Origin of the sequence: Alteromonas portus (assembly GCF_005117025.1) — a bacterium.
Lineage (GTDB): Bacteria > Pseudomonadota > Gammaproteobacteria > Enterobacterales > Alteromonadaceae > Alteromonas > Alteromonas portus.
Genome location: NZ_SWCO01000002.1, coordinates 230686 through 288356 on the forward strand (window position 1 = coordinate 230686; position 57671 = coordinate 288356).

Genomic DNA, 57671 nt, shown 5'->3' on the forward strand with positions numbered 1-57671 from the left:
TAGACACGGTAACCAGAGCCATCCAAGTTGTAGGTACGCGCTCTACGTACGACCTTGCGCTTGCGTATGGAGTCAGTCAGGCATTTAGTGATGTCGATGGTCAAGCTATAGACCTTGACAAATTCTGGGAACAAAGTGTTTCATGCGGATTACTGGCAAAGTACTTTGCCGACATGCGCAATATTCGTGAGCCAGAACGTCTTTTTGTGTCTGGATTACTGCACAATATCGGAGAACTTGTAACGGTTTCGGTTATGCCAGAATCGGCTACACGTTGCCAGGCGTTTAATACCCGTGTAAGTCCTGCTGAACTTCAGTTTGGCGTGCTAGGGTTCACCTACGCCGACTTGTCTGCAAGGTTGATTGAAAAGTGGGATATTCCAAGCTCAATTTACACGCCTATTGCCAGTATTCACAAAGACGAAAATGTAGAAACAGGCGTGGAAGAGAAGATCCTCCAGCTTTCCTATGTGTTAGCGCTAGACAACGTAAACCCTGAAATCTATCCAAGCTATCACAACCTAAAGCCTGCACTTCATGAAGCCTTATCGCTTAATCGAGAGGATCTGGAAGACGCGCTAGATATAACCAATTTACAGTGTATATCGGTTATTTCCCTATTTAACCCTAACGCGTTTATGCTTTATTAGACTGTAGGGCGCAGGCAGAAGCTATGGCCGTAGCGATTAGTCGAAAATCGCTACGGTTTGTCTGCTAATCGCAATCACTTCGTTATCTTTATCCCAAATTGTGGCCTCTGTATGGCCATAGCCATCGGCTGCTTGCCTAGTATGTGCCTTGTAGGCAAACCAATCTGTGGGGCTTACAGGTTTATGCGGGTGGATAAATTCTAAATTCCAACTTACCGTACTCGCGGGTGCTGGCAACTTCATCATTTGCAGCAGCGTAGGTGGCCATGCATCGATCATAGTGATGATGTGCGCATCAGTGATGGCCTCTGGCGCTTGCTTAAATCGCATGAACCCATGGTAATGACTGGTTTTTCGTCGCGTAAATGGTATACCGCCATCTTCAATCGCCAAATCAAAGTAACGTAAGAATTTCGGTGTCACTTTCGGTATTTGCGGGATGAACTTTGCTTTACTAGGCAACGGCATCTCGTGTTTCTCTGTGTTTTCAACACTAATACCCGATGCTCTCGCTACGCCAAAGCAGGCCTGCGAGAATACACAGCTTTTGCCGTCTTGAATGGCATGTGCGGTATATTGCGATACATTTTTCCCCGTTCTAAGAAGGGTGACTTCGATAGAAAAAGGCGTTTCAAGTGATAGGGGACCAACAAAATTTGTAGTAAATGAGCGAAGAACGCGATCATCAGTGACTTGTTGCTTTACTGCCGTGTATAACATCCCGGCAGAAATACCGCCAAATGCGGTTCGCCCTTGCCCCCAGGTTTTAGGAATAACGAGCCCATCAACTTTCCAAGTGTTTTCTGATGTTTGTGATAATTGAGGAATATTGAGCAATTCATCTACTGTCATTATTGTGTATCTGGTCTGATGAGTTATGTAATAGTCATCCTACCTTAAGCGCTATAGAACGAAAAGCCTCAGTTAGAAATTTCCGTTATGTTAACAAATAAGTAACAATTAGTTGTTTATTTTTTTAACAAGTGCGTAGACTGGGACTATCCTCACTCAAAAGGACTGTTATGGCCCATACGCACGTTGAAGGTATTCCTGCTAGCGAAGCAGGAGCATCTAGAAGTTACCGCAATTATGTTTTATTCATATTAACCTTGGTATACGCCTTTAACTTCATAGACAGGCAGATTATCGGTATTTTGTCGCCCTTTATAAAAGCCGACTTGGGTTTAGATGACGCCCAGCTTGGATGGCTTAAAGGCATTTATTTCGCATTACTTTATACGGTGATGGGCATTCCAATAGCTTGGCTCGCCGACCGCTATAGCCGGGTAAATATTATCGCTATATCACTAACACTCTGGAGTGGCTTCACTGCAGCATCCGGCTTGGCGGCAAACTACATGCAACTTGCTATTGCACGTATTGGCGTAGGCATTGGAGAGGCAGGGGGAAGTCCGCCGTCGCACAGTATTATTTCTGACCTATTTCCTAAAGAAAAACGCGCTGGCGCACTGGCAATATATTCTTTAGGGATCCCTTTTGGTGTCATGCTTGCTTTTTTTGCCTCAGCATTTTTTCTACAAGGCGGATCAGCCGACTGGCGGACCGTGATGTACAGCGTGGGTATACCAGGGGTACTACTTGCAGTTCTGCTAAAGCTTACTGTTAAAGAGCCTGCAAGAACGGTGTCTGCGCCTAGTACAGGTGAAGCGAATAAGCCAAGTGTAAAAGCCTCACTAAAAATGCTGCTGAAAATTCCTACGTGGTGGGGGATGGCGCTTGGCATTTCATTTGGCTCTTTTGGCAACTATGCCATATCGACGTGGGTTATAGACTACTACGTGCGCGCGTTTGCTGGGCTAGATATTACTCAGCTGCTTATTGTATTTGGCATTATTAATGGGACGGCGTACGCGCTAGGTGTGTGGCTTGGTGGCTATATTGCTGACAGGTGGGGCAAGCACAACAAGAAGGCTTATGCTTTATTACCCGCCATTGCGCTGATAATTGGTGTTCCCGCTTTTTATGTATCGTTGCAGGTACAAGATTTGTGGTTGTCGGTAGGGCTTATGGCGCTGTTGTTATTTACAAGTGGCTCTTATCTAGGGCCAAGTTTTGCGATGGCACAGACGCTTGCGCCAGTTAATGTAAGGGCCATGTCGACTGCATTGTTTTTCTTTGTATTGAATATTATTGCGCTAGGCGGTGGGCCTACATTAACCGGTATTATCAGCCAAGCACTCGTTCCATCATTAGGCGAAACGGAGGCGTTGAGGCAAGCACTTCTTTACTTGGTTGTGCCTTATGCGCTATCAATTGCGGTTTTCTTATGGACCAGTACTAAAATAGTAAAAGACTGGGAAATGGCAGAAGCCAGGGGCTTGTAGTAATATCGAACTTTCATGCTAAGGGGCTGATTTAAAGCCCCTTTGTTGTTTGAATATGAAGGAGTGTGTTGTTGTCTGCGTCAGAGTTGAGTTTTCATTTTGCCCATGCAAACGGGTTTCCTGCAGGAAGCTATAACGCCATGTTTTCGGCGTTACCCAGTCACTTTAACCGTCTGCACGTTGAGCGCTTTGGTCACGACCCCCAGCTACCGGTAAATGGAAACTGGCGCAACCAAGTTCAAGAACTCATTAAACACATAAAAAGAGAAAATACCGACCCCCGTGGCGTATATGGTATTGGACACTCATTTGGTGCTGTAATCACCTACATGGCTGCGTGCGAAGCGCCTGAACTATTCAGAGGCGTTATATTGTTCGACCCTCCATTAGTAGTTGGACCGTTAAGTTACTTCTTCAAATTTGCGAAACATACGCCGTTAATCAACAAGTTGACACCGGCGAAATTAGCGCAAACCCGTAATACTAGTTGGCCAAGCAATACGGATATGGTGGCCTACTTTCACAGCAAAGCGCTGTTCAGAGATATGGATAAACGGTGTGTACGGGACTACGTTAAGTCTGTAACGGCTGAAAAGGGCGACAGTATTTCGCTTACGTTTCGGGCGGATGTAGAAGCTGCGTTGTTCCGCAATGTTCCGCACAACCTAGGCAAATACAAAGGGAAGCTGAAGTGCCCGGCGGTGTTGGCTACGGGTAGCAAAAGTAATGTGTGTAAGCCAGAAATGTATTCGCGTCTTTTGAAGCACAATGCTATCGAACACGCTGTTTTAGAGGGGGGACATATGTTTCCGCTGGAGCATCCCGAGGCAGTGGCGAGCTTTATAGAGCATACGCTCGTGCAATGGAATAGTGAGGAGTTATAGTTCTGCGTATTGGGTCAGTGTATTGATTTAATCCAGTGCCGTGATTAAAAATAGTTGCTTAATGGGATAATGGGAAAGGTTCTGGGCGACTAGATTCGTCGTCATCTTTATATTCGTAATGCGTGTGGCACAGTCAGATTGAAATTGGTGTTTAAAACCAACTTCAATCTGGGTGCTTTTAAAACAATGTTTAATCGTGCTTTCTTGGTTTGCTAAGCCCACCTACAGGCTGCCCTAGCATCTCACGTGTAACCAGCACCACGCCTTTTTCAGATACGCGGAAACCTCGAGCTCTGTCTTGTTCATGATCGTAGCCAATCGTAGTTCCCTCAGGTATCACACAACCGCGGTCAATGATGACCTTTTTCAATTTACAATGGCGTTTAATTTCAACGTCAGGAAGAATAACGGCATCTTCAATAAGGCCATAAGAGTGCACGCGCACGTTGGAAAAGCAAATAGACGAGCGCAGTGTAGAGCCAGATATGATGCAGCCGCCAGATACCACAGAGTTTATTGCTTCACCTCGTCTGTCATGATCTTCCCAAACAAACTTTGCAGGTGGAAGTTGTTCCTGGTAGGTCCAAATGGGCCATTTTCTGTCGTACAAATTAAGCTGCGGTACAGGCGCAACCATTTCCATATTCGCTTCCCAGAAAGAGTCGATGGTACCTACATCACGCCAGTAGGCGTTATCGCCACCACTTTGTTCAAATGGATAGGCGTACACTGGGTGGTCGGCAATAATTGAAGGAATGATATCTTTACCAAAGTCACGCTGAGAACCCATGTTTTCAGAGTCGACTCGAAGTTGTTCGAACAAAAATTCGGTGTCGAATACGTAGTTGCCCATGGAGGCTAGGCAGCGAGTTGGATCATTAGGTAGCGGAGTAGGGCTGGCTGGCTTTTCTTCAAAACCATTTATACGGTAATTCTCGTCAACTGACATCACGCCAAACGCGCCTGCGGCTTCTTCTAAGGGCACAGACATGCATGAGACAGTCATTTTCGCACCGGATTCCTTGTGCTTAGCAAGCATATCGCCGTAATCCATACGATAAATATGGTCACCGGAAAGGATCATGACGTACTTGGGAAGCTCATCGCGAATAATATCGATATTTTGGAAAACAGCATCGGCCGTTCCCTCGTACCAACTATCAGAAAAGCGCTGTGATGCGGGTAGAATTTCTACCGATTCACCCAGTTCTTTTTTAAAGTGCCCCCAGCCTCTCACAAGGTGACGAATGAGTGAGTGAGACTTGTACTGAGTCACTACACCAATTCTTCGGATGCCTGAGTTAACACAATTTGAAAGGGGAAAGTCGATGATTCTAAATTTACCGCCGAAATATAGCGCCGGTTTGGCTCTCCAATTAGTTAGCTCGTGCAGTCGTGAACCTTTGCCCCCGGCGAGAATAAGCGCATATGTATCGCGAGTAAGGTTACTGATGTAACGAGAGCTTTGATCTGCCATTTCCTAAAAACTCCTGTAAAAAAGCGACAACTGTGTATCGATAGAATTATAAAAAGAAAACGAAGTGTTGCGATTGAGTGCGCTATGCATGATAGGCCCGTTTGAACAGACTTTCCTGATAACCTAAACCCATATTACACAAGATATTTTATAATAACAGCCGGATTTTCCTGCTTTGTGATGAAATGGTTAAATTTATGTGGCTGGTACGATCTCTTAGCAAGACACCCATCATAAACTCAACTTTTTTCATAAAAAGCCCTACGAAATAAACCTAAGAAAGACACCTAAGAAAGACACCCACCCTTTGAGTATAGAAGATAAACAAGACACCCATCGAAAAATCCAAGAGAATTAAAACAAGATCCACTCAAAAGAGTGTTTTGGTGCTTCGTTATTATGAGATGGTAATGTGTAGTTAGCCCCTAGCAAGAAGCCCTTAGCAAGACACCCATCACAACGAAGTCCTTAGAGCCCTTAGCGAGACACCCACCACAGATGAAGTCCTAAGCAAAGCAGCTACAAATAATGAAGATTTTAGCTATTCAGAAAGCTCACTATTGATATAGGGGTATTGAGGTGGGGCTAAGCTTTCAAAGACATCCACGATAAAATTGTAAATAACACTACTATGTAGAAAAGCTGCTAACTGCGATGAAAATGTTCAGATGGGTGTCTATATAACGTGAAAATCAAAATAGAGGTAAATGCAACTTTAAGTGACATTTGTTAATTAGATGTTATATTTAAACGACTGGTTTTTCTTGGAGTGTCAGATGGGAGCATTAAAAAAACTACTAGTTGTAGTAGGTGTCGTAATTCTATTGTTTGTTGTAACAAGCTTTTTTATTCCGAATGACTACAGCGTAGAAAGGAAGGTTAATATTGATGCTCAGCCAGCGGAGATATATCCGTATGTTGTGGATTTAAGAGAATGGCAAAAATGGGGAGTGTGGTTCAAACGTGATCCGAGTATGAAACTGAACTACTCTGGCCCAGATAGAGCAATTGGCATGCGTTCGGAGTGGAAAAGCGAAACTGAAGGGAACGGCGAAATGGAAATTACCCAGTTAGAGCACAATAAGCGTGTGCTATACAGGCTATATTTTCCTGATTTCGACATGGGGTCATCGGGCGTGGTTGAAATTGAGTCTACAGCTGATGGCTCTGTAGTTACTTGGCGAGATGAAGGTTCAGTTGATAATAACCCAATAAACAAATTTTTTGTTCTAATGATGGATAGCATGGTTGGACCCGACTTTGAAATGGGGCTTGAAAACCTTAAAGTGCTTGTGGAGAACAATGGTTAACTAGCATTGGGCTCTGATCTAGTAATATTAACGTACCGTAATATAAATAATTAAATTACGGTACGCGCCATCGTTCATGAAAGAAAAAAATCTCCTTGTTGCTGGTCTGTCGCTGAATAAACTCGCTGATCTACTTATTTCAGCTAAAACAACGTTAACGGCAATTCTTGTGAGCGTCGGGGCTCCGACTTGGATGATAGGGTGGTTGGTACCCATCAGAGAATCGGGAGCACTTCTTCCACAGGTGCTCCTTAGTATTTATCTTCGCAAACACACCCAAAGACATATCGTTTGGCGCATAGGTATGGCTGTGCAAGCGTTTTCTGTACTAGGGATGTTGTTGTCGGTCGTATTTTTCTCTGGTTTCACGGCGGGAGCGCTGCTTCTTCTGTCGCTGGTTTTTCTTAGTCTAGGTCGGTCTGCTTGCTCATTAACAGTGAAAGACATGGAGGCTGATGTCGCGAAAAAGGGAGAGAGGGGAAATTTAATCGGAATAGCGTCTACCGTCTCGGGTGTGATAACTCTCTTAATTGCAATACCTCTTGTTATTTTTGATGAATCACTATCTTCAAATGTCCTACTGCTTATTCTAAGCGGAAGCCTTCTCTCATTTGTTCTTACGTTGATATGTATTTGGCCAGTCAAGACAGAGGTGAACACCGATTCCGACGAAGGGAAAACATTCAGTATCAACTTTGACTCTACTGTTTATAAGTTTATTTTCGTAAGGGGGCTTTTTGTACACTCGGCACTTGTGGCTCCCTATTTCATGATTGAAAGAGGTGGAGACGCGAAAGAACTACTTCCTATTTATATCGGCGCTGAAGCTCTGGCCGCGCTTTTATCTTCGATTATTTGGGGAAGAATTGCAGATAAAAGTGCTAAGTTAACTCTTCAGTTATCTGGTTTTCTAGCGTTAAGCGCATGTGGAGCGCTTCTTTATTTAGAATCAACGTCTATTACTGTTTCTGCAATTCTATTTTTTCTACTTTCAATTGCTCACACAGGTGTACGAACAGGTAGAAAAACATATAGTTTAGATGTCAAAGATGGCCATGAGCGAACCGAACTTGTCGGCTTTTCTAACACTGCAATTGGAATAATACTGTTATCTTTTGGTGCGCTCTATGCTGCGCTAACCCCGGTTCTACCGTTTTCTATTGTATATATAATGACAGGTATGCTAGTGATCGCAATCGTTTCGACACTCATCCTTCCCTCTGAAAAGTAGCCTAAAAAGGGTCGAAACAATTTGCGGCAGATTTTTGTTTTGCCATTCGCTTCCTATTGGTATGTTGTTTAAACTGTTGCATTGACGCCGTGTCACCAGCGGCGAAAGAAAATGCATCCTCAAAGTTTTTGATAATTTGCGCCCATTGCGGTTTGCGCATTTCAATTAGCTCAATTTTATTATTATTTTCCATGGGTTTAGTGTTTTCGTTGTTGTTATCAAGTAGTTCAATTGAGTTATTTAAAAGCGCACAATAGCTATGTAGGGTGAAATTTAAACCGCGTTGGTTTTTGCTCATTCTTTGGCTTCTGAATGGCATTAACCCTCTTTCGGATTTATTTTTTGAAGTGCTTGAAGTTAGCCTTTTGTGAATGCTGGTGTGAAGCGAATTCTTCAAATCTGTTGCAGCTCCAGCTCGTATTGGGTTTAAATCAACGTATGCCATACACGACAATAAAGCCTTTTCCGTTAACAATGCCTGCGAGCGAAAGCGGCCTTCCCAAAAGCGACCTGTACAGTTATCTTCTTCGTTGGCTTTCCTTGCGATAAACTCGTTCAAGTTTCTTATGAACCAACTGATGTCAAAGAGCCTTTTTCTATACACTTCAGCGGTACTTTTAACCGTCTCTAATTCACTATCATTAAGTAACTCGCCCTTCATATATTTTCGAGTCAGAATAGTGCCTCTGTGCATTTGATGCCATTGCTTTAATACAGTGTTTATAGACCAGGAAAGAGCCGCGTTCTTATTGACACATAAAATAACATGTACATGGTTGCTCATTACTGCATAAGCACAAATATCGATGGCGAAAACCTTGCTTAAGAACAAAAGCCTTTTTTCAACCCATGCTTTTCTGTGTTCGTAACTGACATTGCTAATGCGATCGTATCCGCAAAGGTAGCTACGTCTTACGCAGCGAGAAATACAATGGTAATAAGGCGTGTCTTGAAGACTAATAAGAGACTTTCTACTTTGGGCCATATCCAATACATTCAGCGTAGTGATTTATATAGACCTTACCATCACATACGTAGCCCTGTGACCTGAACGAAAGGGCGGTTTTACCTTTGAATATTGGCTTTAGCGAAGACACCCACCCTAAGTTGTCCAGCCTCTTAACAAACTAGGGGTTACTTAGACATCCATTATATTGAAAAAGGAATTACACAGACACCCAATATATTATCGTCATGTATGTTGAGGGATGGGTGTCTACGTAACTAAGAAAGATGAATTAAAAGTAGTTATTAAAAATAGCTATTTTGCCAAAAGCGCACTTGCCACTTTCGATACGGGAGAGCGGCCTAGAAGCTCTGCAATGTAAGCAGACGCTTTTAGCAACGTTGGCATGTCTACACCTGTCGATATACCCATACCGTTTAACATATACAGTACGTCTTCAGTTGCAACATTTCCACTTGCACCCTTAGCATAAGGGCAGCCGCCAAGGCCTGCGATAGCGGAATCAATGGATGAGATGCCATATCCAAGGGCAGTGTATAAGTTCACTAGTGCTTGTCCATAAGTATCGTGAAAATGGGCAGCAACTTTGCTGACATTGACCTCTTTTAAAACGTCATCTAATAGCAGTTTTGTAGCCATTGGCGTACCTACACCGATAGTATCGCCAAGAGATACTTCGTAACACCCCATGTCGACGAGTTCTTTACTAACCTGTGTAACGGCATCAGGTGGAATTTCACCTTCATAAGGGCAGCCCATTACGCACGAAACATAGCCCCTAACTTTTATGTTGTTTTTGTTGGCTAGGGCAAACACGGCCTCAAAACGTTTTAAGCTTTCGCTTATAGAGCAGTTAATGTTCTTTTGAGAAAAAGACTCAGAGGCAGCTCCAAATACAGCAACCTCTTTTACGCCTGCATCAATTGCTGCTTCCAAGCCCCTTAGGTTGGGTGTCAATGCAGAATAATGAATCTTGTTTTCGGGGTTAAGCGCCTTAAAAACCGCATCAGAGTTCGCCATTTGCGGCACCCACTTTGGTGACACAAAGCTACCCGCTTCAATACGGTTAAGACCGGTTTTAGAAAGAAGCTGGATAAGCTCAATTTTTTGATCGACACTCAAAGTTCGCTTTTCATTCTGAAGGCCATCTCGAGGGCCTACCTCAACAATACTCACTTCTTTGGGGAACATTACATTAAACCTCAGCAGCTTCTTTAGCCGAGAACGCCAATAGCGTGGCGCCACCGTCAACTAATTCACCAGGATTGAAAAAGAACTCCTCCACTGAACCGTCGTGTGGGGCGATGATGCTGTGCTCCATTTTCATCGCTTCCATAACTAGTATAGGCTCGCCTTTTTTGACCAACACACCCTTTTCGACCAAATGCGCCACTATGGTTCCGTTCATTGGGGCACTGAAATTGGCATCATTACCATCACTGCTATCATCACCTAGCGATGCCGAGATTATGCTGAAGTTAGCATGGGTGTCTTTGTTGAAGAGTGTAAACACGCCATCATTATCTGAATACGTAAAGGTTGATTTGTATCCATTAATGGTTGCTTGCAAAGCTCTATCTATAAGCTTGCCCTTTACGTGATAGGAATTGTCCCCTACAGATAGCTCCCAAGCATCTTCAGTTCCGTGGCGCTGGTGTTTGACCTCAACATGCACTTCTTCTTGGTTGCAAAGCAAAGTAAGAGTTTCTGTATGATTTGCGTTGGCGCGCCACGCCCCGGCGGTTGACCACACTGGCGGGGTTTTATTACTTCCAGAAACTTTTCTATTTAAAAGCGAAAGCAATGCCATTGCAGGAATGTTAGCGTGGGTGTCATCGTTAGGTGCATCCAGGCTTATCGTGCTAAACAACGAATCATGGTGTTTCTCCACAAATGTAGTTGTAAGCTCAGCAGCAACGAATGCAGGGTGGGAGGAAACTCGCTTTAGGAAGTCGATATTTGTACTTACACCGTCAATGTAGTAATCACCCAGTGCACTAATTAGGCGCTTTAGCGCTATCTCACGGCTCTCTCCCCAAACAACGAGCTTGGCAATCATAGGGTCGTAAAAAACGCTTACCTCATCACCTTCAACAACACCTGTATCAACGCGAACTACGTCATTTTCTTTTGGTGTGCGTAGCAGGCACAGCGTGCCGGTAGAAGGGAGAAACTCGTTGTTCGGATCTTCGGCATAGATACGCGCTTCGAATGCGTGTCCTGTTAACGTAAGTTCATTTTGTTGTTTAGGAAGGGACTTTCCTTCGGCAATAGTTAATTGCCAGTGAACCAAATCCTCACGGGTGATCATTTCTGTCACAGGGTGCTCTACTTGCAAGCGTGTGTTCATTTCCATGAAGTAAAATGAATCGTCTTCATCAAGTAAAAACTCAACGGTTCCCGCACCTACGTAATTGATGGCTTTCGCCGCGAGTATCGCCGCTTCACCCATTTTTTCTCTCACAGACTGAGACATGTTGGGGGCAGGGGCTTCTTCAATAATCTTTTGGTGGCGGCGTTGAACCGAACAATCACGCTCGAAAAGGTATACGCCGTTGCCATGGGTGTCACAGAAAACTTGAATTTCAACATGACGAGGGCGCGTCAGGTACTTTTCAACCAGCATGTGGTCGTCACCAAAGCTCGCCATAGATTCACGTTTGGCTGCGTTTAATGCTTGAGAAAACTCTTTTTCACTCCAAACTTGGCGCATGCCCTTACCGCCACCGCCAGCAGCAGCTTTTAACAGCACGGGGTATCCCATTTCATCTGCAGCGCCTTTTAATACTGCTTCACTTTGATCGTCGCCATGATAACCCGGTACCAAAGGAACACCTGCTTTTTCCATAATGTGTTTGGCAGCAGACTTAGACCCCATCGCTTCAATTGCAGATGCTGGTGGGCCTACAAAGATAATATTGTTTTTGGCGCATAGATTTGCAAATTCAGCATTTTCTGAGAGAAATCCGTAGCCTGGGTGGATAGCGTCTACACCAAGGTTCTTCGCTTTCTCAATGATCAACTCGCCTAGTAAATAACTTTCCTTTGATGGAGATGGCCCAAGATAAACAGCTTCATCGGCCATTTGAACATGAAGGGCATTTTTGTCGGCGTCAGAGTAAACGGCTACCGTCTTTATACCTTGAGCGTTGGCTGTCTTTATAACGCGGCATGCAATTTCACCACGGTTTGCAATTAGTAGTTTATTTATCATTGTTAACCTCCACCCATGAAGCACTGCGCTTTTCTAAAAAGGCTGACAGACCTTCTTGACCTTCTTCAGAGGTCCTGACTTGTGCGATAAGTTTGCTCGTCTTGGTGAGAAGGGCATCGTTAATCTCTTGCGTAGACACCCATTGCACTAAGTCTTTTGCTTTCGCCACTGCTTGGGGGCCGTTTTTCAGCATGTTTGATAGAATATTGTCGATAGTGCTATCGAGTTCGTCTTCTGTTACTGATTCGCTCAAAAGTCCAAGTCGTCTTGCTCTGCGCGCAGAAAATACTTCAGCGGTCTGGAAGTAGCGTCGGCACACTCGTGCACCCATTGCTTCGACAACGTAAGGGCTGATAGTTGCTGGAATAAGGCCAATTTTAACTTCACTTAAGCAAAATTTACTGAGCTTGCTTCCAATAGCAATATCGCAACATGCAATTAAACCAACAGCACCGCCAAAAGCTGCGCCTTGTACTCTTGCTATTGTGGGCTTCGGCATTTTATAAAGCGTCTGCAGCATGGTTGCTAATGCAAGTGCATCACTTTCATTTTGCGCTTCGGTATAACTGGCCATTTTTTTCATCCAGTTAAGATCGGCCCCTGCACTGAAACTTTTGCCTTCTGCTTTTAAAATAAGCGCTCTAACGTTTGCGTCTTCACCTGCTTTCTTAAAGGCGCGAGTAAGCTCGTTTATCATTTCGTCGTCAAAGGCATTATGTTTTTCAGCTCTGTTTAAAGTAACAGTGGCAATGTTTCTTTCATCTACGCTGTAAATCACTGATTGTTCCATTACCTGCACTCCTACATTCTAAATATGCCAAATTGGGTGTCTTCGATAGGCTTGTTAAGCGCCGCTGAAAGCGATAGACCAAGCACTAATCGAGTATCCGCAGGGTCAATAACGCCATCATCCCAAAGCCTTGCAGACGCATAGTATGGATGCCCTTGTTTTTCGTAAGTATCGATGACAGGCTGTTTAAATGCCTTTTCTTCTTCTGCAGACCATGACTCGCCTGAGCGCTCTTTTTGGTCGCGCTTAACCTGAGCGAGAACGCCAGCAGCTTGTTCACCACCCATTACAGAAATTCGAGCGTTTGGCCACATGAAAAGGAAGCGTGGATCATAGGCTCTACCGCACATGCCGTAGTTACCTGCACCGAAACTTCCGCCGATAAGCACTGTGAGCTTTGGGACATTCGCACATGCAACGGCGGTCACCATTTTTGCACCGTGTTTTGCGATCCCACCGTGCTCGTATTGCTTACCGACCATAAAGCCTGTGATGTTTTGCAAAAATATGAGAGGGATTTTTCGCATGGCGCATAGTTCGACAAAATGAGCACCTTTAAGCGCACTTTCACCGAAAAGTATGCCGTTATTAGCCACAATGCCTACAGGGAATCCGAAAATGCGGGAAAAACCACAAACCAAGGTTGTGCCGTAAAGGGGCTTGAATTCATCAAAATCTGAATCATCCACAATACGTGCAATAATCTCTCTAACATCGTATGTCTGACGACTATCAGCAGGCACAATGCCGTAAATTTCTTTGGTGTCGTAGCGTGGAGGTTTTACCTCGGCCACGTCCAGGCATTCTGGCTTCTTTCTGTTTAGTCTAGAGACAGCATTACGCGCCAATGAAAGCGCGTGGTGATCGTTGTTAGCAAGATGGTCGGCAACGCCCGAAATTCGAGTATGAACGTCACCGCCCCCAAGCTCTTCTGCGGTAACCACTTCACCTGTTGCAGCTTTAACAAGCGGTGGACCGCCTAGAAAAATAGTCGCTTGCTCTTTAACGATAATACTTTCATCAGCCATGGCGGGAACATAAGCACCACCTGCCGTACAGGAACCCATTACTACCGCAATTTGAGGAATATTCTTAGCAGACATATTCGCCTGGTTGAAAAATATGCGGCCGAAGTGGTCTCTGTCTGGGAATACATCATCTTGGCGAGGTAAGTTAGCACCACCTGAATCCACTAAGTAAATACAAGGTAGGTTATTTTGCTCTGCGATGGTCTGAGCGCGAAGGTGCTTTTTCACGGTAAGAGGGTAGTAAGTCCCGCCTTTTACAGTAGCATCGTTAGCTACAATCATACACTCGATACCAGCAACAATACCTATACCGGCAACAACTCCAGCACAAGGTACATAGTCCTCATAGACTTCCCATGCAGCCATTTGGCCTATTTCCAGAAAGGGCGTGTCTGGGTCAATCAGTGCGTTGATTCGGTCGCGAGGTAAAAGTTTTCCTCGAGAAACATGGCGTTCAGCAGCTTTTTCACCGCCACCTTGGCAAATTTTTTCGATTTTTTCGAGGAGATCATTTACCTGAGCCTGCATGTGTTCGGCGTTAGCAATAAATGTTTCAGATTTCGTATTTATACTTGAGCGAAGAACGGGCATAACCCCTCCTTGTATTGGGCATAGGCGACGGCTGCCGCGTTAGCCACTAGTTAGCAAGATGATTAGCAAGACACCCATGCTAAGCGCTTTCGCTGCGTTGGGTGTCTTTGCAATTCATTAGCCTATTAATAAAATTCAGCTTTTTTAAATCTGCTTTATATAGAGTATGGTGGGTGTCTTGCTAATTTCTAAGAAACAAGGAGCGTCTACTTTTTCCATGTTTCAAACAAATTATTTTCCACCCTAAACTCTGTATTATTTCGATTCGTTAAATAGCTCGCGGCCTATAAGCATTCGACGAATTTCAGACGTTCCCGCGCCAATTTCATAAAGCTTGGCATCACGTAATAAGCGTCCTGTCGGGTATTCGTTGATGTAACCATTACCGCCAAGTAGCTGAATAGCATCTAGCGCCATTTTGGTAGCTAGTTCCGCTGAATAAAGGATAGCGCCAGCAGCATCTTTTCGCGTTGTTTCACCGCGATCGCATGACTGTGCAACGGTGTAAACATAAGCGCGTGCGGCATTCATTTGCGTGTACATGTCAGCTACTTTGCCTTGTACTAACTGGAATTGACCAATTGATTGGCCGAACTGCTGACGGTCGTGAATGTAAGGAACTACGATATCCATGCACGACTGCATAATGCCTAGCGGGCCACCTGATAAAACCAGGCGCTCGTAATCCAGGCCGCTCATAAGTACACGAACCCCTTCACCTTCTTTGCCAAGAATGTTCTCAGCTGGTACTTCACAATCTTCGAAAACTAATTCACAGGTATTAGATGAGCGCATACCCAGTTTGTCGAGTTTCTGTGCGCGGCTAAAGCCAGGGAAATCGCGTTCTACGATAAACGCTGTGATCCCTTTTGGACCCGCATTAGGGTCGGTTTTCGCGTAGATAACAAAGGTATGTGCATCAGGGCCGTTAGTGATCCACATCTTGTTTCCGTTGAGGATGTATTTATCGCCCCGTTTTTCAGCCTTCAACTTCATGCTCACAACGTCCGAACCTGCATTAGGCTCACTCATTGCCAGTGCACCAATATGCTCACCGCTTACTAACTTAGGCAGGTACTTTTCACGCTGGGCATCATTACCATTTTTAAAGATCTGGTTAACGCAAAGGTTGGAGTGTGCGCCATAACTCAGACCGATACCACCTGATGCGCGGCTAACTTCTTCCATCGCGATAGTATGCGCCAGGTAGCCCATGTCAGAGCCTCCGTATTGCTCTGAAACAGTAACGCCCAACAAGCCCATATCGCCAAGCTTTGTCCACAATTGGTTTGGGAATTGATTATCTGCGTCTGCCTGCTCTGCAAGAGGAGCTATCTCTTTTTGAGCAAATTGATAGACCTGATCACGCAACATCTCAATGTCTTCGCCAAGTCCAAAATTTAGAGTAGGGTAGGAGGTATTCATGCGATATTTCCTCGTTTTAATTCTGCGAGTTCTTCACGGCAACGTGCTTCAACATCATCCAGTTCAGTCATCAACATCTGGATATCTTCTAATTGCTGTTTAAGCACCGCTCTTTTTTGTTCAGTCATTTCAAGCATGGCTTCTAACTGAATTGCCGAATTTGGATTAGTGTCGTACATGTCGAACAGTGTTTTGACTTCAGCAAGGGAAAATCCTAGTCGTTTTCCTCGCAAGATTAGCTTTAAGCGCACTCTATCCTTGTTGAGATAAACGCGATTTTGCCCCGTTCTTGAAGGCGACATTAGCCCTTGCTCTTCGTAAAAACGAATTGAACGGGGAGTAATGTCAAACTCTCGAGCGAGTTCGCCTATTGAATATGTTGTTTCGTCATCGTACTTGCTCATTACACGTACCTTGTATTTCAGCGCTGTTTAACACCTTTGTTTAAACGTGGGTGTCTTTGTAATTAATTTCTCTGTAGTAGGTTGGGTGTCTTTGCAATGGCACTATCGTTTTAAGGTCGACGGTTTTATATACCGCTACATTAAAACGTAGTGTTTGGTTGACACATACTTAGTACAGGTTTACGTTAACGTTAATTACATTTTACGTTAAGGTAAAGTAACATTTTGCTAACGTCAATTTTTCATGGTGAAGGCAGGGCGTTGTAGCTGTTAAGGGTGTTTACTTTTGTATACATCTATGTGGCCTTCTTCACTTAACTCTATAATTTATATGAATATTAAGGGCATGGTTATGAGTAACGAATCAGTAGTTATTGTTGCGGCTAAGCGCACGCCAATGGGTGGTTTCAACGGTAATTTATCTTCACTTGCTGCGACCAAACTTGGAGAAGCTGCTATCAAAGCAGCCTGTGAAGGGGTGGATGTCTCTGTAATTGACGAAGTCATCATGGGGTGTGTATTACCTGCTGGTCTTGGTCAATCTCCAGCACGACAAGCGTCACTGGGAGCGGGACTTCCGCTAAGTGCAGGCGTGACAACAATCAACAAGGTATGCGGCTCAGGTTTGAAAGCGGTAATGATGGCGCACGACCTAATCAAGGCTGGCAGCGCGACGGCAGTAGTGGCGGGCGGAATGGAAAGCATGAGTAATGCGCCATATATGTTGCCTAAAGCTAGAACAGGATATCGTATGGGTCATGGTCAAGTACTCGACCATATGATGCTTGACGGTCTAGAAAATGCCTATGACGGCAAAGCAATGGGCTGTTTCGCGCAAGATACTGCTGATGAAGAGAATATTTCTCGCGGCGAAATGGATGAGTTTGCGCTGAGTTCATTATCAAAAGCACACGAAGCGATTAATAGCGGTACATTCAATGATGAAATTGTTCCAGTTACAATTTCTTCTCGTAAGGGCGATACTGTTGTTGATACCGATGAAGGCCCAGGTTCCGCTCGCCCTGAAAAAATCCCTACACTAAGACCTGCTTTCAAAAAAGACGGTACGGTCACGGCTGCGAATTCAAGTTCAATCTCTGACGGTGCGGCGGCATTGGTTGTAATGAGCGAAAGCAAAGCAAATGAACTTGGTCTAGCACCGCTTGCGCGTGTGGTTGCTCACGCTACAAATTCTATTGAACCTGAAAATTTCACTGTTGCTCCTGTAGGTGCAATGGAGAAAGTGTTAAATAAAGCCGGTTGGGCTAAAGAAGAAGTCGATTTATTCGAAATTAATGAAGCATTTGCCATGGTGACCATGCTGGCAGTCAAAAAACTTGGACTTGATGAAAGCAAGGTGAACGTAAAGGGGGGTGCTTGTGCATTGGGTCACCCAATTGGTGCTTCGGGTGCGCGCATATTAGTAACGCTGTTGCACGCGCTCAAGCAACGCGGTGGTCGAAAAGGTATCGCATCTTTATGCATCGGTGGTGGTGAGGGTGTAGCGCTCGCCGTTGAAATGCTCTAGGTTGAAGACACCGTAAATATGTCAAAAAATTAATCATAGAGTGCCACCATATAGTTGGTACTCTATGGTTAAATAAAAATAAAACTGAGCATTATGAAATTTCCTTTCAAGCCAACTTGCACTGCGGCGCTAACAGCGCTCATTACTTGTTCTTCCATAACATATACACACGCAACTGGGCAGCAGAACGTAAATAGCCATCTTAATTACAATGACACCCATGCGAGTAATTACAATGACACCCATGCGAGTAATCGTAATTACAAAGACATCCACGTTCGCGAACTAGATTCAGGTTCTAATGACACCCACTCAAATTTAACATCGAGTATTCATACCCAAGTTTCGTCTTCTGCGTTGGGTGTCTTGCTAACAACTTCAAATTACAAAGACACCCACGTTAGTGATGGTGAGTTATCTCTAAATGAAGCTTCGAATGACACCCATGCAAAAAATCATAAAAACGCAAAATCACGCATGCTGACTCAAGTGGCGTATTCTGCGTTGGGTGTCTTGCCAACAAGAGAGCATGATACGCAGTTCAGCTATGGTGAAGACCCGCTACAGACTGTGTATGTCTGGCATGGCCATGACGGTGCGCAAAGTGAGGTGTCAGGAAACGCAGTTATTTTTGTGCATGGCGGATGCTGGCTAAATGCGTATGGATACGACCATGCCAAAGGGTTTTATTCTGCCTTGGCGGAGTTAGGGATGGGTGTCTATGTAATGGAATATCGGCGTGTTGGTGACCAGGGCGGTGGGTGGCCTGGCAGTCTTAATGATGTAACAAGTGCGATGAAAGCATCGATAGATAAAATTGTAGCAACAGGCAAAAACCGCAATATTTATGTGGTAGGGCATTCTGCAGGTGGTCAACTTGGCCTGCTTGCCGCACAGCAACTATCGGGCAGTGACTGGGGCAAAAACATCAAGCAAGTGATAGGGCTTGCCGCTATAACAAATATGCAAAGTTACGCCCGCGGAAAAAATAGCTGCCAGACGGCCACACCTCAGTTTATGGGAGGAATGCCGTCAGACAAAGAATTTGAATACCAAGCGGCCACCCCTGTGGCTACTGATATCCAGCCTGCGGTAATATTACTGCAAGGCAATGAAGATAGCATTGTACCAGAACACCACGCTACAATGCCCGGCGCAAAAAATAGAATAATAACAAATGGCGGTCATTTCGACTGGCTACACCCCGACTCATCATCCTTTGATGCTTTACTTGAGGTTTTAGGTGAACATGATTAATAAGGTTTTTTCTGCCAAGCAGCTTGATGAAAAAGATCCACTTTTTAATAAAGCGGAAGCTTTTTCACTGCCAAACGATACTATCTATCTTGATGGTAATTCACTTGGCCCCTTGCCGATAAACGCTGAAAAGCGTGCAAGCGAAGTGGTTAAGGAACAATGGGGCGAGGGACTTATAACAAGTTGGAATAAGCACCAGTGGATTTCATTGCCTCAGCAGGTGGGAGACAAAATAGGCACGCTTGTTGGTGCAAAACAGGGGCAAGTAATATGTTGCGACTCGATCTCTATTAACCTGTTCAAAGTCCTAAGCGCTGCATTAAAAATGCACCCTGAAAGAAAAGTTATTGCCACAACAAGGAATAACTTCCCTACCGATATTTATATGGTGCAAGGCTTGCTGGATCTGTTGGGTGATGAATACAGTATTCGTTACATTGATGAAAACCATGTTGGTGCCCAGCTAACCGATGACATTGCAGTACTAATGCTGACTCAGGTCAATTTTAGAAGCGGCTTGAAACTTGATATGAAAGATATCACTGAACAAGCGCACAACAAGGGAATTCTTACGCTGTGGGATTTGGCGCATAGCGCTGGTGCGTTTCCGGTGCAGTTGGATGAATGTAATGTAGATTTCGCAGTAGGCTGTACGTATAAGTATTTGAATGGCGGCCCAGGCGCTCCGGCGTTTATTTACGTGGCTCGCCGCCATCAAGCGGCATATAAACAGCCATTATCGGGATGGATGGGCCATAGTTCGCCGTTTTCTTTTTCTCCAGACTACGTACCAGATACCTCTGTAAAACAAAACTTGTGCGGAACCCCCGGAATTATTGGCATGAGTATATTAGATGCAGCCCTAGATGTGTTCGACGGTGTTTCACTTAAGGCTATTGATGAAAAATCAAAGAAACTCCAAGCTTTCTTCATTGCTGAAGCTAAACGGGCGAATCTTCTAGAGGAACTTAAAGTTGTAAGCCCGCCACTGGATAATAGAGGAAGCCAAATTGCGTTTGCACATGAAGACGCTTATGCAATTTGCCAAGCATGGATTGCACAAGGCGTTATTGCAGATTTTCGCGCGCCCAACATTCTTCGCGTTGGCTTCGCACCTTTGTATTTAAGTTTCGCTGACGTTGAAAAAGCCGTATCGTCATTGGCGACGATTATAAAAGAAAAACACTACGATCAGGATATATTTAAGCAGCGACAGAGTGTTACGTAGCCAAAAAATGACGTTTTAAGCGAATTTATTGCATTTTTTGTATTTACCCTTAATACTTCGCGATTGACTTGTTGTTGATCTATTTACATTTTTTGGGTGTGCAGTTGAAAAAAATAAGAAAATATCTGCTCAGCACAGTGCTGTTACTGGTGTACTCTTTTTTTAGTACGCTTTTGCTAGCGGCATCCGAGCAGCCCTTCGTCTCTCAAAAAACTAACGAAGTAACGTATTGCATCGATCCAAATTGGGCACCTTATGAAGCGATAAGAAACGGCATTCACGTGGGAATTTCAGCCCAATACATGCAGCTTATCGCGGAACTTGCAGACCTTAAGTTCAAGCTGGTTCCAACACAAAGTTGGCAGGAAAGCTTAGAATTTGTTCAGCAAGGTAAATGCCAAGTCATTCCAATGTTGAACACCTCAGATTACCGCAAGCAGTTTTTAGATTTTAGTGTGCCGTATTTTGAAGCGCCAAATGTATTAGTTGCCCGAGCAGGAATGCCCATGTTGCAAGGCTATTCTGGCATTGGTAATCGAACGGTTGGAATTGTTCAGGGCTACCGTCAAGTGGAGTACATTTCCCGCCATTACCCTGGTTTAAGACTTAAACTCATCCCGTCTGAAGAAGAAGGGTTAAAGCAGCTTGCAAACGGGGAGTTCGATGTGATGGTAGGCTCGCTTATGAGCGTGAATATGCACATTAACAACCTTGAACTCGAAGATTTAAACATTGTAGGTTACGCTGAACCATTTGATTCACTCGCGTTTGGCATTAACAAGTCATATAGCTACTTGGTAGACAAATTAAACTTCGCTATAGAGCGCATTCCCGAGACGCGAAAAGTAGAAATTTATAAACAGTGGAATAATGTGCAAATTCGATATAGCCGTAACTACACTGTCATGATATTAACTTTATTTATTGTGTTGATGGGTCTGTTATGGCTTATATCAAGAAATCGTCATGTTGGCGGTTACAAGCGCATTATTCAGCAAAAGAATGAGGAAATAAGCGCGCTTCAAGCTACTTTGCTGGAAAAGAACAAAACATTAGGCTTTCTTTCGGCGCACGACAACATTACGGGGTTGTATAACCGGAATCACATGATCCAACGTGCGGAAGAAGAAATAACACGTTTTCACCGTTTTCATACCACGGCTACCTTGATTGCGATTGATTTGACGCCAGTTGATGAAGGCTTGTTTACTCACGATCACGCTATTCGGGAAGAAGTATTAAAAACGGTAGCCCAAAATTGTCTTAATACGGTAAGAGAGGTAGATGTTGTATCTCGGTTCAATGGTGAGCAGTTTGTTATCCTCTGCCCACAAACCCAATTAGATTCAGCAAAAATTCTCGCCGACAGGCTACTTGAATGCTTAGTAACGCATTACCTTTTAGGCGATAAGTTTAACGTCGCCATTGGTATGTCTGAACTGCGAGACGCAGAAGAGTTCCCCGATTGGCTAGAACGCACCATTAAAGCCTTGTATCAATCTAAGCGACAAGGCTATGGTAACGTGAGCATTGCCCAGTAGAGAATAAGCATTAAACGTCTTGCTTGGAAGCGAAAGGAGCTTAGCTTTAAAAGATTAAATTAAAGCTAAGCGATACTTAAATAATTGGCTCGTAATGCCACTGATGAGAGTCGTAATGAATTTGAGCACGATCGTACTCTCTCTCAGAGCGCCAGTTTCTGTTATTTAACTTAGCTGAAACACCTGGGTAGAGCCTTTTATTGGCAATAAGCTTAATGTCAGATTGATAGTGCTCTTTGGCCGCTTTTACATCGTCAGCTTTGTTTTCTAACCACTCGAGTAATGCACTTTCGTTATTGAAAAGCTCTAGGGCTTCAGCGGCTTTGCGCTGGAGTTCTTTGGGTATTTTCTTGGTTTGAATAAGTGCAATTTTTTCTTTGTGTTTTAGGTTGTTTTCGCGAATTTGTCTTAATAGTTCATCCAGCGAGTCTTTACGTTCTAACAACTGATTAAAGCCAGGGCTGAAGTCAACTTTTAAGGTACTGCCGGAAACGGCGCCAAGCGTACCTGCTTCTACGCGATCTTGACTAATGATGTCACACGCGAACAAATTTCCCATAGGCTTATCAATTTGCCCAACGATAACAGCACCACCGCAGCGAAGGCGGCTGTAGGCAAGTTGTCTTCCAACCGTAATATTTCCCTTACATTGGATGTCGATACCTTGGCCATGTTGAACGTGAATGCTTCCCGCTGCCACTAATCGACACTGAAAATCACCTTGCTTGTCATTAACCTTGCCCATGGCGCCTTCTGTGATAATAATATCGCCACCGGATTCAATATAAGCAGATTCCACAAAGCCGTTTATTGTGACATCACCCGCCGCTTTGATTTCCATTTTCTCGGTAACATCGCCATTAACGAGTACAGCACCTTCATAGTTAACGTGGCCTGTACCCACATTAACGCCATTGCAAATAAAGGTGTCATCGATATTCATGACGTGGTCACGGTATTTTGGCATGCCCGAAATCGACGACATCAATAGGTTTGCGTCGCTGTCAGACACTACGGTTCCCGTTCCCATTTTAAAATCTACCCACTCACCCTGAACGGCAGGAAGCGTATTTCCTTTCACATCAAAGCCCGAACGGCCTTGGGTAGGTGGTGTACGACGCAGAACAGGCGTGTTTACCTTAACGCAGATGACTTCGCCTAAGTTACGCATATCAACCCGTTCGCCTTCGTTAGTTTGAGGCCTAAGGACTCGTTCTAGCGCGTTGGGAACAAGTGGAACAAATTTGGAATTTTTACCGTTTCGAGCGGGAAGACCTTTAGCAATGGTTTCCTCTAAAACTGTGCCAGGTGCCGCATTTCTGGCCGCTTTTAGCATAGCGTCTATCTTTTTAGTGCTCACACCACGAATGACTCTGTTTTTAACGGCTAGCGATTTTACGGTAGCAAGGGAAGGCAGTTTACCGCCGTAGGGGGTGGTAAGAACCAAGTTGGCCATCATGCCGTCTTCTGGAATTCGAAATTCTATTTCGGCGTTTTTGCGTTCGCCAATGCGTTCTTGAACTACGGTGCCGTCACCGGTTTTAAAGTAATGGTTTGCCGTGTCGCAGGCTGATTTAAGTGATTTCTCAGACACATAAAGGCGCTTGGTTTCACCGGTTTCTAGCTGCTTTCTAACCTCACGCATATCAACCTCTGATGTAAACTCAGAAGGGTTTAGCATAATGTTGATATAGGTTCTTGATTTATCGAAACTTATTGTTACGCCGTTCATGACATCTTATTCCCTTGCGCACGTGTATTGTTATTATCGGCGGAGGTTATCAATTCCTTGATTACGTTTTTTCCTTTACCGCCTTTGTCCAAGCACCTTTAATTTATGACGTTCTAAAACCTCCGTCAAAGGTTTTTAGCATATTGATAGAGCGCGCGTAATATAGCCTGCTTGTCAGGGTTGTCGCTGTGCTCATGGGCCAATGATTCAAGCCTTATCATGTAGTTCTCTAAGGTAATCGAGCCGCCAAACGCTTGGTCTGTAAGGCGTGCTTGACGGTGATATTGCCATTTCGTCATTTCATCTGCTGTTAGCGTATTAGGGTAGTTCCGTGCCCGATACCGAAATAACTGTTTGCGCAAGCCCTCGTGCTGTGTTTTTTCGCTAAGCGTGGCAAGGTCGTCTGGTTTGGCATTAATAACACTTTCACACCAGCGTCTATCCTCGTCATTTAAAAAACCACCACTATATAACGCATGATCGATATCGGGTTCTGAACTGTTAATTTCTTCGTTATATACCTCAACAAGCTTTCCAACTAGTTCAGGGGTGCCTGCCAAAGTCTTGTAATTATTTAGGCAGCGTTCACGATCCAACCCCAACCTGACAGCGTTTTCTTCCGTCATGGCTTTAGCGGTTGTTATAAACGGCGAGCGATTGATATGAATAAGTTTAAGTCCAGGCCGCTCTTTTGCATCAGAGTAAGTATCTGCTGGCGCGTACAGCGCCTGTCTTATATCTTCGGCTGTGTCATTAACCAAACTGTCAATATCGTGCGACAAGTCAATCGCGATAAAGGCATTTGAGTTAGTAGGGTGCTTAGCGATAGGCATCACCCAGGTGCAGCAACCCTGAGACGCAGGTAATTTAGATGATATATGCAGAAGTACTGAGGGTTTGCTCACATCAATCTGCTGCATTACCGTGTGTTTATTGCGAAGTGAAAGCGCGTAATCAAATAAACGAGGTTGCTTCTCTTTTATCAATTTGGCCAGTGAGATAGTTGCGTATACATCGCTTAAGGCATCGTGCGCGTTTTCGTGGCCAATATTATTTGCTTCGGTAAGCGACTCAAGTTTGAAGCTGGGCGTGCCATCTTCTCGCTGCGGCCAATTAATCCCATCAGGCCTTAATGCATAACATGCTCTTGCTACATCAATAATATCCCAACGGCTATTCCCATTGCGCCATTCTCGTGAGTAGGGGTCGTAAAAGTTACGGTAAAATAAGTAGCGCGACACTTCATCGTCGAAGCGAATGCTGTTAAACCCTACACTGCAGGTATTCGGCGTTGACATTTCTTGGTAAATTCGCGCGGCAAAATCTGCCTCGTTTGAGCCATCTCTAATTGTTTGCTGCGGCGTGATGCCCGTGACTAGACAGGCTTCTGGATGAGGTAAGTAATCATTGGCAATGGCGCTCATAATATTGATGGGCTTGCCCACAACATTTAAATCCATATCCGTTCTTACCGCGGCAAACTGGCAAGGAAGATCTTTTTGTGGGCTTGTGCCAAATGTCTCGAAGTCGTACCACAAAAATGTAGGTGTGTGCATAACCACCAGTGCTTATTAGTAAAATATTGCACGCAGTGTACACCGCAAGAAATTGAGTGTACACCGCAAGAAATTGAATACCAAATGCTGTTGATTTTATATCCAACGATACAAACGTAGAACCGATAGTTTTATTGTTGTTAACGTGAGAACGGTAATTCGCGCCACCTTCAGCGGATTTTTATCTCGTTAACTTGCGTAACAAGAAAACCCTTACTAGCTTTAAGTTATTACAAGTTATACGGAAATTACCTGCTTGTCGTTCCTACCATCAAAACCTGCGCTTAATGAAGCGAAAAGCACGTTTGCGCTAGCCATCGCTCTTGCTGCGGCGCTAATTGTGCTGGTCGTTAGTCTGTTTGAAAGCAACATTAAAGCAACGGCTGAAAGCCAAGCTTTTCAGACGCTAGAGAAAAGTACGTTGAATGCAGAAAACGTAGCAGAAACGCAGGTTGTAAAATATCTTAATGCCCTAAATTTTTTGCATCAAACACCTCCGATAAGCGGTATTGTTCGTGCAACCCAGAATAGCAATGTAGACCCTAAAGACGGCACTACTCTTGAACAATGGAAGCATCGCCTAGAAACTATCTTTGTTGCTTTTATCGAAAATAACGAGGAAATAGACCAGTTAAGGGTGATACAGGCCGATAAAGAGGGGACCGAATTTCTTAGGGTTGAGCGCAAGGGCGGGAGCGTTTTAATTGCCCGTGAGTCTGATTTGCAAGCAAAAGCGTCTCGCGATTATTTCACTGAAAGCGTAAAAAGTAACAAGGGCGAGTTTTATATATCTGATATCAATTTAAATCGGGAACATGGCAAGCTTGAGTACCCTTATAAAAGTGTAATTCGTTTATCCCTACCAATTCTCAGTGATGAGGGAGAGCGCTACGGGTTCATTATTATGAACGTCAATGCGCAGTATTTGCTTTCCCAAATGACTAAAGCACTAATGGAAAATCAGGCGCTTTATGTCACTGACCAAGATGGATATTTCGTATTACACCCCGACAGTCAAAAATCGTTTTCTAAAGACCTAAACCCCGCAGTAACCTGGCAAAGCGAATTCTCGGTAACGCAAAGTTTAGGGCGCTCGAAAATAATGCCTAAAAACGAACAGCAGGGTGTGCAATTCGCGGTTTCTCAGGCGTTTGCTATAGGTGCAAGAGATCGTGACACACCTTTTTACCTTCATATACTGCTACCTCAAAGCCAAGTCAGCGCCTTAATCAACGAAAAACGTTTAAGTGTTTATAGTGTAATCGGTATCGTTTCAATTATTTTCATAAGCATTTTGCTGTTTGTGTATCGCAGTAATAATAAAAATATTGAATTAGCCAAAGTGCGCGGTGAGTCAGTCGCTATTGTTGATATTTCGAAGGACGCTATATTTAGCGTAGACTCAATGGGTATAGTGAAAAGCTGGAATAAAGCTTCCGAGTCACTTTTTGGCATCCCTTCTCAGGTTATCATTAACCACCACTATTCGACTTTTAAGCCATTGTCTTTGTTAGGGCTTGAAGATGTACTTGCTAAAGGAGGCAAGCAAGTCACCTTTACTAAGCCTTACGTTGATGATGAAAAACATGAACATTCACTATTGATAACCGCGTCAACGATTTGGGGCGATCAGTCACAGTTCTCTGGTGTTGCCGTCGTTATCCGGGATGTAACAGACGAACATAAAGCAAAGGATGCCATTGAACGAGTAAACCTTAAGCTTGAAGAAAAAGTGGTGAGCAGAACAAAAGAGTTGGTAGAAGCAACGCAAGAGGCGCGCAAGGCCAGTAAGGTAAAGAGTTCATTTATATCGAATATTAGCCATGAAATGCGTACACCTTTAAACGGTGTTGTAGGTTCTCTTGCGTTATTGAAGCGGCAACCGCTTAATGAAAAAGCGGAGCAATTGGTTTCCATGATGGAAATTAGCTGCAATAACCTAAGCGTGCTGATAAATGATGTACTTGACCTATCGAAGATAGAAGCTGGAAAACTGGATATCAACCATCAGTTTTTTGATCTGATAGATCTCATTGAATCTATGGCCAAAGTCTTCGCAGTGAAGGCCGCAAGTAAGGGGTTACAGTTACTTGTCGATACCACTGAAGTTCCGACGATAGAAATCAATTCCGACCCTCATAGAATTAACCAGGTATTGAGTAACTTGCTAAACAATGCCATCAAGTTTACTGAAAATGGCCATATAGAATTAAAACTGGCATTAAGTGCATCGGAATCTGGTAAGCAGCAGCTTCATTTTATTATACGAGATACGGGCGTCGGCATCGCGAAAGACAATCAGCCTAAACTTTTTTCTGCATTCACGCAGGCTGATGCGTCTGTAGCAACCCAATACGGCGGAACTGGGCTAGGTTTATCCATATGTAAACAGCTATGTCAGTTGCTGGGTGGTGATATCTCATTTGAATCTGAGCTAGGAAAGGGAAGCACGTTTTCATTTTTTATTTCAATTCCTGATACAAGCTCAGACAGAGCAACAGAGTTTGCTGAGATTCAGCAAGCTGAGAGAACACTACTTAGCAATATAAGCCTTGGTGTTGCTTCAGAATATTCACCTCTACAATCACATATCTGCAAGTTAGCTGAGCATGTTGGCGCCTCGCCAAAAGTGCTAGAAGGTCAGGCGGATGATATTCAATGGCCTGATTATGACGCGCTATTAATTGATGAATCTAGCGCATTAATTGGTGAAATTGACAAGATTTGGCAGCGCCACGCTAGGGGTAACGATATTAGCACCATGCCTACGGTATTTATTCTTCAAAAGCTAGAGGGAGCACCTTATGAGTTTACGCATTTCACCCCATTGTATTTACCCAAGCCCTTGTTTCGCTCTACGTTTGTTACGTTGAAACAAGGTTTAGATGCCGTTCAAACCGATGGCAGGATAAAAGTAGATGCCAAGGCAAAAAGCGAATGCGATAAACAGGAAGCTGAAACTCCTAGTGAACAAGATGCAGGTGCGTCACCTTTCTCTATAGAGGACACACGTCTTCTGATAGTTGACGACAACATGATTAATAGAGAGGTGGCTAAAGGTGTATTGGAGTGTTTACCGTCTAAGTTATTTACCTGCGCAGACGGGGAAGAAGTCATTGATTTTCTTCAAAAATGTGAAAGTAAAGGACGCCAAATCCACGGTATATTAATGGATTGCCAAATGCCAAACATGAACGGCTACGAGGCTACTCGTGCTATTCGTGAGGGTAAAGCAGGAATGATGCATGTAAATGTGCCTATTATTGCAATGACTGCAAACGCCATGCTTGGTGAAAAAGAGAAGTGTTTAGAGGCGGGAATGAACGACTTTGCCACTAAACCCATAATTGCTGATGTACTCATACCCAAAGTGAGGCAGTGGCTAGTTCACCAGGTTACATCACTGGCAAGCACCGAGATTATTGGTATCCAAAGCCCTGCTTTGGAAAATGCCAAACAAGGTATCCATGATGAGAACAATCCACCCCTGGTGGATAGCCTACTCAGTGCGATAGATAATGAAGTGAAACAGCGTGTTGATTCGGCTGACGATTTCAATGAAACAGGGAAACATAATATGAGCGACGATGTGCTAGCAAACGCTGAACCCAGTGAACTTTCAGCTAAACCTGAGAGCGTGCCCAATCAGAAATTAAGCACGTTAAGTGATGAATGCTGGGAAAAGGACGATGCTATCGCACGTATTATGGGGGACAAGGCGCTTTTTACTCGGGTGTGTGACCTATATTCACAAAGCGCCCCAGAGAAGTTTAAGCTTTTGGAAAAGGCGGTTGAACAGCAAGATTTTACGCAAGTGCAAGTGCTGTCACTTAAACTTAAAGGCATGTCAGCTGATATCGGCGCTGTGCAGCTGCAAAAAGAATTCGAAGCCTTGTGGGAGTTATCAAAAGTCGCCGATTGGGTGAAAGTAAAAGCGCTGCTTCCTTCCATTGGCGACGATCTTAATACCTTTTTGGAGCTTCTTGACGTGGCCTAGCTTGTCTGTCGTTTATGTGTCATCGTAAGCTATTGTGAATAGCATAATAACGTCCCACGCACTGACTTCATACACCATTACATGAAGCGGTATTTTTCATTAAAGGAGTAACCCGTTTGTTCTTATCTCGCTTATCTTGCCAACCACATAGAATTCGCCGCACTCTGTATACCATAAGCACCCTGGCGGTTTCTTTAGCTTTCACAAGTGTTCCCGCATTAGCGGCTGATCTCGAACCGCAAGGAAAACCACCCGTAGCTATCGCTATTCATGGCGGTGCGGGCACCATTTTAAAATCATCGATGACGCCAGAGAAAGAAGCGGACTACAAGAAAGTATTAACTCATGCGGTAAAGCATGGTTACACATTGTTACAGAAAGGCGAGAAAGGTGAGGTTGCGGTAGTAGAAACCATCAAAATTCTTGAAAGTTCGCCGTTGTTCAACGCTGGTATTGGTGCGGTGTATACCTTCGACGGTGAGCACGAACTTGACGCGTCTATTATGCATGGAGGCAGCAAAAATGCAGGTGCTGTAGCGGGCGTTAAAACAATAAGAAGCCCAATTGAGGCAGCGTTAATGGTAATGAATGAATCTCCACACGTTATGCTTTCCGGTAAAGGGGCTGAAGACTACGCAAAAGAAAACGGCCTTGAGCAGGTAGACAACAGCGTTTTTGATACTGAGTTTCGCAAGCAGGCTTTAGATAAAGCGAAAGCGCGTATGCAGCAGGTCTCTAATGGTTACGGTTCGCAGCAAGGCAATGAACGCTTTGGCACCGTCGGGGCGGTGGTGTTGGATAGTGAGGGTAATATTGTTGCCGGAACATCCACAGGCGGAATGACGGCTAAACGATACGGACGCATTGGAGACTCGCCTGTTATTGGAGCGGGGACCTATGCCGACAATGAAAGCTGTGCGGTATCGGCCACTGGGCATGGTGAGTATTTTATTCGATACAACGTGGCGGCTGATATTTGTGCCCGAATGAAGTACCAAGGTTTGTCGTTAAGCGATGCTGCGAATACCGTGGTGAACGACGTGTTAGTTAAAGCTGGTGGTGATGGCGGTGTAATTGCTATTGACGCAAAAGGCAACGTAGCAATGCCATTTAATTCTGCGGGTATGTACCGCGCTAGTATTGATGTAAACGGTAATGTGAAAGTGGCAATCTACAAAGACTAACCACTGCAAAATCTATTTGTTATTTTAATGTTAAATGTGCTGGCTTGTACGCAACGAAAGGTCTAATCTTAAAGTGTGGGGGAAAGTTGCTTTCACATGTGGTTAAAAATAATTGAAGTGCCGTAACGCCAAATAAGTCGCAGCATCGGTCACATTAGGCGCCACGGCTGGAGAATTGAAAATGGAATCGTTGCAAGTCAGTGATTATATGAATACTCACCCAGTGAAGCTTAATGTCGATATGCCCGTTGCGCAGGCTGTCGAAGCGTTGTTAGCCAGTGGGCAAAGTGGTGGTCCGGTACTCGATAGTAAAGGCAAGGTAGTGGGCTTTTTGTCTGAGCAAGACTGTATCGCTCAAATGATTGCGTCAAGCTACTATCGCGAGCAAATTTGTAGGGTAGGGGAAATCATGAAAACGCCCGTGGTTTCAGTTAAACCCTATATGTCGGTAATAGAGTTGGCGCAATTGCTGTTGAAAGAAAAGCCTCGGGTTTACCCTGTCGTAGACGATGATGGCGTGCTTTTAGGCTCAATTAACCGAACTGCTGTGTTGCGTGCTATTGATGTTCAATTAAATGATGGCTACCAGCGCGCAGGTTAAACGTCGTTCAGGCTAAATCCCGATCAGTTAGTACTTTAAGACTTGGCATATTAGGGGTAAGCGTTGTTTACGCTTTATCAGGCGAAAATGCGGCGGTGGGGTAACAATGCATAATACCAAAGCGCTGGTATGCTTATTCCTATATAAAAAAGGAGGCTTTGCTTAGGGCCTCCTTTTTATTTGCTGCACGTATTATTCGTTATATTTTTTAGTGGCGTTATGGCTTGGCGTTCGCTAATTTTGTGATCGCATCTTTAAGTGACGTACCAGCAATTAGCTTGAAGTTTTGGGTTTCGCTTGGCATGACGTTTCTACCGTCTTGCACTACCCAAAGCCCTTCAGTGAATCTTCCTCCCAAGTTTGCGTTGGTGACCTCCAGTCCATCTGTTTCTGAAACCCCATCAATTTGTTTGTCTTTGTCTGCTGCAATTTGAACCAGCCCCATCAGTTCCAATTCTTCAGGGTTTTCATTATGTATGTGATAGATGGCATAGCTGTTATTACCCTGACTAGATGCGATTAGGTAAGTTTGCGAATCTACGTCAAACAGAGCCAGCCCTTCAATATCAGCTTCTACGGGGGCTTCTATCTCAGCAATGAACTGAGGCTGGTTGCTGCTTGTCGTTATATCTAAGGCCCAAATCCCAGCACCTTCCTCACCTAAGTAGGCAGTTCTTGTTTTAGTATCTACAACACATCCTTCTGGCTGTGAGGGCAGTGAAAAGGACTGTGTTAAGTGCCCATCAACTTTTTTGTTGGAGGCAATAGACACGCGATAGCGTTCGAAGCGGCCACTGGTGTCGTTAGCTAATACATGAGCTACTCCGTCTGACACAAACAAACACATGCCGTAAATATCATGAAGTGTAGTGCTTATATGCCCAAGGTGGGTCATAGTGCCAAGCTTATCTATTTCAAATACAGACAAGCTGTTGTGCGTTCGGTTTGATGCTACTGCAATATCAATGAATGATGCATCGCTTTGCTGTGCGTTAGCTTCTGCAACAGATACCTTGTATCCCACATCAACGTTATTCACTCTGCCAACAGGAAGGCTTTGTACTAGCTTGCCGGCTACGTCATAGCTATTCAATGCGCCTTTCTTGTCGGTACCGATTACGCGACTTTGTGAAGGGGTATTCGAGTTTACCCAAATGGCAGGGTCGTCAGCGGCGTCACCATGATTTTCCACTGGGTCAGTTTCAACATCGGGCTTAACCTTCACGGTAAGGTCTGCATGTTGCGATGTTGTGCTTTGTATATGCGTGCCCTCTAGGTAATTTTCTTTTGGCGAGGTGGCTTCAATATTTGTGCCGCATTGTCGATTAAGTAGAGCTGCGCTTAGTTTTGAGGGTAGTTCGGCAGAAAACACGTCGCCTGATTCATCATCGTCAACAACAAGAGAAACATTTCTGCCATCTTCACTCAACGATAGGTGAACGAGCTCAGGCTGAATAGAAGTAGACTTGTTGCTTGCTTTTAATTGGCGAACTGCTGAATTACTTTCGTTGGCCGTATTCATTAGCGAGAAAAATTGTGTAAGACATGGCGCTTTAAGCCATACTCCGCTGGCATCCGGGCTTACCCAGGCAGCGATATCCAAGCCATCTATCGTAGTTGAAGATAGGGTGGCTACACCTTCAACAGCAACATCTTTACCATGAAAAATAAGGTTTTTTGCTAGCTCACTTTCAATATTGGTATCTAATTGCCACACACCGGCAAATTCGTCAGCAAGGTATAGCGTGTCGGTGTTGGCATTTATAGCGCAACTTTTAATGCCTGGACCTATCGCAAAGTCTCTCAGCGATAAAAAGCGCCCACTATGAATTTCATACTGATTCAGCGTGCCTGTAGCATCGATATTGATAATTTGCAGTTCGCCAGCGCTTGACGTTGAAGCACAAATGGCTTCAGAGCCGTTAGTTATCTTGGTTTGCGGTTGAGCAAATTCAAGAGATGCAGTGTCAATGCGATACACCTCTATGTGCTGAGTGTTGTTATTAAACACGACCAAAGACACCCATTGTTTTGTATCTGACTTTACAACTTCGGCACTTGCTAGGCTGTAATGTCCCGCAATGAAGTGTTTTTTCCCTGCAGAGTTGTTCAGTGATATACCCTTGTGTTCGCTAATATTTATATTGATAGCGTGGGTGTCTGCGTAAGCGTTATTAACATGGGTGTCTACGTAAGCATCATGTTGAGTGTCTATGCTGGTGTTGCTGGCATAGGTGTCTTTGTTAGCGTCTTTTTTGGGGTTATTGAGATGTTTGGCGTAGTTTTGATAGTGCAGCGCTAGGCTTAGGCCGTTTGTTAGCTTTGTTAGCGGTAAGGCGCTGTTTTGAATTTCTGCTTCTTGTGGCTGGCTTTCACTGTGCACTAAAGTGGTATCTGCACTGCTATTTGAAGTAGTTGAGGCTGCGCAGCTAAATAACGAGAGAAGTACGCTTGAAAGTGCCGCTGCGGTAGCTTTGGTTTTAAAAACTACCTTGGTGTGACGCTGATGGGTCATTGTTGTTATTGTCCTGAAACTTACTTGAGTTAAACCCGTGCTCTACCTTTCTATTAAAGCAGGGCTTACAGATTATTAAATGTAGGTCTAAAGGCCGAACTAACGCCGGCCTTCAAACCTAACAAACTACTTTCGATATATCTGCCTAGTTGAGTTGCCAAGTAAAGCCAAGCTCAAACGTGCGGCCGTATTCTTCATACTGCGCATTTTGGCTGCGGGTATCGAAATAGTTGTAGAAGGGTTCGTCACCTAAGTTGATGCCGTTGAAATAAACCTGCATGCTGTCATTGATGTAGTAGCGCGCCATGAAATCAACCTGTACATGGTCATCTTCAAATCTGAGCATGTCACCATCAATTTCTTCGAAATTTTCGCTTTTATAGGTGGTGGCTAGACGCACACTGAAGTCATTTGCTTCGTACCCAATAGTGATGTTGCCAATGCGGTCTGACTGATTTGGTAATTGGGTTTCAAATTTTTCGCCATCTAGGAACGTTGTCGCTTCAGAGTCGGTAAAAGTGGCGTTGGTAGACACAATAAAGCCATTGTTGAAGGCTTTCACCCAAGATAATTCTAAGCCGGTTAAATCGGCAGAGTCGCCGTTTATCGGCTGTATGACTTCTTCGAAGCCTTCCCAACCAGTAGTGCCTGCAACATCAGCGTACACAACAAAATTGTCGATATTTTTGTAGAACAGCCCCGCTGAAATTACACCAATGTCACCCGGGTAGTACTCAATCGATAGATCAACGTTTTGTGCTTCATAAGGCTGAAGTTCAGGGTTGCCAACTTCTGCCGCTCGCTCAGTCACAAATACGCCATCATCTTCTTCTGTTTTACTCTCGATAATTTGAAATGCCGCTACATCTTCAAATTTTGGTCTTGAAATAGTGTGGGTGTAGGCAGCGCGAAGCTGAAGTTTGTCTGAAACGGTGTATCTGGCATTTACACTGGGTAACCAATGATCGTAGTCACGTTCTGCTTCCCACGGCGTATTTACCACTTCTTCCACGTCGGTTTCTTCGTTTTCTACAAGCTCTACTCGCATACCCGATGTAGAAAAGTCAGTACGCTCATAGCGAACACCTGCTACCAGATGAAGTTTATTTATATCTACGCTGCCCATGATATATGCGGCAAAGATATCCTCTTCATTCACATAGGTCGCGCCGCGAGACTCCACCTCAGAATTCAGGCTGTCTAACTCAAGGCTGCCGCGGTTATCGTTGAAGTAATTACGCATTTCACTTCGATTTAGGCCAGGCCCAAAGTCACCAAGAGAGTAGTCTGGACTAGCAGCTCCAAATTGCGAAGCATCTAGGTCGTCGAAGTCTCCATCAAAAATAGCGATGCTGCTGTCGCGGTCTTTTTCTCGGCTTCGGTATTTAGAACCAATTTTTAACTCACCGATGTAGCCGCCAAAATTAATGGGGCGAGCCGCGTCGAATTTAATGCTGGTTTCGGTATCTTTGGTGTAGTTATCTTCAAAGCTTATCTCATCGACCTCATAGGTTGATAAGTCCATGGCATCAGCGTTTTGCGATACGGTTGGACGCATAGTGTTTAAATCAGCTTCAATACTGTCATTTTCAGTTTTAAACACGTAGTACAGTGCATCCGGTTCGTCTTCATCAGACTTTGCATAACCGAGCTGCCAGTTTGCTTTCCAGGTATCTAGTTGGTGTTCACCGCCTAACGCTACGGTAAAAATACTTTGGCTTTCAAAACGGTCTTTGCTTTCTCTTTCTATTTCTGAGTCTTCGCCATCGAACGTGAATATATTGCCTTGGCGGTACTCGTCGTCAGAAAACTCACTGTAAAGTGTGCGAAGAAAGTATTGGTTGTTGAAGTCAGGGCGAAAATCGATATTTAACGCACTACCTAAACGTTCGCGAGTGATCGTGTAGTGACGTTGCTCAAGCTCATCGTCACCGTTGCTTTCAACATTATCTGAACCAAAATCTCGGTCAAAATAGGAAATAGCGCCAGCCACGCCCCATTCGGGTGAAAGCTTCTTAGTAAACGTACCAGAAATTTTTGGGCTGGTTTCATCGCGTAAATCATTTTGACTGGCTTGTACGGTAACGCTCGCGGTATCTCGAGCCTTATCAAATGCACTCACGCTTTTCACCGCGACTGAACCACCAATGGCGTCTGCGTCCATATCGGGCGTTACCGATTTAGACACCTCTAAAGTCTGGATAAGTTCAGAAGGAATAACGTCAAGTGCTACTGAGCGAACACCCGATTCAGGCGAGGGAATATTTAAGCCATTAATGGTTACGTTGTTTAAGTTGGGGTCGATACCGCGTATGCCGACGAAACGACCTTCACCCTGATCTCGCTCAATCGATAAGCCTGGTAAACGTTGTAAAGACTCTGCAGCATTTTGGTCTGGAAACTGCCCAATGGCATCCGCAGATACAATAGACGAGATACGATCTGAAGTTCGTTGCTGATTTATGGCGCTTGCCTGACCGCTTCGTTGACCGCGTACCAAGATTTCATCAATGGTATCGCCGCTGCCAAACTCCACGGCTGCGCGCGCAATGCCGTTGTCTGTTACTTTTATGGTTTGCGTAACCGTTTCCTCACCAAGATACGAAATTTCTAGCGTGTAAGTACCCTCTGGAATAGAGGGAAACCGAAATGTACCGTCTGTACCTGCTTCGGTGACCAGTCCTAATTCAAGAAGTTTGATTTGGGCACCGGTATAGCTGCGCGCCTGTGCCACATCTTTTACTGAACCGATAATTACGCCATCAGCAGCTGAAACAGGTGAAGCCATGCTTAGGCCTAATGCCGCTACGCAGGCAAGTGTAAGAGAAGAGTACGCGGTTTTAATTTTCATTTATTTTCCAGTTAATTAAGCAGTAAAAAGGCGTTTTGAATAAGTGCTAAATAAGTGAATGAGTACCCTAAGAACACTGCATGACAGTTATATGACGATTTAACAGAACAAAAGGCTCGCTTTCGGTAATTGTCTACTATTTGCAAACGGTTGAGCTAATTTGACCCTAATTTAAGTGGTTGAATTTAATTGATTTAAATTTCATTTTTGGCGTTCTTTGAGTTCGTTGCCATCAAGATGTCACATTGCTGAGCCAAACTGACCCTCGACAGTTTCATCAGATTTGGTCAAGACTCTTGTTTTGGTTGAAGCGCCGGTGGTCGCCGGACTAACGCGTGATGCATCTAATACAAGAGAACCCAAAGAGAGCAATATGTTTACCTTTACAAATACAACACAATTTAGACATCACAAGCTTTGGCTCGCATTTACATTTTGCGTAGTGGCATTGGCGATTTGTTTAGCCTTTATGTTTGGAAATGCAAAAGAAAGTGCGGTGATATCAGGCCTTGATATTGTGGGGGAGGGGAGCATTGCTTTTTTAACTCTGGCGTGGATGCTAGCAGCGCTTGCCAGCCGTCCTCCCGGCAAAGTAACCAGTCTTCTCACTGTCGGGCTCGGCTTCTTCTTATTCTCGGTCAGCTTAGATTTCTTAGATGAGTTTTTTCATTATCCAGACGCGGCTTATTGGATAAGTATGATCGAGTCTTACCCAGCAGCTGTGGGTATGGTAGTGATGACAGCGGCACTGTATCAGTGGCATTTAGAGCAGCGCGCATTGAATTTACAATTACGACGTCGAGAATGGGATTTTCGCGATCACGATGCCATCGATCCAATCACTCAACTTTACCGCGCAGAGTATTGGAAAGCACAAATTAATAAGCTACAGCAGTCGGGAAAGTCGGCGGTTATCGCTATTATCGATATTAACAACTTCTCTTTGTTTAACCAAAAACATGGGTACACAGAAGGCGATAGGTATCTGCACGACATTGCGCAATTGGTGATCATGAATTTGCGTCAGCAAGATTTAGCGTGCCGCTATGCCGGTGACCGATTTGCTATTCTGATGCCCGACGTCTCGCCTATGCAGGCTGACGTTATCCTCAACGATATCAAAGTGAGCATTCAGCACCTTGCGTTTAGACACAGCCAAAATGCAAACGCTATTTACACCACAGCACGCAGTACTCAAGTGAGTTTGCTATCCAACCAACGCCTTGCAACTGTGCTCAACACCATGCTCTCAAAACTGGAACGGGCCCATGACAGCGCAGCGTAACTAGGCCGGTTTGGTCGATGTATTTGGCGAAAGTAATTGGTAAGGGTAACCGGTGAAGATAAATAAAGATGCCTGCAGCGAGTAACTCATGGATTTAACGTTACCACGACTCAACGCACTACGAGATTCTGCTGACGAAGAGAAAGCTGCAGGAGCTCAGCGTCGTTATTTAACAGGTCTATCTGGCGTGGGTGTCTCTGTAAATGGCGATGCTGATGGGCTTGGCGTGGGTGTCTCTGTAAATGGCGATGCTGATGGGCTTGGCGTGGGTGTCTCTGTAAATGGTGGTGCTGATGGGCTTGGCGTGGGAGTCTCTGTTAATGGTGATGCTGATGGGCTTAGCATGGGTGTCTCTGTACATGGCGATGCTGATAGGCTTGGCGTGGGTGTCTCTGGTAGTGATAACGTAGTGATGTCTAGCCAAGAGAAAGTGATCTTTGGGTATTGGTTGGTACAGGCGGTACTCAATGTGTCGCTGTCTCGTGGCGCTAATAAAAATAAGCTGTTGCGCGGTACAGGCATTTTTGAAGATGCGCTGAAACCCAATACACTCTTAAGCATAAATCAATATTCATCGCTGTTAGTGAATGTTCAAAACCAAGCAAAAGGCGGCGATGTAAGTTTTTTGCTGGGAGGTGCTTTGGCCTCGCAGTGGCTATTTAGTCCACTTAGTGTGCTTAAATCATGTGAGGATGTTGAGCAGCTACTTTTACACCTTGTTCAACACCAAATATTCAGGTGGTGCAGCTTACCGCTGTGCCAGTTTCAGCGTTTTGAAACCGCCGATCATATAATCTTAGTGCCTCAGTTCACCGGGGTAAGCAGCAAGCAACTTCAGTTCATCATTGAAGTGGCATTCGCAAGCGTTGTCGCACTCATGAAAAGTATTGCAAATAAGCGATTGCGCTTGTCTTTTACTTTTACCGGGAGTCGACCAAAAAATATTGCTGATTACGAAACCCACCTTGGACTTAAGTTATCGTTTAATCGCCCTTTTAACAGTATTTGCATTGAAAAAGAAGTATTACGCGAACCTTTGGAGAAGGCAGTTCAGCCTAATTACTCTGCTGGTTTGCAGGTATCTTCGAAAGACTGTTTTAATGAAGGTGCAACGCAAATAAAAGAAAGGGCTTCTGTTGATTTACATAATCGTTTGTCTTTGCCTGATTTTGTGAGGCGTTATGTTTATGTGTCCTCAAGCACACAGGCATCAAATATCGGGTTACCTGAATTGGCGGATGCTTTTGATATCAGTGTGGCTACGCTTAAGCGGAAATTAAAGGAATACGGCACTAGCTATCGCTCGCTGTGTGAAGAAGTACAGCGCAATCATGCACTTTTGCTTCTGTCGGTTCAAAAGGTGAGTAACGAGGCAGCGGCCAATGCAATGGGCATTAACGATTTGCCTAACTTTAGACGTACGGTAAAAAGGCTTACCGGTAAAACTCCTAGCGAACTGAGAATTTAACGAGAATGACTAAAGTGTGCCTATGCACATTCCTGCGTAAAAGATCTATGCCACAGAGCTATGCAATACGGCTACAAAAAAGACTATGCCACACCGCTATGCAATAAGGCTAAAAAAACTAGGCTAAACACGCCTTCAACCGCCAAACGGCTGTCGTCTCATCTAATCAGAAATTCAAAATCTGAGTTAATGGCGGCGTTTTGCACAATGCAGGTGAGAGAGTCGTTAGAAAGTAAATCCCTTTTCAATGTCGCAAAAAACTTTTATCCTTTGCTGCTTTAGCTTTTTACGGTTCAAGACCGTCACAATATGGTTTCGTTGAAGCTTTTTTTACGCATTCGCAACCGGCAGCTGGCTTTTCAGCGTAGCCTTTAAACTTTTGCAGTCACGCAATAAAACCCAAAAGAGAGTGTTCTGTGCACGAAAATAATGACATTGCACCAAATTCTATCGCACCCAACCCGCTAGGTTTAACGCCCATTTTGCTTTTTGTAATTCTTGTTGTCGTGACAGGAGTTACCACAAACGATATTACCGCAATGCCTATTTTGGTTGCTTTCTTTATCAGCGCTGGGTACGGCCTATGTTTAAACCCGAAAGGGAAAAAGGTCAGCTTCTCGGAAAAAGTACAAACCTTTTGCAAAGGCGGCGGCGATAAAAACATTATTCTCTTGGTGCTTATATTCCTGTTAGCCGGTGCATTCTATGCGGTAACTATTGATATTGGCGCACGAGATGCCACGGTTAATATGGCACTACAGTTTGTGCCCTCGGCGCTTATACTGCCTGGCCTATTTTTGATTTGCTGTTTCATATCATTTTCAATGGGCACTTCTATGGGCACCATTACCGCGCTCTCGCCCATAGGTGCGGGCCTTGCCACAAGTTTAGGGCTGCCGGTGGAAATGGCGCTGGGTATTGTGGTGGGGGGCGCTATGTTTGGTGATAACCTCTCGTTTGTTTCAGACACCACCATTGCCGCAACCCGTACGCAAGGCGTACAGCTAAAAGACAAGTTTAAGGCAAACTTAATGGTTGCTGTGCCGGCGTGCATTGTCACCATGGCGTTACTGCTTATGGTGGATGTCGATACTTCTGGGATAGTTGAAGGCGGCAGCTACGATTTTTGGCGCATAGTGCCTTACTTGTGCATTATCGCTTTTGCGCTAACAGGGTTTAACGTCATTAGCGTGCTTGCAGTGGGTATTGCCAGTGCCTGCGTAGTGGGATTGCTTCAAGGCAGCTTCACGCCACTTTCAATGATGCAGAGCATCCAAAAAGGGATGGGCTGGATGCAAGACTTAGCTATGATCGCCATAACCATAGGCGGCATTGTGGCACTTATGCACGCTAACGGCGGTATAACCTGGTTAATCGAGCGTTTAACCCGTAAAGTCACGTCAAAGAAAGGCGCTGAGTTCAGTATTGCTGGTTTGGTTAGTTTTTTGGACATTACAACGGCGAACAACACTATTGCGATTGTTACCGCGGGCCCAATTGCTAAAGACCTGAACGAAAAATACGGCGTTGACCCTCGTCGTACCGCATCACTTTTGGATATCTTTTCGTGCAGTTTCCAAGGTTTGGTCCCTTACGGTGCGCAGCTTTTAAGTGCCGCGGCCGTAGTGGGTATTTCACCGCTAGCTATTACACCGTACTGCTGGTATCCCATGCTTATTTTTGTGTTTGGTGTGGCGGCCATTTGGTTCGGTTTTCCCCGTTTTAAAACGCCCCAAGACGATGAATTAACCCAAAGCGCTTAAATTCTCGTAACGCTTAACACACTGGCTTTTTAGGGCGGTATCTTCTAGGATCACCGCCCGAATTTTATTGATGATTAGAAACACGCTTTAGGATGTCACTTTGTCTTCACCACTTGCAATAAAACCTCTTTACAACAAACTAGATGATTGTTTGAGCGCAGATAAATTTCGCTTGAAGCGCCGCATTACGCAGCTTGCACAAAAAGTGAATGATAAATCTGGTGTTGAAGGAAAAGGCGCGGAGAAAAAAGCTGCTAATCCCAAAGCTTCAAAACGTGACAGCGCGGTTAGCGAAGATAGTTTAAAAGCGCAGTTTGAAAAGCTCGAAGGCGACATCAATGCATCGATAGAAAAGCGTAATTGGCGTAAAGACAACCTACCCAAAGTTGAATACCCACCGCTGCCGGTTAGCGATAAAAAAGAAGACATTAAAGAAGCGATTGCGAATAACCAAGTGGTTATCGTGGCCGGTGAGACTGGTTCGGGTAAAACTACGCAGCTACCTAAGATATGCTTAGAGTTAGGTCGCGGTGTAAATGGCATGATTGCTCATACTCAGCCAAGACGATTAGCGGCGCGAAGTGTAGCCACTCGTATAGCCGAAGAGCTGAACACGCCGCTTGGCGAAAAGGTGGGTTTTAAAATTCGCTTTAGCGATCAGGTGAGCGAGCGAAGCTACGTTAAGCTAATGACCGACGGTATGCTGCTAGCTGAAATGCAGCAAGACCGCTTTTTAAACCAGTACGATACTATCATCATCGATGAAGCTCACGAACGAAGCCTTAATATCGACTTTTTGTTAGGCTATCTGCGTCAGCTGTTAGACAAGCGCCCTGACTTAAAACTCATCATCACCTCTGCCACCATCGACCCAGAGCGATTCTCTAGGCATTTTAATAATGCGCCTATCATCGAAGTGAGCGGACGTACCTATCCGGTAGAAATTCGTTACCACGCGCCAGAAGACAATGATGACGATATTGATCAAAGCGACGCCATCGTAAACGCAGTCGACGAGCTAATGCGGGAAGCGCCGGGCGACATCCTGGTATTTCTAAGTGGTGAACGCGAGATACGCGACACCCAAGATGCCTTGAGCAAACAGCATTATCGCAACACTGAAATTGTTCCGCTGTATGCGAGGTTGTCGGCGGCAGAGCAAAACCGCATATTTCAGTCTCACAGTGGCAGACGCATTGTACTTGCCACTAACGTGGCAGAGACCTCGCTTACAGTGCCTGGCATTAAATACGTAATTGACCCGGGGTTTGCCCGTATTTCACGCTACAGCGCCAGAAGTAAAGTGCAGCGTTTACCTATTGAGCCCATCTCTCAAGCGTCAGCGAATCAGCGAGCAGGGCGATGCGGCCGTGTGTCTGACGGTATTTGTATTCGTCTTTACAGTGAAGAAGACTATTTAGGCCGCCCAGAATTTACTGACCCAGAGATCCTGCGAACCAACTTAGCGTCGGTTATTTTGCAAATGCTTGCTTTAGGGTTAGGCGACATCGCTGCTTTTCCATTTGTTCAGCCGCCTGATAACCGCAATATCAACGACGGTTTTCGTTTACTTGAAGAAATTCAAGCTATTGCGAAAGGTAAAGATAACCGAAAAACCAAGCAAAGCGGCAAGATGCAGCTTACTCCGTTAGGTCGTCAAGTAGCACGTTTGCCTATCGACCCTCGCTATGCTCGTATGGTGATTGAAGCCGAGCGCACGAACGCGCTCAGCGAAGTAATGGTGATTGCAGCAGGGCTTTCAATTCAGGATCCGCGGGAGCGCCCACAGGAAAAACGCCAGCAAGCAGACGAGAAGCACAGCGAATACCATGATAAAGATTCTGACTTTATCAGTCTTTATAACTTGTGGGTGGCATTCAGAGAGCAGCAAAACGCACTGAGTCAAAACCAATTGCGCAAATGGTGTAAGCAAAATTTCATCAACTATTTACGTATGCGTGAGTGGCAGGACATTGTCAGCCAACTTAAAAAGTCTATTGCTGAGCTGGGCTTTGGTATCTCAAAACAAGAAGCCGACTATCAGGCTATTCACCAAGCCATTGCCAGCGGCTTGCTGTCTCACATGGGCTTTAAAGACAAAGAGCGCGAGTATATGGGCTCGCGTAATTCGCGCTTTCTTATTTTCCCAGGTTCGGGATTATCAAAATCTCAGCCAAAATGGGTAATGGCAGCTGAGCTTGTAGAAACCTCTAAGCTATTTGCTCGTATGGTGGCAAAAATAGACCCAACATGGGTAGAGCCTTTGGCCGAACATGTTGTGCAAAGAAGCTATTCAGAGCCCCATTGGTCTAAAAAGCGCGGCGCGGTGATTGCCTTTGAAAAGGTTACTTTGTTCGGGTTACCCATAGTGATGAAGCGTGCGAAGGTTTATAGCCTTATCGACCCGCCAATTTGCCACGAGCTATTTATCCGCGAAGCGTTAGTCGAGGGCAATACTAAGCTCAATTACAGCTTCTTACAGGAAAATCAGGCGCTGCTTGAGCAGGCTGACGAGTTTGAACAAAAGACCCGTCGTCGCGATTTGATAGTCGATGATGAAGAACTGGTAAGCTTTTATGCCAAGCGCATTCCGGTTGAAGCCAATAATGATGCGGCGTTTAAGAAGTGGTTTAGACAGCATGGATGCAACGACAGTTTAACGTTTAAAGAAGAAGACGTATATCGTCAGCAGCCTGGGCAGTCGGTAGCAAACGCGTTCCCTGATGTTTGGCGCCAAGGCAATATTACGCTGCCGCTACGCTATAACTTCGAACCTAACGCTGAAGACGATGGCGTAACTGTTGTCATCCCGCTGCCTGTGCTTAATCAAGTTGATAACGTAGGTTTTGATTGGCTGGTGCCGGGGCTACGGCACGACCTTATTGTGGGGTTAATTAAAACCTTGCCAAAACGCTTGCGTCGTAACTTTGTGCCTGCGCCAAACTTTGCTGAGGCGTGCCTTGCTGATATAAGTGAAACGGATAAAAACAACCGTCCAGTGCCGCTGCTTGAAGCTGTAACCGATAAGTTACGCAAAATGACAGGCGTTATTATTGAAAGCGAAGAGTGGAATTTAGATCAGCTTGATAAGCATTTGAAAATGCACTTTGCGGTAGTTAATGACAATGGTGATGATATTGCCAAAGGTGACGACCTGCACGCGCTTAAACAGCAGTGTGCAGGGCAGGTGAAGCAAACCTTTGAGAAAGCCGCAACACCGGAATTAGAGCGCAACAACATAGAACAGTGGGATTTCGAAAGCTTGCCAGAAACCTTTGTGCAGAAAGTTGGCGGGTTTGAAGTTCAGGCGTTCCCAGCTCTGGTTCAAAAGGGCGATAAGGTAGATATTGCGCTAATTGAAGAAGCGGATAAAGCCCAACTGTTGCACAAGCAAGGCGTGAATGTCTTGATTAAAAACGCCATGCCGTCGCCCCTTAATTATTTGCAAAGCAAATTACCTAATAAAGCCAAACTGGGTTTGTATTTCAACCCATTTGGACAAGTGAAGGCGCTAATTGATGACTGTATTTTTGCGGGTATCGACGCCATTGTCAGTGATTACTGCAAAACCAATAACACCGACATTCGCAGCAAAGCCGATTTTGAAGCCTGTTTAGAGATTGCTCGTGCAGACATTAATGACAGGGTGTTAGAAATTGCCAAACAAGTGGAGCAGGGGCTTACCCTTGCGCATCAATGTCAGAAGCAAATGAAAGGTAATGTACCGCTGACGATGATAAACGCCTTAGGCGACTGTAAAGCCCACTTGGCATCGTTAGTTTTTCCTGGTTTTGTTTCTGAAATTGGCGAGAGTAGGTTAGATGATTGGAATCGTTATATTAAAGGTTTAGCTCGTCGGCTAGAGAAGCTCCCCATCGACCCTAACAAAGACAGAATGCATCAGGTAACGGTAGAAAAGTCGATTAAGGAATGGGAAAAAGCGTGCAGCAAGTACCCCAAAGGTAAAGTGCCGCCAGCTCTTAAAGACGTGCGCTGGATGATAGAAGAATTGCGGGTTTCCTTGTTTGCGCAGCAGCTTGGTACGGCTTACCCCATATCGGCGAAGCGCATTACCCTTCATTTAGCTGACTTTTAACGCCAACCTTAATGTTAAGTCCCATTTTCACCATGGTTTTTTCGCGCGAGCATGGCCTTAAATCAGTACGTTATTGTATCTAACCGGCCTATTTGCTGGACAACAAGCATAGCCGTCACCTAATGGAGGCGGCGTCGCCATTACATTGAGGTAAAAACAGCCCTTAGGGTTCCTGCTCTATGAATTTATTTTCCAACTGAACGGTTGAGGTAAGACCAATCCCTTTTTTACATCATTGTTGAATAAAATTTAAGCAGTTCGATTGACAAGTTATCGCCATCCCCCTATAACAACAGTTGTAGTCGTAAGCGTAATGCTAAAAATCAGGAGAAGTAGACATGTTGGGATACGACGATAAGCGAAATTTTTTCAGGATGATGGTAAATTCGCCGTGTCAGTTGCAAATTACTGACGATGAGTCGAGCCGCACCATGCAGGCAATGTGTAGAGATATCAGTGCTACAGGTATGTCTTTAGAGGTCGATGAACCATCGATAGAGGTGGGCACACAAGTAAGTGTTGCAATAGAATCGTCTAGCTCTCAAATCCCATCTTTAGCAGCGTTAGCGACGGTTGTGCGCTGTGAGCCTGAGTCGGAGACAAGCTGTATTATAGGCGTTGAAATTTCTCAGATGAAGTGAGCCTCTTTTATTAATCAGGCGAAACATTCCATTCGCCTGATGTTGTAGCTACGCTTTATGCGTGGTTTGCTGCTTTCAGCATCGGTATATTTAAAAGAAACACATCAACTTTTAGCAGCGTAGCATCTACTATCGCTGCCGGCGACACCGACTATCATCATTTCCATTCAGTAATCCGAATAAGCCGTTCAATTTTTTCTATTTTAACTCCTGCTCTTAATTGATAATAATTCTCATTAATGCGAAAGCAAACTGATTTAATTTTTTAAGAGAGCGACGATTATGAAAAAGACAATTACCTTTGCAGTTATGCACTTTTCAGTAGCCTTTACGGTTGCCTACTTACTTACAGGTAGTTTGGTCGTTGGTGGGGCGGTAGCGTTAGTCGAACCAGCTATTAATACCGTAGCATTTTATTTCCATGAGATGGTGTGGAAAAAAGTTGAAAGCAAAGAAAACGCTATAGATGAAGCAAGTGAAGGTTCGCAGCAGTTATCAGGTGATTTCTCGAATAATGATGTAACTTTTGCCTCTTAAGGCGACGGACTCAGGCTATTAAGCCCCTTGTATAGCATATCGTTAGTTCAATAAACTCAATTAAAGCGCCCTTTTTATATCAAAAAGGGCGCTTTTTTGTGGTTAGTCGTCTGAGACCTCACAAACTAACCCTTTCAGATAATAGCCTTCAGGGTAGCTGCCAATGATAGGGTGGTCAGACGCTTGATTGAGCCTTGCAATAATTTTAATGGTGCGGCCTGCATCAAGTGCTGCGTCGGCGACAACTTTCTGGAACAGATCTGCCGGCATAAGGCCTGAGCAGCTAAATGTAAGCAACAGTCCACCAGATTTAACAGCATGTATACCGTACATATTAATGTCTTTATAGCCGCGGGCAGCACGGTTTAATGTCGCCTTGCTGTCGACAAACTTTGGCGGGTCGAGTATTACCATATCAAACTGTTTGCCCTGCTCGTGATACTCCCTGAGTGCTTTAAACACGTCTTGATTTACGTAATTAGCTTTGTTTTCGTCTAAACCATTGATGGCGACATGGTGTTTGGCCAAATCGAGAGCAGGCTGAGATACATCAACGTTAGTCACGGATTTAGCACCGCCAGAGAGTGCGTAACATGAAAACGTACCTGTGTAGCTAAAACAGTTGAGTACGTCGGCATCTTTCGAATAGTGTGCAGCTGCGGCACGGCTGTCTCGCTGATCCAAATAAAAACCGGTTTTATGACCGTTCTCTATATCCACAACAATATTAATGCCGTTTTCTTTCACCGTTACTTGCATAGGGGGCTCACCGTGAAGCACGCCTGTTACAGGCTCTAAACCCTCTTTTTTGCGCACATCTACGTCGCTTCGCTCGTATATGTGCACATCAGGCATTAGCTTAGTAATTGCCCACACTATCTTATCTCTGTGTTTTTCCCCGCCGGCGCTTAAAAGCTGAAGTACAGCAACGTTGTCGTACAGGTCTATTGTAATGCCGGGAAGACCATCACTTTCAGACGCTATCCAGCGAAACGCGTTTGTTTTGCTTGGGTCAAACAGTCGCTTACGCAGGGCTAACGCAGTTTCTAAACGGCGTAGGAAAAATCCGTTATCAATGCTTTCATCTTTTTTAAACGTCCACATGCGAACGCGAATTTTTGAATTTGGAGAGTAAGCGCCTCGCCCTAACCAGTCGCCTTCAGAGTCAAATACGTCTACCGTATCGCCAACTCGCGCGCGGCCCTTTAGTTCAGCCACAGCGCTTTCGAATACCCAAGGGTGTTTGCGGCGAAGTGATTTGTCTCTGGATGGCTGTAATATGACCTGTGCTGACATGAAGGCTCTCGTACTAATTTAATAAATGTGAAACAGAGTTAAGCGATTTTACTCGCTTATGAGAATGGTCGCGATTATACGCAATTTCATAAGTTCTGTGTTAATAATACCAATCTGCATAGATAATTACCCACTCAGCGAGAGTTAAAATGCTCTATCCGGACTGGTATAAACACAAAACAAACTCAAACTGTTTGATATAAAAGTACGTAGCCAAATTACGATTAGAATTTAAGACTAGGATTGGATGTAAATTATGCGATATGTCGATTTTGAAAAAGGATGCGGCCCAAGCGAACTTGTTGTAAAGGAATGTGAAGGGCTGTCGCTAGCACCAGGGAAAGTAAAAGTTGACGTAAAAGCGTTTGGGGTGAATCGCGCGGATACCTTGCAACGCCAGGGAAATTACCCACCTCCACTAGGCGAGAGCGATATTCTTGGATTAGAGGTAGCTGGTGTGGTGTCAGAGGTTGCCAGTGACGTTACTGCATTTAAAGAAGGTGACGAAGTATTTGGTTTGGTTGCAGGTGGCGGCTATGCCACTGAAGTCATTGTTAATCCAGCCCATTTAATGCCCATCCCCAAAGGCATGCCGTTTTTTGAAGCCGCGGGTTTGGCCGAAGTATTTCTTACGGCTTTTCAATGCTTACGCACAATCGCGCATATTAAACCGGCTGAACGGGCGTTAATTCATGGCGGTGCAAGTGGCGTAGGGCTAGCTGCCACACAACTTTGTCGCTACTGGGGTGTGCACAGTGCCGTTACAGCATCAAGCCAAGATAAGCTTAACCTTTGTGAAAGCAATGGTGCAGAGCACCTTATCAATTACAAGCAGCAAGAATTTGATGATGTGCTTAAAAAAGTATGGCCTGAGGGGGTGGACATGGTGCTTGATATGGTCGGTGGTGACTATTTGAACCGAAACCTCAAAATACTAAAGCAGGATGGCAAGGTAGTTTATTTAGCGATGCTGGCAGGCCGATATGCAGACAACCTTGATATGGCAATGCTATTAGGTAAAAGATCGTCAATTATTGGCACTACCCTTAGAAATCGAAGTGACGATTACAAAGCAGATTTAATTCGTGATTTTGCCAACGTGTGTTTGCCGGCTTTTGAAAACAAAGAGCTTATTGTGAATATCGATACTCATTATAATATTGAAGATATCAGCAAACCCCACGCGCGTTTAGAAAACAACGACACGCAGGGCAAGTTGGTTCTTTCTTGGTAAACAGCCCTTGCTAAAAGCTCGCGGCAAAAGCACTTTAGGCAATCTTTCTATTTGCCGACAAAGCCTTCATCGGCTTTCGTTGGTTTTGCTTCAGCCGCGCCGCGGGCCAGGTCGTCACAGCGCTCGTTTTCCGGGTGCCCTGAGTGGCCTTTTACCCAATGCCAATTTACTTTATGTTTTTTTACTGCTTCGTCTAAGCGTTGCCACAAGTCTGCGTTTTTTACCGGTTTCTTATCGGCTGTGCGCCAACCGTTTTTGCGCCAGTTATGGATCCACTGATTAATACCATTTTTTACGTACTGGCTGTCGGTAGTTAATTCAACGTTGCACGGCTCATTTAAGCTATTAAGCGCTTCGATAGGGGCTAATAATTCCATGCGATTATTAGTGGTGTGGGCAAAGCCATCGCTCAACTCTTTTCTGTGTTGCTTATAAATTAACACAGCGCCATACCCGCCCGGTCCAGGGTTTCCCAAACACGAGCCGTCGGTGTATATATGAATGGTCTTTTGAGCCACAGCGTTTCCTTTGATTTAAACAGCGTAATTTATCTTGTCATTTCCCTTAGCGGATTGCGAAGGGGTTGATATACTATCAAAAAATGAAAGTGTAATTATAGTAGAGGTTCCATGCGCCAAATTGTTCTCGATACTGAAACCACAGGTATTGACCCCAAAGAAGGCCACCGCATTATCGAAATAGGGTGTGTTGAAGTTGTTAACCGCCGTTTGACGGGGAATCACTTTCACGTTTACATCAACCCGGGCCGTCATATTGAACAAGAGGCAATTGAAGTTCACGGTATTACCAATGAGTTTCTAGCCGATAAGCCTACATTTTCTCAAGTGGCTCAGGAGTTTGTGAGCTTTATCAAAGGGGCACAGTTAGTCATTCATAACGCGCCCTTCGACGTTGGGTTTATGGACCACGAATTTGGCATGGAAACGTCTACCAAAGGCGTTATTACTAACCAAATTTGTGACGTTTTAGATACGCTTACCCTTGCTCGACAAATGCATCCGGGTCAGAAAAACAACCTAGATGCGTTGTGTAAGCGCTATGGTATAGACAATAGTCACCGTACTCTCCACGGCGCTTTGCTGGATGCGGAAATTCTGGCAGATGTTTACCTGTTAATGACCGGTGGGCAGACCAAACTTAAACTAGCATCTAGTTCTGGCAGTGATGCCGATTCCACCGCGATACGAAGAGTTAAACGAAGCGCAAATAAATTAAAGGTTATTAAAGCTACCGCCGATGAGATAACACAGCACGAGGCTCGCTTGGACATAGTGGAAAAAGCGGGGGGCAAATGCTTGTGGCGCCCTCAGCCTGAAGAGGTGTCTTAGCAGAACATAATCAAACAGAACTAAAGTAGCCAAACAATGCAGGAGCAGCGCAGCGTGAAAGTGTGGTTTTATCGGGTAATTTTTTTATCATTGTTTATACACTTAAGCGCTGGCGCCCAGTCGCAAGACGACGAGCGCGACGCTGCAACGCAGCTCGCTGATAGCGCAGTACAAAACCCTCAGTCAAATAATCAAAATGTTGATACCTCACCGCTAACTGACTTAGGCGATAGCTACACAAACTCAATCAAACTTCTACAAAACCGATTTCGAGTTGATTACAACGTTGAAGAAATCACCATGGTTTTTTTTAGAGAGTTCGGCTCTGCACCGGTAGTGCTCGTAAGACCTGACGGTTCCAAACTGTTTCAAGGTCGAGTAGACGAAGAAAAAGTAGAGTGGTTCGATTCCGACACCTTCGACATGATCACCATTAAAAACCCAGTCCCTGGACCTTGGCAGGCTGTTGGCCAAGTTTTACCAGAAAGCCGCGTTATGGTGGTATCGAACATTGAACTGCATGCCGATCCGTTACCTGATGTTTTATTCGCCGGTGAAATTTTAAAGTCCACCGCGTATCTCACTAACAACGGCAAGCCAATTGACAACAAGCAGTTCAGAGATGTGGTCGAACTAGATATCGAATTCAAAAGTACTAACAATCCAAACTTCGGCAACTTTGGTACTGGTGATAAGAATATTGCTACCTTCCAAGACGACGGGCGGGGTATGGATGAACGCCCTGGAGATGGCATATTCACCGGACAGTTTAATTTAAAAATTGCCGCCGGTGAGTGGAAGCCGGTTTTCCGTGTAATCACGCCCATGTTCACCCGTGAACAAGAAAGTCTGCCCATTGTGTTACACAACAACCCCGTATCAATTGATGTGGAAATGAATGGTGGGGGAGACGGCTATCATAAGATTATTATCGATGTAGACCGAGAGCTGGTGGATATCGAATCTTTACTTGTTGATGGAAAAGTTAAATTTCCTAATGCAGATATGCAAAATTTTTCCCTGACAGAAGGTGGTACTGAGCCTCGTGAGCACCTTATCGTTGCCTATGAAGAAGGTATCTTTAGAGTAAAAGTGACGGCGTATGGCACTACTGTTGGGGGGCGAGATTTTATTTTGGATGTCCCTGAATTTAGTTTTGTGGCCGAAGGCCCGGAAACGCCCGAGGTAGAAGACCCACTAATAGACGGTAAAGACCCGATAGTTGATGGCAGTGCTCCATTAATTGCATCGCCTGAAATGAGCCCTGCCAATTCGGTGCCTATTAAAGAGCCCTCTCAAAATGAAATGGATGACGGTACGCTGACGATTATTCTAATTGCGGTAAATGGTTCAATTGTACTTATCGGCGTTATCGCCGCGGTAATTATTGTTGTAATGCGTAAGAAACGCTCTTCTTCAGCACCTGAGGCGTCAAAAGCAAAACAACCTCAGGTTAGTACAGACGCCGACATTACGATGGAAGAGGAGCCCAAGGGGTTTAAAAAATTCTTGGGTATCTTTAAAAAGCGTAACAAACCGGAAAAGTCGTGACGGGCAGCTTAATATCGAGCGACAACCCGATGTTAAATTGTTCACTTTGAATTTTATTTCGACATAATGCCTATTTAACAGGCAAACAAACCGCAGATGACAATTTTATTAATAAAAAGCGTTGACTCCACATGGGGGAATACGTATTATCTGCGCCGCAGTCAGGGGACAGGGCAACAACAGCCAAGTCAACTCACTGATAACATTGAAGATGTGGAGCGGTAGTTCAGTTGGTTAGAATACCGGCCTGTCACGCCGGGGGTCGCGGGTTCGAGTCCCGTCCGCTCCGCCACTCTTTCAATGGTATAACTAAAAGGTCTTCGGAGCGGTAGTTCAGTTGGTTAGAATACCGGCCTGTCACGCCGGGGGTCGCGGGTTCGAGTCCCGTCCGCTCCGCCATTTAGTTATACAGCGCAATCTCGATTATGTGGAGCGGTAGTTCAGTTGGTTAGAATACCGGCCTGTCACGCCGGGGGTCGCGGGTTCGAGTCCCGTCCGCTCCGCCATTAATCGAAAAAGCGCGCTTCCCATTATGCGGAGCGGTAGTTCAGTTGGTTAGAATACCGGCCTGTCACGCCGGGGGTCGCGGGTTCGAGTCCCGTCCGCTCCGCCATTAATGATAAGCTTGTCACTTCACGTAAGTTTCCCCTTCGGGGTCATCCCGAAACCAGTAGTCATTCGTACTCTCATTAACACACTAGTTTCAAAGCTTTTAATAGTAAATATTTTCTCTGTTAATTATTGTTTTACTCACTTCTTACGTCGTTAAAGCCCGTTTTTCTTCCAACTTCGTTAGTCTGTTTTTTGTGCGGATTAATCAGTTATCCAAAGTATAAAAATATTTAACAAACAGTAACATGTGCCCAAAAGTCGTAGTGTTTTTTTTTGATTTTGTACTACAGTTAAGGCGTTAATGCTTAACTAGAATGGAAAATATGAATAAAAGCGATCAAAAACGGTACTTTCTAGCAGATAATTTGAAAGCGATTGGGGTTTCTCTATTAAGCGTAGCGTTTGTAACACTTGTACTCGCCATAGTTATGTTTGTATTTATTAGAGAACAAGAGGAAAGCCGTGCAAAAGGAATTTTAGATAATGTTCGTCTGGTCTTTAGAGACGCTGAAATTACTCTTGATTATTTAAATGCGTTGCCTTACCGGTCATGCGAACTCGATAATTTGGCGGAAATGCGTAAAACCTTATTTCGCTCCCGTTTTGTTAAAGAGATTGGGTTCTATGAAAATAACGAACTGTTATGCAGTACCTATCTAGGTGTCCTTGACGAGCCGCTAAAAGAAGTTCAGCCTGATTTCTATACCCAATTGGATGACGCGTTTTGGATAAATACACCGCTGCAACTTTTTGACAAGCAGGCAACGGGAACCATAGTAAAGCGCGGACGCTACAACGCTGTGTTAGACATGGACAGCGTAATTGGCTACAGCTTCACACAAGATTGGCAGCTTTTTTACAATGGTGATCAGTTTTATCATGTGGCGGGTAACCCTGGTCTGGTTGATTCAAGGTTAAGTCAAGATGAAATGGATGCACGCACTGGCTATTTCTCGTTGCAATTTATACTGTGTGACGAACGCTACAATAACACCTGCTTGAAGGTGAAATCTGATCACGGACGAGTATTAGAGTTACACACTGGGAAAGCAGTCTTATTTGTATTCACCATGTTGATGACCGCAGCACTAACACATATGGTGGTGTTTAACTATTTACGCCGTCGCCGTTCTTTGGAATCGCGTGTAAGCAAAGGCTTGCAAGAGCACAAATTCTATAGCCTTTATCAGCCTTTTGTAGATTTAGCCACTGGTAAAGTGATTGGCTGTGAAGTATTGAGTCGGTTTGAAGACGAATTTGGGCCCATCTACCCTGATGAGTTTATTCCCCAAGTTAAAGAGCAAGATATGACATGGGAATTTACCATAGATATGATAACTACAGCGATGAGAGAGCTTAACGACAACCCTGACATCCCTGAAGGCTTCAAGGTTTCGTTTAACTTATTCCCCTTTGATTTTACGAGGGAAGACTGTTTAGACCTAGACTTTGTTCTTGAAATGAATGTCAAAAACTTTAAGTTGGTACTGGAAATTACCGAGGATGAACAGATAGCTACCCACAGTGCAGTCAAACACATTAAGTCGCTAAAAAGTAAAGGGTTCTTGTTCGCTATAGATGATTTCGGTGTGGGTTACTCTAACCTAAGCCAGCTTAAAACATTGAATTGTGACTATCTGAAAATTGACCGAAGTTTCGTAATGGATATGGAAGATAACAGCATTCGCTCGTCGCTGATCCCACATATTGTTAGCATTGCTGAAGGGCTGAATGTCGATTTAATTGCAGAAGGCGTTGAAAACATCGACCAGTGTAATGAATTGAAAGGTTTGACGATTGGTTTCGGACAAGGATGGTTGTTTGGTAAGCCACAGTCTGCTGATGCACTGGCTAAAAGCGTAAAAGACACACAATAACAACACTGTGCATAGGTAATCACCCACCTAGCGCCTTCAGAGTGGCCAGTTGTCTACGCGAATTGGTATTTAACGCTTTAGCGCTGTTATTTTTCAGTTGGTGTTGGTAGTGTTTAGCGCTACCATTCACCGTCTGGAAAATTTAGAAGAACAGTCGCATGCAGGACGTGCTAATTTGCCGCAATATTAACAAAACCTATCAAGATGGCAGTAATGCCACCCCCGTTTTACACGATATTTCTCTTTCAATAAAAGCTGGCGAACACGTTGCTATATTGGGAAGCTCAGGTTCGGGTAAAAGTACGCTCTTACATATACTTGGTGGGTTAGATAAACCTTCTAGTGGTGATGTTGAATTTAATGGTAAGTCGCTGAGTAAATTAAGTGGCAACACGTTAGCCAAACTTCGCAATGACGAAATGGGTTTTATCTATCAGTTTCATCATCTTCTTGGTGAATTCACTGCGTTAGAAAACGTAGCCATGCCGCTTAGAATTAGAGGGTTGTCTACAAAAGCGGCTCATAATAAAGCTAAGCTCATGTTAGATGAAGTTGGGCTTTCCCATCGCGTCGATCACTTACCTTCAACGATGTCTGGCGGTGAGCGCCAGCGTGTAGCCATAGCACGCGCGTTGGTTACTGAGCCTTCGGTCGTGCTTGCCGATGAGCCCACAGGGAATTTAGATGATACCACTGGCGAGCAAATTTATAAGCTATTAACGAGCTTAAGTGAGAAAAAAGGGACTGCTTTTGTGGTTGTTACCCATGACATTTTACTTGCTGAAAAAATGGACAGGGTGTTGAAAATTAAAGACGGTAGGTTAGTTAGCCAGGCATTGTCGAAGGAGAGCCAAAATGCTCGCCCTTGAACTGGCTAAGCGTTTTAGAAAGACACGTTCAGAACAGCGCTTCATTTCCTTCATCTCCATGTCTTCTACTATTGGCATTGGGTTGGGCTGTTTTGTACTTATCGTATTGCTAAGTGTTATGAACGGTTTTGAAAAAGAACTAACAAGTCGTATTTTAAGCGTGGTTTCACACGGAGAGCTATACAGCAAAAGCGAAACTGGCATCGAAAATCTTGATGCGCAGCTATACCGACTGTCTCAGGATAGTCGAATTAAGTCTGTAACGCCATACACAGGCCTAACGGGTATGCTGCAATCAAAAGGCGAGTTAAAAGCGATAAGTGTAACGGGTATACCCGTGGATCAAGTAGCCGATAAATATGCCCAAAGAGTGACTCAGCAGGATTGGGAGCGATTTGCAGCAGAGGATAACGGCCTTGTTGTTGGTAAAGGCATTATGACATCGATGGGCCTTGCCATTGGCGACACCGTACAAATATTGATTCCCCAAACTACCCAAGATTTAACGTTCAAAGCGCCTCGCTCCATTACGTTAACTATTGCAGGAATGCTGTCAGTGGGTGGTGAGCTAGATAACCAGCTAGGGCTGATGCATTTAAAAACGGCATCAGAGTCCATTGGTATCGCATCTAAAGCTCAGGGCATTCAGTTTACCCTTAACGACCCTTTTTCTGCTTACGATACGATGAGAGATATCGGTTATAGCTATCCTCAAGCCGTGTATATGTCTGATTGGACGCGTACACAGGGGCACCTTTACAACGACATTCAGCTAGTGAGGGCAGTAGTATATATTGCACTTACACTCGTTATAGCGGTAGCTTGCTTTAATATAGTCTCGTCGTTAGTTATGGCTGTAAGAGATAAACAGGCTGCTATTGCAATATTGAAAACAATGGGAGCTACTGACCGCTTAATACGAAGAGCCTTTGTATTGCAAGGGGTGATTAATGGGTTTATTGGTATTACGGTTGGCGTTGCACTGGCGTTGTTAGTAGCACCGAATCTATCGAATATTGTTCGTTTTATTGAAACCGCACTTGGTGTAGAGATCTTGTCCGGAGATATATACTTTATCGACTTCCTACCTTCAAGCTTACATTGGCAGGATGTGGTGGTCACCATTGTTGTCGCCATGTTTTTGAGTGTTGGTGCTACCTTATATCCGGCTCAAAAAGCGGCAAAAGTATCACCGTCTTCAGCGCTTCACTAGTGAAAAGTGAAATAATGAAATAATGGAATAGAGGCGTTTTAGCTAGCATACGTTTCACGGCTCTATACAAAAAACGCACTAAATGCTTTGGGAATACACGCAACATAGCAAGTATAAATCTAGACGGGCATTTAAGGCGCTTGGAAATGCAAAACTAGTCGCTTAAACAAATAAGGCCAGCAAATAGTGCTGGCCTTAATCATTTTAAACGTCTTGCTGCTGCGATTGATTTTTTCTCAACCCAGCAAGCAAAACGAGTGTCCCACAATCGCTATTTATTTTTTTCAAAGTGTTCGAAATCAACATCTTCTTGTTTTAAACCCGCTTTAGGATCGTTGTAAACACTCTCATCTAACGCGCCTTCACTTTTAGCAACAATACACGACACCATACAGTCGCCAGTAATGTTAACCGCAGTGCGTGTCATATCTAGTAGCCTGTCTACACCGATAATAAGCGCGATACCTTCAACAGGTAGATTAACTTGCTGCAACACCATAGCCAGCATAATAAGGCCAACACCAGGCACACCCGCTGTTCCGATAGAAGCAAGGGTGGCGGTAAGTACAACCATCATATAGTCACCAAGGCTTAAATCGACAGCGTAAACCTGCGCGATGAATACCGTTGCTACCCCCTGCATTATGGCGGTGCCGTCCATGTTAATTGTCGCACCTAGCGGAAGGGTAAATGACGACACGGAATTACCTACGCCAAGCTTATTCTTTGCCGTTTCCATTGTGACCGGCAGCGTTGCACTACTACTTGATGTACTGAAAGCAAACAGCGCTGCGTCGCGCATTTTCTTCATCAAAATAACAGGGTTTAGCCCTGATAAAGCTTTAAGCAGTACAGAGTAGGTGACAAGACCGTGAAGAATGAGTACACCAAATACGAGGAAGAAATACTTGGCCAAGCTCAATATGGTTTCTCCACCTATTGTTGAGAAGAGCTTTGCCATTAACACATAAACGCCGTATGGCGCTAAGTTCATGATAATAGTAACAAGACGCATAATTACCGTATTGATATCTTCAAAAATAGCGGTAAGGCGCTTACCTGCGTCTCCTGTCATGGCCATTGCTATACCAAAAAGCACCGCAAACACGATGATTTGAAGCATATTTCCCTGTGCCATAGAGTTTATTGGGTTGCTAGGGAACATATTAACGATAACGTCAGACAGGCTGGGAGCCTCTTTGGCTTGGAACGTTGTTTCTGTCGTTAAATTAAGTCCATCACCCGGAGAAACCACTAAAGCTATACTCATGGCTAGTGTTATGGCTATTGCAGTTGTGACAACATATAATCCAACAGACTTTGCGCCAAGCCGCCCCAATTTACTGGGGTCTGACAGGGTGCTAGTCCCGCAAATAAGAGACACGAAGACAAGGGGAACCACTAGCATTTTTAAGCTAGCGATAAAGATTTGGCCGAGAGTGGAAAATATACCTTCGACAAGAATGTTATACGTTGAGAACTCTAAACCGAATATCGAAAAATTAAAATCTCCGCTATCATCAAACAATAATTGGAGAAAGACACCAGTCAAGATACCGGCAGCCATGCCGATA

General features: G+C 44.5%; 40 protein-coding genes and 4 tRNA genes (2 of these 44 only partly in view). 28 read left to right on the top strand and 16 right to left on the bottom strand.

Annotated elements, in window-relative coordinates:
- On the top strand, nucleotides 1-650 hold the 3' portion of the coding sequence (locus tag E5672_RS05115) for an HDOD domain-containing protein (protein WP_136781213.1). The gene continues 196 nt to the left of window position 1, outside the view; 650 of the gene's 846 nt are visible here — the last part of the coding sequence; its start codon lies beyond the left edge, outside the window; it ends in the stop codon at nucleotides 648-650.
- A 36-nt stretch (nucleotides 651-686) separates the two neighbouring features.
- On the opposite strand, the gene E5672_RS05120 is transcribed toward E5672_RS05115, so the two are convergent.
- Entirely contained in the window at nucleotides 687-1502 is an 816-nt protein-coding gene (locus tag E5672_RS05120; RefSeq protein ID WP_136781214.1) for an acyl-CoA thioesterase, read from the bottom strand.
- Nucleotides 1503-1672: 170 nt separating this feature from the next.
- Here E5672_RS05120 and E5672_RS05125 point away from each other — a divergent pair, with 170 nt between their 5' ends.
- Nucleotides 1673-2995 (top strand): spinster family MFS transporter, encoded by a 1323-nt coding sequence (locus E5672_RS05125; protein ID WP_136781215.1) that lies wholly within the window; start codon nucleotides 1673-1675, stop codon nucleotides 2993-2995.
- Between the two features lie 71 nt (nucleotides 2996-3066).
- Nucleotides 3067-3879 carry an alpha/beta fold hydrolase gene (locus E5672_RS05130; RefSeq protein ID WP_136781216.1) on the top strand — a complete coding sequence of 271 codons (813 nt, stop codon included), beginning with the start codon at nucleotides 3067-3069 and terminating at the stop codon, nucleotides 3877-3879.
- A 190-nt stretch (nucleotides 3880-4069) separates the two neighbouring features.
- On the opposite strand, the gene glgC is transcribed toward E5672_RS05130, so the two are convergent.
- Nucleotides 4070-5356 (bottom strand): glucose-1-phosphate adenylyltransferase, encoded by a 1287-nt coding sequence (gene glgC, locus E5672_RS05135; RefSeq protein ID WP_136781217.1) that lies wholly within the window; start codon nucleotides 5354-5356, stop codon nucleotides 4070-4072.
- A 776-nt stretch (nucleotides 5357-6132) separates the two neighbouring features.
- Between glgC and E5672_RS05140 the strand changes: the two genes are divergently transcribed.
- The gene (locus E5672_RS05140; protein ID WP_136781218.1) at nucleotides 6133-6666 is read left to right on the top strand and encodes an SRPBCC family protein; all 534 of its coding nucleotides are present in this window, start codon (nucleotides 6133-6135) and stop codon (nucleotides 6664-6666) included.
- A gap of 76 nt (nucleotides 6667-6742) precedes the next feature.
- On the top strand, nucleotides 6743-7897 hold the full coding sequence (locus E5672_RS05145) for an MFS transporter (RefSeq protein WP_136781219.1): 1155 nt from the start codon (nucleotides 6743-6745) through the stop codon (nucleotides 7895-7897).
- A 1-nt stretch (nucleotide 7898) separates the two neighbouring features.
- On the opposite strand, the gene E5672_RS05150 is transcribed toward E5672_RS05145, so the two are convergent.
- The 7 genes from E5672_RS05150 to E5672_RS05180 all read right to left on the bottom strand — a co-directional run bounded on the left by E5672_RS05150 (nucleotide 7899) and on the right by E5672_RS05180 (nucleotide 16316).
- Nucleotides 7899-8882 carry a transposase gene (locus E5672_RS05150; RefSeq protein ID WP_136781220.1) on the bottom strand — a complete coding sequence of 328 codons (984 nt, stop codon included), beginning with the start codon at nucleotides 8880-8882 and terminating at the stop codon, nucleotides 7899-7901.
- Nucleotides 8883-9158: 276 nt separating this feature from the next.
- Nucleotides 9159-10055, bottom strand: coding sequence for a hydroxymethylglutaryl-CoA lyase (locus tag E5672_RS05155; protein WP_136781221.1), 897 nt, complete (start codon nucleotides 10053-10055; stop codon nucleotides 9159-9161).
- A 4-nt stretch (nucleotides 10056-10059) separates the two neighbouring features.
- Nucleotides 10060-12078: an acetyl/propionyl/methylcrotonyl-CoA carboxylase subunit alpha gene (locus E5672_RS05160; protein ID WP_136781222.1), complete on the bottom strand. Its 2019-nt coding sequence runs from the start codon at nucleotides 12076-12078 to the stop codon at nucleotides 10060-10062.
- A complete protein-coding gene (locus tag E5672_RS05165; protein WP_136781223.1) occupies nucleotides 12068-12868 on the bottom strand; it encodes an enoyl-CoA hydratase/isomerase family protein in 801 nt (266 codons plus the stop codon). Before E5672_RS05165 ends, E5672_RS05160 begins: the two co-directional genes overlap by 11 nt.
- An 11-nt stretch (nucleotides 12869-12879) precedes the next feature.
- A complete protein-coding gene (locus E5672_RS05170) occupies nucleotides 12880-14487 on the bottom strand; it encodes a carboxyl transferase domain-containing protein (RefSeq protein ID WP_136781224.1) in 1608 nt (535 codons plus the stop codon).
- 255 nt (nucleotides 14488-14742) lie between these two features.
- Entirely contained in the window at nucleotides 14743-15912 is a 1170-nt protein-coding gene (locus tag E5672_RS05175; RefSeq protein WP_136781225.1) for an isovaleryl-CoA dehydrogenase, read from the bottom strand.
- Nucleotides 15909-16316, bottom strand: coding sequence for a MerR family transcriptional regulator (locus tag E5672_RS05180; RefSeq protein ID WP_136781226.1), 408 nt, complete (start codon nucleotides 16314-16316; stop codon nucleotides 15909-15911). Before E5672_RS05180 ends, E5672_RS05175 begins: the two co-directional genes overlap by 4 nt.
- 352 nt (nucleotides 16317-16668) lie before the next feature.
- Between E5672_RS05180 and E5672_RS05185 the strand changes: the two genes are divergently transcribed.
- The 4 genes from E5672_RS05185 (at nucleotide 16669) to E5672_RS05200 (ending at nucleotide 21870) form a co-directional block, all read left to right on the top strand.
- The gene (locus E5672_RS05185) at nucleotides 16669-17844 is read left to right on the top strand and encodes a thiolase family protein (protein WP_136781227.1); all 1176 of its coding nucleotides are present in this window, start codon (nucleotides 16669-16671) and stop codon (nucleotides 17842-17844) included.
- Nucleotides 17845-17937: 93 nt separating this feature from the next.
- Entirely contained in the window at nucleotides 17938-19101 is a 1164-nt protein-coding gene (locus tag E5672_RS05190) for an alpha/beta hydrolase family protein (RefSeq protein WP_240692165.1), read from the top strand.
- Nucleotides 19094-20329, top strand: a complete 1236-nt coding sequence (gene kynU / locus E5672_RS05195) for a kynureninase (protein ID WP_136781228.1) — start codon at nucleotides 19094-19096, stop codon at nucleotides 20327-20329. Before E5672_RS05190 ends, kynU begins: the two co-directional genes overlap by 8 nt.
- Nucleotides 20330-20433: 104 nt before the next feature.
- On the top strand, nucleotides 20434-21870 hold the full coding sequence (locus E5672_RS05200; protein ID WP_240692166.1) for a diguanylate cyclase: 1437 nt from the start codon (nucleotides 20434-20436) through the stop codon (nucleotides 21868-21870).
- Nucleotides 21871-21946: 76 nt separating this feature from the next.
- Here E5672_RS05200 and E5672_RS05205 read toward each other — a convergent pair whose 3' ends face one another.
- Nucleotides 21947-23602 (bottom strand): FapA family protein, encoded by a 1656-nt coding sequence (locus tag E5672_RS05205; RefSeq protein WP_136781229.1) that lies wholly within the window; start codon nucleotides 23600-23602, stop codon nucleotides 21947-21949.
- Nucleotides 23603-23727: 125 nt separating this feature from the next.
- Entirely contained in the window at nucleotides 23728-25158 is a 1431-nt protein-coding gene (gene sbcB, locus E5672_RS05210) for an exodeoxyribonuclease I (protein WP_136781230.1), read from the bottom strand.
- 256 nt (nucleotides 25159-25414) lie between these two features.
- Between sbcB and E5672_RS05215 the strand changes: the two genes are divergently transcribed.
- From E5672_RS05215 to E5672_RS05225, 3 genes are all read left to right on the top strand, one after another.
- On the top strand, nucleotides 25415-29155 hold the full coding sequence (locus tag E5672_RS05215; RefSeq protein WP_136781231.1) for an ATP-binding protein: 3741 nt from the start codon (nucleotides 25415-25417) through the stop codon (nucleotides 29153-29155).
- A 116-nt stretch (nucleotides 29156-29271) separates the two neighbouring features.
- Nucleotides 29272-30339, top strand: coding sequence for an isoaspartyl peptidase/L-asparaginase family protein (locus tag E5672_RS05220; protein ID WP_136781232.1), 1068 nt, complete (start codon nucleotides 29272-29274; stop codon nucleotides 30337-30339).
- A gap of 181 nt (nucleotides 30340-30520) precedes the next feature.
- Nucleotides 30521-30940, top strand: a complete 420-nt coding sequence (locus tag E5672_RS05225) for a CBS domain-containing protein (RefSeq protein WP_039223874.1) — start codon at nucleotides 30521-30523, stop codon at nucleotides 30938-30940.
- Nucleotides 30941-31157: 217 nt separating this feature from the next.
- Here E5672_RS05225 and E5672_RS05230 read toward each other — a convergent pair whose 3' ends face one another.
- Together E5672_RS05230 and E5672_RS05235 are read right to left on the bottom strand one after the other, a co-directional pair.
- Nucleotides 31158-33455: a phytase gene (locus tag E5672_RS05230; RefSeq protein ID WP_136781233.1), complete on the bottom strand. Its 2298-nt coding sequence runs from the start codon at nucleotides 33453-33455 to the stop codon at nucleotides 31158-31160.
- Between the two features lie 145 nt (nucleotides 33456-33600).
- Complete coding sequence (locus tag E5672_RS05235; protein ID WP_136781234.1) at nucleotides 33601-36306, bottom strand: TonB-dependent receptor; 2706 nt, start codon at nucleotides 36304-36306, stop codon at nucleotides 33601-33603.
- A gap of 373 nt (nucleotides 36307-36679) precedes the next feature.
- On the opposite strand from E5672_RS05235, the gene E5672_RS05240 reads away from it, so the two are divergent.
- The 6 genes from E5672_RS05240 to E5672_RS05265 all read left to right on the top strand — a co-directional run bounded on the left by E5672_RS05240 (nucleotide 36680) and on the right by E5672_RS05265 (nucleotide 46096).
- Nucleotides 36680-37591, top strand: a complete 912-nt coding sequence (locus tag E5672_RS05240; RefSeq protein WP_136781235.1) for a diguanylate cyclase domain-containing protein — start codon at nucleotides 36680-36682, stop codon at nucleotides 37589-37591.
- Between the two features lie 88 nt (nucleotides 37592-37679).
- Complete coding sequence (locus tag E5672_RS05245; protein WP_136781236.1) at nucleotides 37680-39059, top strand: helix-turn-helix domain-containing protein; 1380 nt, start codon at nucleotides 37680-37682, stop codon at nucleotides 39057-39059.
- Nucleotides 39060-39475: 416 nt separating this feature from the next.
- A complete protein-coding gene (locus E5672_RS05250; RefSeq protein WP_131136201.1) occupies nucleotides 39476-40822 on the top strand; it encodes a Na+/H+ antiporter NhaC family protein in 1347 nt (448 codons plus the stop codon).
- 100 nt (nucleotides 40823-40922) lie between these two features.
- Nucleotides 40923-44918, top strand: coding sequence for an ATP-dependent RNA helicase HrpA (gene hrpA, locus E5672_RS05255; RefSeq protein ID WP_136781237.1), 3996 nt, complete (start codon nucleotides 40923-40925; stop codon nucleotides 44916-44918).
- Between the two features lie 338 nt (nucleotides 44919-45256).
- Nucleotides 45257-45559 (top strand): PilZ domain-containing protein, encoded by a 303-nt coding sequence (locus E5672_RS05260; RefSeq protein ID WP_071814512.1) that lies wholly within the window; start codon nucleotides 45257-45259, stop codon nucleotides 45557-45559.
- A gap of 282 nt (nucleotides 45560-45841) precedes the next feature.
- Nucleotides 45842-46096: a DUF2061 domain-containing protein gene (locus tag E5672_RS05265; RefSeq protein ID WP_136781238.1), complete on the top strand. Its 255-nt coding sequence runs from the start codon at nucleotides 45842-45844 to the stop codon at nucleotides 46094-46096.
- Between the two features lie 102 nt (nucleotides 46097-46198).
- Here E5672_RS05265 and E5672_RS05270 read toward each other — a convergent pair whose 3' ends face one another.
- The gene (locus tag E5672_RS05270) at nucleotides 46199-47392 is read right to left on the bottom strand and encodes a class I SAM-dependent rRNA methyltransferase (RefSeq protein ID WP_136781239.1); all 1194 of its coding nucleotides are present in this window, start codon (nucleotides 47390-47392) and stop codon (nucleotides 46199-46201) included.
- A 256-nt stretch (nucleotides 47393-47648) separates the two neighbouring features.
- Between E5672_RS05270 and E5672_RS05275 the strand changes: the two genes are divergently transcribed.
- Nucleotides 47649-48626, top strand: a complete 978-nt coding sequence (locus E5672_RS05275; protein ID WP_136781240.1) for an NAD(P)H-quinone oxidoreductase — start codon at nucleotides 47649-47651, stop codon at nucleotides 48624-48626.
- Between the two features lie 47 nt (nucleotides 48627-48673).
- Here the strand turns inward: E5672_RS05275 and rnhA are convergent, their stop codons facing one another.
- A complete protein-coding gene (rnhA, locus tag E5672_RS05280; RefSeq protein WP_136781241.1) occupies nucleotides 48674-49144 on the bottom strand; it encodes a ribonuclease HI in 471 nt (156 codons plus the stop codon).
- Between the two features lie 111 nt (nucleotides 49145-49255).
- Here rnhA and dnaQ point away from each other — a divergent pair, with 111 nt between their 5' ends.
- From dnaQ to E5672_RS05325, 9 genes are all read left to right on the top strand, one after another.
- Nucleotides 49256-49975 carry a DNA polymerase III subunit epsilon gene (gene dnaQ / locus E5672_RS05285; RefSeq protein ID WP_136781242.1) on the top strand — a complete coding sequence of 240 codons (720 nt, stop codon included), beginning with the start codon at nucleotides 49256-49258 and terminating at the stop codon, nucleotides 49973-49975.
- A gap of 54 nt (nucleotides 49976-50029) precedes the next feature.
- Nucleotides 50030-51526: a TIGR03503 family protein gene (locus tag E5672_RS05290; protein WP_136781243.1), complete on the top strand. Its 1497-nt coding sequence runs from the start codon at nucleotides 50030-50032 to the stop codon at nucleotides 51524-51526.
- A 215-nt stretch (nucleotides 51527-51741) separates the two neighbouring features.
- Nucleotides 51742-51818: transfer RNA gene (locus tag E5672_RS05295), tRNA-Asp, on the top strand.
- 30 nt (nucleotides 51819-51848) lie between these two features.
- Nucleotides 51849-51925: transfer RNA gene (locus E5672_RS05300), tRNA-Asp, on the top strand.
- A 30-nt stretch (nucleotides 51926-51955) separates the two neighbouring features.
- Nucleotides 51956-52032, top strand: a tRNA-Asp gene (locus E5672_RS05305).
- A gap of 30 nt (nucleotides 52033-52062) precedes the next feature.
- Nucleotides 52063-52139, top strand: a tRNA-Asp gene (locus E5672_RS05310).
- A gap of 322 nt (nucleotides 52140-52461) precedes the next feature.
- Complete coding sequence (locus E5672_RS05315; protein ID WP_136781244.1) at nucleotides 52462-54015, top strand: EAL domain-containing protein; 1554 nt, start codon at nucleotides 52462-52464, stop codon at nucleotides 54013-54015.
- 158 nt (nucleotides 54016-54173) lie between these two features.
- On the top strand, nucleotides 54174-54884 hold the full coding sequence (gene lolD / locus E5672_RS05320) for a lipoprotein-releasing ABC transporter ATP-binding protein LolD (RefSeq protein WP_136781245.1): 711 nt from the start codon (nucleotides 54174-54176) through the stop codon (nucleotides 54882-54884).
- Nucleotides 54871-56097, top strand: coding sequence for a lipoprotein-releasing ABC transporter permease subunit (locus tag E5672_RS05325; protein ID WP_136781246.1), 1227 nt, complete (start codon nucleotides 54871-54873; stop codon nucleotides 56095-56097). The genes lolD and E5672_RS05325 overlap by 14 nt, the downstream gene beginning before the upstream one ends.
- Before the next feature lie 271 nt (nucleotides 56098-56368).
- Here the strand turns inward: E5672_RS05325 and E5672_RS05330 are convergent, their stop codons facing one another.
- On the bottom strand, nucleotides 56369-57671 hold the 3' portion of the coding sequence (locus E5672_RS05330; RefSeq protein ID WP_136781247.1) for a dicarboxylate/amino acid:cation symporter. The gene runs 44 nt beyond the window's last position; 1303 of the gene's 1347 nt are visible here — the last part of the coding sequence; the start codon falls outside the window, past its right edge; its stop codon occupies nucleotides 56369-56371.

Coding starts and splice junctions, on each gene's coding strand:
- E5672_RS05175 (WP_136781225.1), bottom strand. CDS start 15,912: ATGAATACCTCCTACCCTACTCTAAATTTTGGACTTGGCGAAGACATT.
- E5672_RS05140 (WP_136781218.1), top strand. CDS start 6,133: ATGGGAGCATTAAAAAAACTACTAGTTGTAGTAGGTGTCGTAATTCTA.
- E5672_RS05275 (WP_136781240.1), top strand. CDS start 47,649: ATGCGATATGTCGATTTTGAAAAAGGATGCGGCCCAAGCGAACTTGTT.
- E5672_RS05160 (WP_136781222.1), bottom strand. CDS start 12,078: ATGATAAATAAACTACTAATTGCAAACCGTGGTGAAATTGCATGCCGC.
- E5672_RS05270 (WP_136781239.1), bottom strand. CDS start 47,392: ATGTCAGCACAGGTCATATTACAGCCATCCAGAGACAAATCACTTCGC.
- E5672_RS05165 (WP_136781223.1), bottom strand. CDS start 12,868: ATGGAACAATCAGTGATTTACAGCGTAGATGAAAGAAACATTGCCACT.
- E5672_RS05170 (WP_136781224.1), bottom strand. CDS start 14,487: ATGCCCGTTCTTCGCTCAAGTATAAATACGAAATCTGAAACATTTATT.
- E5672_RS05150 (WP_136781220.1), bottom strand. CDS start 8,882: ATGGCCCAAAGTAGAAAGTCTCTTATTAGTCTTCAAGACACGCCTTAT.
- E5672_RS05145 (WP_136781219.1), top strand. CDS start 6,743: ATGAAAGAAAAAAATCTCCTTGTTGCTGGTCTGTCGCTGAATAAACTC.
- E5672_RS05155 (WP_136781221.1), bottom strand. CDS start 10,055: ATGTTCCCCAAAGAAGTGAGTATTGTTGAGGTAGGCCCTCGAGATGGC.
- E5672_RS05125 (WP_136781215.1), top strand. CDS start 1,673: ATGGCCCATACGCACGTTGAAGGTATTCCTGCTAGCGAAGCAGGAGCA.
- E5672_RS05245 (WP_136781236.1), top strand. CDS start 37,680: ATGGATTTAACGTTACCACGACTCAACGCACTACGAGATTCTGCTGAC.
- glgC (WP_136781217.1), bottom strand. CDS start 5,356: ATGGCAGATCAAAGCTCTCGTTACATCAGTAACCTTACTCGCGATACA.
- E5672_RS05120 (WP_136781214.1), bottom strand. CDS start 1,502: ATGACAGTAGATGAATTGCTCAATATTCCTCAATTATCACAAACATCA.
- E5672_RS05180 (WP_136781226.1), bottom strand. CDS start 16,316: ATGAGCAAGTACGATGACGAAACAACATATTCAATAGGCGAACTCGCT.
- E5672_RS05225 (WP_039223874.1), top strand. CDS start 30,521: ATGGAATCGTTGCAAGTCAGTGATTATATGAATACTCACCCAGTGAAG.
- lolD (WP_136781245.1), top strand. CDS start 54,174: ATGCAGGACGTGCTAATTTGCCGCAATATTAACAAAACCTATCAAGAT.
- kynU (WP_136781228.1), top strand. CDS start 19,094: ATGATTAATAAGGTTTTTTCTGCCAAGCAGCTTGATGAAAAAGATCCA.
- E5672_RS05190 (WP_240692165.1), top strand. CDS start 17,938: ATGAAATTTCCTTTCAAGCCAACTTGCACTGCGGCGCTAACAGCGCTC.
- E5672_RS05325 (WP_136781246.1), top strand. CDS start 54,871: ATGCTCGCCCTTGAACTGGCTAAGCGTTTTAGAAAGACACGTTCAGAA.
- E5672_RS05185 (WP_136781227.1), top strand. CDS start 16,669: ATGAGTAACGAATCAGTAGTTATTGTTGCGGCTAAGCGCACGCCAATG.
- dnaQ (WP_136781242.1), top strand. CDS start 49,256: ATGCGCCAAATTGTTCTCGATACTGAAACCACAGGTATTGACCCCAAA.
- E5672_RS05240 (WP_136781235.1), top strand. CDS start 36,680: ATGTTTACCTTTACAAATACAACACAATTTAGACATCACAAGCTTTGG.
- E5672_RS05315 (WP_136781244.1), top strand. CDS start 52,462: ATGAATAAAAGCGATCAAAAACGGTACTTTCTAGCAGATAATTTGAAA.
- E5672_RS05260 (WP_071814512.1), top strand. CDS start 45,257: ATGTTGGGATACGACGATAAGCGAAATTTTTTCAGGATGATGGTAAAT.
- sbcB (WP_136781230.1), bottom strand. CDS start 25,158: ATGCACACACCTACATTTTTGTGGTACGACTTCGAGACATTTGGCACA.
- E5672_RS05205 (WP_136781229.1), bottom strand. CDS start 23,602: ATGAACGGCGTAACAATAAGTTTCGATAAATCAAGAACCTATATCAAC.
- E5672_RS05235 (WP_136781234.1), bottom strand. CDS start 36,306: ATGAAAATTAAAACCGCGTACTCTTCTCTTACACTTGCCTGCGTAGCG.
- E5672_RS05265 (WP_136781238.1), top strand. CDS start 45,842: ATGAAAAAGACAATTACCTTTGCAGTTATGCACTTTTCAGTAGCCTTT.
- E5672_RS05230 (WP_136781233.1), bottom strand. CDS start 33,455: ATGACCCATCAGCGTCACACCAAGGTAGTTTTTAAAACCAAAGCTACC.